The sequence below is a fragment of the Pseudomonas sp. GW822-FHT02E03 genome (assembly GCF_058802325.1).
This window is the reverse complement of record NZ_JBXAOA010000047.1, coordinates 1-41,237: the sequence shown is the minus strand read 5'-3', so window position 1 is coordinate 41,237 and position 41,237 is coordinate 1. Positions and strand designations below refer to the sequence as shown.

The window sequence follows — 41,237 nt, the reverse complement described above, 5'->3', positions numbered from 1 at the left end:
AAATTCCGAAACCCCTATCTGCGTATGCAGGTAGGGGTTTTGTTTTGTCCGCAGGAAAGTTCGTACAGCATTATCGGGCCGCTCCTGTCTGATTGCGATGCTGTCGTTAGTGTTTATCGATGTTGATTGTAAGGGGGGGCGGCGGCGAACAGGGCAGCGCTGTCGCGCTACCTCGATGACGGGGCTGTCACGATTGACAATAACTGGGCAGAGAACCAGATTCGGCCGTGGGCTCTTGGACGCAAGAACTGGCTCTTCGCAGGGTCGCTACGTCGCGGCAAACGGGGGGGCAGCGATCATGAGTTTGATCCAGTCTGCGCGCATAAACGGACACGATCCGTATGCCTATCTGAAAGATATGCTGAAGCGATTGTCGACACAGCGGGCCAGCGAAATCGGGCTACTGCTACCGCATCAGTGGGTACCGCGAGATGAGTCAGGCGTACACTGACCGCATACGGTCAGTCTCGACGATTAACTCTTTGAGAACACCCTATAGCCATGAAGACACAGCCTGGTATCCAAAAGCCAGGATTTCCGGTGCCTAAGCCTACTGCAAGTAGTGAGACGCCGACTGCGAGCATGATGCGTTCTCCATAACTGAAAGATCCATTAATAACTGAGCTGAATTTAGCATGGACCCATCGCAGTAGCGGCAAAGAAATCGTCATGCTTGCAGGAACCAAGGGATTCATCTGATCGGAATGATGAGTAAAAAATCGTACATATCTCCATGCAAGGTGGGATGCGGGACGGTTACTGTGGAACCACCAATTATGGTGAAGAGGTTTGCGTTGCACTTGGCCTGACATAAGCGGCGGGATGACGACCGGAAGGCCTCCATCCTCCGCATCACCATTCTGAAATCAAGGCAGCGACTGGCTGTCCGTTCTCATGATCTGTGCCTCACCATTGGCCACAAGCCAGCGAATCATTTCGGCAACCGACACGGTATGGCTACGTTCTATCCAGCGCACTAGTGCCGGCCCGTAGTGTTCGGTGTACCGGCTGAGCACCAGTTGGCGACAGTCCGCTGACAAACGCAGGGTAATTTCGCGACAGTGCAGATTGGCCGAGTCGTCCCGCGTCACCCGTTGCTGCAGAACCAGGCTATTGTTTTCAGAACCCATCAGCCGGTGCTCCTGTGCATTGAGAGGTGGTGTTCTCTGGCGAGCCTTGTTTGCCATCGGCCACGTAAGCGGCACGATGCTCGGCGACCACATTGCGCAATGCGCTGTAATAGTCCGGCAGTTTTTGCAGGCTGTCGGTCAGCGGTAAGGCTTCTGCCCGGCCATCGACGATGCCGCCGACAGTGCTGATAGTGGACAGCGTCTCCACGGTATCGCTATTGCTGCCGAACGGATCGACCACAAAACCAAGCACGCGGCCGGCGGCGTCGCGACTGTTGGAGGTCCCGAGCAACGGCAGCTCGATGATAGGACCATTGCCGATGCCCCACACGCCAAAGGTCTGGCCGAAGTCTGAGTCGTGGCGCGGGATACCGGCCATGCCGGAGACATCGATCAAGCCCACCACCCCTACCGTGGTGTTGAGCGCGAAACGTCCCAGGGTATTGACCGAGCGCATCGGGTTGCCTTGCAGCAGGTCATTGATAAAGACCTTCGGCTCGCCGAAGTTCGCCACAAAGTTATGCACACCGGTCTGGAAAAAATCCGGCGTGTAGCGGTAGCCGCGCGCGACCGGCGCCAGGGCGTAATCATCAACCACCCGGTTAAACGCGAAGACGCCACGATTGAACGGTTCCGCCGGGTCGTACACCGAATAGGTGATGTCAGCGCAGGCCACGTCGGTGGTGGTCGGCGACTGGCTGCTGCAACCCGTCAGCCCTGCGGCCAACACGGCAATTGAGGTGTTGCGGGTCAACCAGGGAGCACACTTGAAAGGCAACATGGACGCAATTCTCAGGAGAAATTCGCCGTGATGCTGAGCTCCAATCCTTGCGCCAAGATGTCTGGTTTATTGCGCTGTTGACGCTTTGTTGCAGAGTTGAAATATATGACGCGCGGCCATGAATGGTTTTAGATAGCGGTTCCATTCGCCCCTTAAGTGACCTTCGGTGAACAGCCTTTTAATTGTCGACGACGACCTTGAAGTCCTTGATCTACTGAAAAAATTCTTCATGCAGCACGGCTACAGCGTCGAGGTCGCCACAGACGGTGCGTCGCTGTGGGCGGCCATAGAGCGCCAGGCGCCGGACCTGATCATTCTGGACGTGATGTTGCCCGGAGACAGCGGGCTGATCCTGTGTCAGCAACTGCGGATTCGACACGCAATACCGGTGATCATGCTGACGGCCATGGGTGAACTCAGTGACCGGGTGGTCGGCCTGGAACTGGGTGCCGATGATTATCTGACCAAACCCTTCGACGCCCGTGAACTGCTGGCCCGAGTGCGTGCTGTGCTGCGTCGCGTGGACGAGCGTCGTCCGGTTCCGCAAGAGCGGCCACGGCCACTGATTGATTTTGCCGACTGGCATCTGGACGTCACCCGCCGTGAACTTCGCTCGCCGGACAACGTGATGATCCCGCTGTCGGCCGGTGAGTTTGACCTGCTGCTGGTCTTCGTCGAACACCCCCAGCGCATCCTCACCCGTGAGCAGTTGCTGGACCTGGCGCGCGGGCATTGCCATGAGGCGTTCGATCGCAGCATCGACGTTCAGGTCAGCCGCCTGCGGCGCAAACTCGAGTCCGACACCAAACGGCCGGCAATGATTCGCACCGTGCGCAATGGCGGTTACCTGTTTACTCCCAGCGTGACGCGGCGATGAACTGGCTCAAGCGGATTCGTGCGCGAGACTGGCCGCAAGATACGGTGGCGCGCTGGATTGCGTTGACGATCATCCTGGCCATGCTCATTTCCCTGGCGCTCAACGGGTTGTTTATCCAACTGGCCGGTGTATGGGCGCGCCCGCCCCTGACCGAGATCGGTTTGCTGGAAAAAGCCGCTGCCATCACCCGCGTCATCGAGGCCGCCCCGGCGCCATTGCGCAACCGATTGGCACAAGCCGCCAACGAGAACGGCTTCACTGTCACCTGGCACCCTGATCGGCACGATCTCAATCTGCCTGCAGTGGACGATCCGAAGTCTGACATTGGCTCGACCATCCTGCAGCCGATGCTCAGAGCCCCTGACCGGCGCATCGAAGCCTATGAACCGGCCGACTGGACGGAGCACACGGAGGACGCGCATTACGCGCTGTTGATCGAGCTATCGGATTCATCATGGCTGATGTTCTCCGCGCCCTCGCGCAGTTGGGGGCTCGACGAAGCGCCACGCTACCTGATCGTCATCCTGCTGGTGCTGATCTCCACCGCAGTGGTCGCGCTGATCGCTACCCGACGCCTCGCCACACCTTTGCAGCGTTTCGCCGAAGGCGCCCGCCGCTTCGGCGTGGACTTCCGCGCACCGCCGATTGAGCCGCTCGGTCCCCACGAAATCCGCCAGGCCATTCTCGCGTTCAATGCCATGCAGGCCCAGCTACAGCACTTCATCCGCGACCGTACGCAAATGCTCGCCGCCATCTCCCATGACCTGCGCGCGCCCCTGACGCGGATGCGCTTGCGAGGCGAATTCATCGAAGACAGCGAGCAACAGCAACGGCTGTTTCGTGACGTGGATGAAATGCAGGCAATGATCAACTCGGCGCTGGAGTTCTTTCGTGATGATGCGCGGCTTGAACCGGCGACCCAGTTTGATCTGGCGGAACTGCTGCAAACGTTGCTTGATGATTATCGGGATCAGGGAGTCGACATTACGTTCAGCGGGCCGCTGCGGTGGGTGTATTTCGGGCGGCCGTTGGGGCTTAAACGGGTGATTACCAACTTGCTCGACAACGCTATCAAGTACGGCAGTGAGCCGGGGATTGAGCTGAACCCGAGCGCTGGCCAGGTGCGGATCAAAGTACTGGATCGTGGGCCGGGCATACCAGATGCCTGCCTTGAACAAGTGTTTGTGCCGTTCTTCCGGATGGAAGGCTCGCGCAACAAAAGCACGGGGGGTGTTGGTTTGGGGTTGTCGGCGGCGCGGGCGATTGTGCTCGAGCACGGAGGCAACCTGACACTGCGTAATCGGTCGACGGGCGGATTGGAGGCGTTGGTGGTATTGCCGGTGCATTCAAGTTCAGAGCTGATCTCTCAGCATTTACTTTGAACTGAGCGAGCCAGTTACACACAACTCCTGTGGGAGCGGGCTTGCTCGCGAAAGCGGTGTGTCAGTCAACGATGGTGGTGACTGGTACATCGCATTCGCGAGCAAGCCCGCTCCCACAGGTTTTTCGGTCAGGCTTAAGATCGTGTGAACCTAAGCCTCCCAGCCCGCCCCACTGACCGCCGCCTGCGCCAGTGGGTGCAAGTCTGCCCCCTGATGCGCTGTCTGCCAGGCCAGCAGCTCCTTGCGCATGCCGGGCGTCCAGTACATCTGCAGGTGATTGCGTACGCCGAGCACCGCCTGTTGCTGGTCCGGTTCGGTGGCGAAGTACTGGGCAATCTGGTTGACCATTTTGATCAGGTTGTCGGTACTCATCGGCGTACCTCCGCTTTAGCGCCACGCGCCTGACGGCGTTCGTCGAGCAGACGTTGTTGTTCGTCGCTGAACTCCTGGTAGCGTTTTTGCCACTCGGAAGGGTGGTAGACGCGGCTGACTTCCACGGCCGTGACCTTGTACTCCGGACAGTTGGTGGCCCAGTCGGAGTTGTCGGTGGTGATGACGTTGGCCCCCGATTCAGGGAAGTGGAACGTGGTGTACACCACGCCCGGGGCGACCCGTTCGGTGATCCGCGCACGCAGTACGGTCTGCCCGGCGCGGCTGCCAATGCCGACCCAGTCACCTTCGTTGATGCCACGGCTCTCGGCGTCGGTCGGGTGGATTTCCAGGCGGTCTTCGTGGTGCCAGGCGACGTTGTCGGTACGCCGGGTCTGGGCGCCGACGTTGTACTGGCTGAGGATGCGCCCGGTGGTCAGCAGAAGCGGATAGCGACTGTTGACCTTTTCCTCGGTGGGCACGTAGCCGGTGAGCATGAAGCGCCCCTTGCCGCGCACGAATTCCTCGATGTGCATGGTCGGCGTGCCGTCCGGTGCCGCGGCGTTGCACGGCCATTGCAGGCTGCCGTGGCGATCCAGTTCGGTGTAGCTGACGTTGGTGAAGGTCGGCGTCAGGCTGGCGATTTCATCCATGATTTCTGATGGATGCTGGTAGTTCATCGGGTAGCCCAGCGCGTTGGCCAAGGCCACCGTGCCTTCCCAGTCGGCCTTGCCGCCTAGAGGCTCCATGACTTTGCGCACCCGGGAGATGCGCCGTTCGGCGTTAGTGAAGGTGCCGTCTTTTTCCAGGAACGAGCTGCCCGGCAGGAACACGTGGGCGAACTTGGCGGTTTCGTTGAGGAAAATGTCCTGCACCACCACGCATTCCATGGCCGACAGCGCCGCGGTAACGTGCTGGGTATTCGGATCGCTCTGGGCGATGTCTTCGCCCTGGCAATACAGGCCCTTAAAGCTGCCGCCCAAGGCTGCCTCGAACATGTTGGGAATGCGCAGGCCCGGGTCGGGTTGCAGAGTGACATTCCAGGCCTGTTCGAACTGCGCCCGAACCACTTCGTTGGAGATGTGGCGGTAGCCAGGCAACTCGTGGGGGAAGGAGCCCATGTCGCAGGAGCCCTGAACGTTGTTCTGCCCACGCAGCGGGTTCACGCCCACACCTTCGCGGCCGATATTGCCGGTGGCCATGGCCAGGTTGGCGATGCCCATGACGGCGGTGCTGCCCTGGCTGTGCTCGGTGACGCCCAGGCCGTAGTAGATCGCCGCGTTGCCGCCGGTGGCATACAGACGGGCGGCGGCGCGGATGTCGGCAGGGTCTACGCCGCAGATGGCGCCAAGGGTTTCCGGCGAGTTTTCCGGGCGGCTGACGAACTCGCTCCAGCGGGCGAAATCGCTGCCCTCGCAACGGGCGTCGATAAAGGTTTGGTTGAGCAGGCCTTCGGTGACGATGACGTGGGCCAGGGCATTGAGCATGGCGACGTTGGTGCCCGGGCGCAGGGCCAGGTGCAGTTCGGCGCGGGCATGCACCGAGTCCACCAGATCAATGCGTCGTGGGTCGATGACGATCAGTCGCGCGCCTTCACGCAGGCGGCGTTTGAGCTGGGAGGCGAACACCGGGTGGGCGTCGCTGGGGTTGGCGCCCATCACCAGAATCACGTCGGCCTGCATCACCGAGTCGAAACTCTGGGTGCCGGCGGACTCGCCCAGGGTTTGTTTCAGGCCATAGCCGGTCGGCGAGTGGCAGACCCGCGCACAGGTGTCGACGTTGTTGTTGCCGAAGGCGGCGCGTATCAGTTTTTGCACCAAGTAGGTTTCTTCATTGGTGCAGCGGCTGGAGGTGATGCCACCAATGGAGTCGCGGCCGTATTTTTGCTGAAGCCGACGGAATTCGCTGGCGGCGTAGGTCACCGCTTCATCCCAGCTGACTTCCTGCCAAGGGTCATTGATGTGCTTGCGGATCATCGGCTTGGTGATGCGATCCGGGTGCGTGGCGTAGCCCCACGCAAAGCGCCCTTTGACGCAGGAGTGCCCGTGGTTAGCCTGGCCATTCTTGTCTGGAACCATACGCACCAACTGGTCGCCTTTCATCTCGGCGCGGAAGGAGCATCCCACACCGCAATAGGCACAAGTGGTGATCACGCTGCGTTCGGGCTGACCCAGTTCGACCACGCTTTTTTCCATCAGCGTCGCGGTCGGGCAGGCTTGCACACAAGCACCGCAGGACACGCATTCCGACTCCAGGAAGTTCTCGCCCCCGGCGGCCGCGACCCGGGATTCGAAACCGCGCCCGGTAATGGTCAGGGCAAAGGTGCCCTGGGTTTCTTCGCAGGCGCGCACGCAACGGTTGCAGACGATGCACTTGCTCGGGTCGTAGTCGAAGTAGGGGTTGGAGGTGTCCTTCACATCCGCCAGATGGTTGTCGCCTTCATAGCCGTAACGCACTTCCCGCAGGCCGACCTGACCGGCGACGGTTTGCAGCTCGCAGTTACCGTTGGCCGAGCAGGTCAGGCAGTCCAGTGGGTGGTCGGAGATGTACAGCTCCATGACGTTGCGTCGCAGGGTGGCAAGCTTCGGTGTCTGGGTGTGCACGCTCATGCCTTCGCTGACCGGCGTGGTGCAGGACGCAGGATAACCGCGCATGCCGTCGATCTCCACCAGGCACATGCGGCAGGAGCCGAAGGCTTCCAGGCTGTCGGTGGCGCACAGTTTGGGAATGGTGGTGCCCAGCAGCGCGGCGGCGCGCATCACCGAGGTGCCTTCGGGCACGCTGATGCTGCGGCCATCGATGTTGAGGGTGACTTGCACCTGGCTGTCGCGGGCAGGGGTACCCAGGTCGATATCGGTTTTCGGGTCGAAGAGAGTGATCATTGGTCGGCCTCCGAGGACTGCAGACCGAAGTCGGCGGGGAAGTACTTGAGGGCGCTGGCCACCGGATAGGAGGTCATGCCGCCCAACGCGCACAGCGAACCGTATTGCAGGGTGTCGCACAGGTCCTTGAGGATGATCACCTGCTCATCACGACTGTTCTGATCGGGCGCGGCCAGCAGGCGGTCGATTACCTCCACGCCCCGGGTCGAGCCGATGCGGCAGGGGGTGCATTTGCCACAGGATTCCTCGGCGCAGAACTGCATGGCGAAGCGTGCCATGTGGGCCATGTCCAAGGTGTCGTCAGCCACCACCACACCGCCGTGTCCGAGCATGGCGCCGATGGCGGCGAAGGCTTCGTAATCCAGCGGAGTATCGAATTGCGCGGGCGGCACCCAGGCGCCGAGCGGGCCACCCACCTGGGCGGCTTTCAGCGGCCGGCCACTGGCGGTACCGCCGCCGTAGTCTTCCACCAGTTCCCGCAGGGTCAGGCCAAAGGCCCGTTCCACCAGGCCGCCGTGACGAATATTGCCCGCCAGCTGGAAGGGCATCGTGCCCAGAGAGCGGCCCATGCCGTAATCGCGATAGAACTGCGCGCCTTTGGCCAGAATCAGCGGCACCGAGGCCAGGGTCAGCACGTTGTGCACCAGGGTCGGCAGGCCGAACAGACCTTGCAAGGCGGGGATCGGTGGCTTGGCGCGAACAATCCCGCGCTTGCCTTCGAGAGAGTCCAGCAGTGCGGTTTCTTCACCGCAGATATAAGCGCCGGCACCGACGCGCACTTCCATATCGAAGGCCTGGCCGCTGCCGCCGACATTGGCGCCCAGGTAACCGGCAGATCGGGCGATGTTCAGCGCGGCACGCAATGTGGCCACGGCATCCGGATATTCCGAGCGCACGTAGATGTAGCCGTAAGTGGCGCCGACGGTGATGCCGGCAATGGCCATGCCTTCGATCAGCAGGAAAGGGTCGCCTTCCATCAACATGCGGTCGGCGAAGGTGCCGGAGTCGCCTTCGTCGGCGTTGCACACAATGTATTTCTGCGCAGCCTGGGTGCCGCGCACCGTGCGCCATTTGATCCCGGCCGGAAAGGCTGCGCCGCCACGGCCACGCAACCCCGAATCGAACACGGCGGTCGCGGTCTGCTCGCCGCCCAGGGCGATGGCCTGGGTCAAGCCCTCAAATCCGCCATGAGCCCGGTAATCCTCCAGCGACAGCGGCTGGGTAATGCCGGCGCGGGCAAACAGCAGGCGTTGTTGCGTCTTCAGATACGGCAACTCTTCCACCAGGCCCAATGCCAAGGGATGGGCGGACGGTTCGCCTTGCAGCGCATCGAGCACGGACGGCACATCGGCAGCCGTCAGCGGGCCGAAGCCGATACGGCCTTGCGGGCTGTCCACTTCCAGCAGCGGTTCCAGCCAGTACAGGCCGCGAGAACTGGTGCGTTGCAGGTCCAGCGGCAGATTGCGTTCCCGGGCCTGAGTGGCAAGGGCTACGGACACCTCATCGGCGCCCACGGCGCGGGCCAGGGAGTCACAGGGCAAATAGAGGCGCGGCATCATGCGTCCTCCCGGCAAGCATCGAGCAGCGCATCCAGACGCTCGGGGTTGAGCCGCGCATGCAGCTGACCATCCAGCTCCAGAGCTGGCGAGCAGGCGCAGGCGCCGAGGCAATACACCGGGCGCAGACTGATGTTGCCGTCGGCGCTGCTGCCGTGGTCGTCCAGTTGCAGACGTTCGCGCAACTGCGCCGCGAGCTGCTCGGCGCCGCGACTCTGGCAGGACTCGGCCCGGCACAGACGCAGAATATGCCGGGCCGGCGGCGCGGTGCGGAAGTCATGGTAGAAGCTGATCACCCCGCGAACCTCGGCCTGACTCAGGTTGAGGGCGTGGGCAATCTCGGGGATGGCGGCATCGGGGATGTAACCGATGCCCTCCTGAATCTCATGAAGGATGGGCAACAGTGCGCCGGGGGAGCGTTTGTGGCGCTCCAGCAGGCTGTTGACCATAGGCAGGTGCAACATCTCATCAGGCATACAGCATTCCTCACGATCACGGACAAACCAGGCGGTTGTCAGTTGTCCGAAAGTGTCGGCTGCGGCAGTCACACCACGTCACGGTATCGTGGCATTTTCAGGCCGTTGGCCAGGCACCCTGAGCGGGCATCTTGTTGGGCCCGGTGCGGTCTTTGCCGCACCTCTTCAGGGCATAACAGGCAGCTTGCCATGCTGCCTTTGATTCATCTGCACCAAAGCGACGTGTTCGATTCTGTCTACGACTCCCTGTTAAGTCTAGAAGAACGCAGCCCGAGGCGTTCACTCACTGAATATCTTTCGGATAAACCTTGAGTGATGAGCGAGGCATCGTGCCCGCTTGTGCCAAGCTGAAAGGGTATTGAAACGCTGTGCATTCAATTGCCGGTCAGGCTAGTCCCAAGAGGTCCATGACATGAACACCACTCATGCATCGCACGTCCGTCGCGAGTTCTACAAAGCAGTCAGGTTCTACTTTCACGTTGTCTGGCCAATTTTTTCCATCCTGCTGTTTTTGATTGTGTTGTTCGGCCTGATCATCAGCTTTCTGGAAGGATGGGATCCATTTGACGGTATCTACTTCGCGTTCGTGACCGGCCTGACCATCGGTTATGGAGAACTCGTCCCCAAACTGGCCGTCTCGCGGATATTGGCGATTTTGCTGGGATTCAACGGGGTGCTGATGACGGCAATATTTGCGGCGATCAGTGTTCGGGCGATTGAGATTGCGGTGCGGACGACAGGTCCGGCGAAGTAGGAGCAGCAGCGGTGTAGGGGGAAATGCGGTATGAAGTCGCGCTCATGATGTTCATTTGAAAAACAGGGAAAGATAGAAGATTGATTTCAACAAGACGTGGCTCCTCGCGTGGGAGCTCCTATCGGGCGTCCCCATTTTAGGCAGGCCTCTTTATTCATTGAATGTCTTTCAAGTAGTCCATAAGAGCGATGAGCGGGACATCCAGCTGTGGGATCGTCTGGGCAGCGCTGAAATCTGCCGCCAATCGATGCAGCTCGCGACCGAGAACTGTATTAACTCCGCCTATGGCCTCCAGCGCCAAATCCACACAATGCGCCACTCTAAACTGGATACCCTCGACATCACCCCGACGCACCAACAACCCAAACACCTCCCGCTCGTAATCGCTCATGATCGGATCATCCCGCAAAATCGGACTTTCACCTTCCGTCTCATAAGCCAGCTTGAAGGCGAAAAGGGCAACGGTTTCCAGTGGCAATTCCATTGTGTGAATCCTTGATTCGTTAGCCGAGCGGTTTCGGGTTGTGGCGTTGAAAAGCAAGATCAAAAGATCGCAGCCTTCGGCAGCTCCTACGGGGCGGCGGGGCGAGGTCACTTTCCTACAGGCGAAAAAAAAGGCCTTGCAAAGCAAGACCTTTCTTAATTTTGGTGCCCGAGGGAGACTGGAGTGTTCCATATGGGCTGCGGTCTGCAGAGACATTTTAAACGAAGGGATACAGATAGGGATACATGGTTTTGTGGGCTGATACGTTCCTAACCACCTGACGACGTTCGAACAAGAGATGTTTAGTGGCAGCTGAATGTAGATTCGCCACTGAATGTGTAGATAGCAAGAGCCCTCTGTCAGATACACTTAATGCTTTTCAGGCCAGCTAGGATGCTCAGTTAACATGTCTTTCACTCTGTCAATTCCAACGACTAACGGTCCTGTTTCTCTTACGCTCGAGAATGGGACATCTGCAATCTTGGTGGGAGCCAATGGTGGCGGCAAGAGTAGGCTCGCCGTTTACCTTGAGAACGCCGGTGGTGAAGAGATACACAGGATTTCAGCGCATCGGGCGCTGGAGCTGAAACCTGACGTAGCGAAGATAAAAGAAAGCAAGGCGTTAAAAGGCCTGCGATTCGGTCATGCCGATGATGCGGTTGGTCTCCACCACCGAGTAGGGCACCGCTGGGGCGCGAAGGGGGCCAGCATGCTATTGAACGATTTTGACTTCCTCCTCCAGGTATTATTTGCCGAGCAGTCGCGCACAGCCCTCGCGACCCATCAGCGTTCACGTGCGGGAAGCAGTGAAGAGGCTACAGCTACAAAGTTCGAACAGCTGAAAATAATCTGGGAGCATTTGTTACCACATCGTGAACTTGTATTCAGCGGAGACGATATTCAGGTTCGCGTCCCAGGCAATGAGGTTCTATATAGCGCAGCGGATATGAGTGATGGTGAGCGAGCAATTTTTTACCTGATTGGGCAAATTTTGGTAGCGACTGAGAACTCTGTACTGGTAATCGACGAGCCTGAGCTACACATTCATCGATCAATTATGAGCAAGTTGTGGGATCAGCTAGAAAACGTCCGACCGGATTGCGCATTGTTATTTATTACGCACGATCTAGAGTTCGCAGCTTCGAGGGTGGGCCAAAAATTTGTAATTCGCGATTATCAAGCAGCAGGCCCTACGTGGATCGTCGATGCTGTGCCCGCAGACACGGGTTTTTCGGAAGAAGTGACAACGCTACTGCTTGGCAGCCGCCGGCCAATACTTTTCGTTGAAGGCGATACCAATAGTCTCGATAAAGCGGTTTACCGATGCGCCTATCCACAATGGACCGTGATGCCTCGAGGCTCCTGCCAAGATGTCATCCATGCAGTAGCGACGTTGAGATCCAACACCGCCTTTACGCGAATTCACTGTGCAGGGGTAGTCGATGCCGATGGGTATGAGGCTACGGAAATTGCCCATCTTGGTCGTATGGGGGTAGTGGTATTGCCGGTCTCAGAGATCGAAAACCTATTCTTACTTCCTGATATCAGCCGGGAGATAGCTGTTTCGGAACATTTGCCAAGTGAAGAAATTGAAGAGCGGCTTTCGTTGCTGCAAAACGATCTCCTATCCTTGGCAGGCCAGCCTGCCGCGATCGAGCAAGTCATACGGATGTACTGCTTACGACGTATTGACCGCTCGCTCAAGAGGACTGATCTGAGTCAGGAGACGACCGTCGAAGCCATCAGCGTGGCTTATCAACAACAGACACAAAGTCTCGACATTCAAGCCATCGCTCAAGAACGTCGAGACAACGTTACTGCGGCAATCGCAGATCGCGACCTATCTAAACTCCTGTCATTGGTGGACAACAAGGGGATGCTGGCTAAAGCAGCAAGCCGATTAAAGAATACTAGCCGTGGCCCATTTGAAGCATGGCTTACTCGGATGCTTCTCAACGATAGGGCTCCTGGACTTGTTAGTGCTCTGCGTCGGGTGTTGCCAGAGATCCCGCAAACTCATTAATTCACGTGCCCATGCAATCAAGGTTCTGCTGTTCTGTTCGTCGGATTGAGTGGGCCACAATCTCGTTCTAGATATCTGAAGACTGCCGGGGGCCCTGAGGAATCCCTTCCGGCACGGGGTCGGAAACCCGCGACATCGTGGTAGCGACAGATTCCCCAGCTTACTGAAATTTCAACGTTGAAATTGAAAGGATCTTGAAGAAAAAGGGGCATTGTTACCGTGTTGGTAAAGATGCCCCTTTGTGTTGCTGATAACGCACGCATGACGTTCCTCAACCGAGTCAACTCCGTCAACCTGTCAACCAACTTCAAAAATCCAGCCGCTAACACGAACGCGCGGGTTCTTTGCCCCGTGTCTATCCGAAATGCCCAGGGTCCCCGGCGACATCCCAAGCCATAGTGCAAATGCACTGGTGAACAGCAGTTCACCCGGTTCACCTGTTCACTAAGCTGGGCATTTTTCCGCTAACACGATCACGCGGGTTTCCGACCCCGTATTCACCGAATATCCCCAGGGGCCCAGGCCATATCTGTGCCCCGGTCCCCTGTTCGTTGTCGGCAGACGGCACCTCCCCAACGCCCTGTATTCAGCGACCCAGCGTTCGAATTCTGCATAAGTCGATACCAAGCCAGTATTGCTTTCGCTGGCGGCGTTATCACTGATGGGGTATGGGGGTTCGAAAAGACGTGTTACAGGTGTTGCAGGTGTTGCTGGCTATGATAACTAACTGAATTTATTGGATATTATTGATGTTACACACCGTTCGTCTTTAACGTGCGTTGGGTGTTACAAGCCAAATAGGTGTTACACCAGCGTTTGCAAATGTGGGTAAACCGTAGGCCGCAATCGGGCCAATAGAGATCATTCGACGTGTCGAGGTAATTCATGGTGAACACGCCGAGTCACTCGTATCGAAATGCCAGCACAGTGGCGTAATATACGGGCTCGCCGGCTGAAAATGTCTACTGAAACGACAAGATCGCCTCATTACGCACAAATTAACATTGAGCATTCAAATAGTTATGTCGCTGACTCTAAAGCCTCAGTCCGGCCTAGCCGACGTTCTAATTCTCTGCGCCCTGCAAGATGAGTACCGTGCCCTTCTATCTGTTAATACGGGACTGATGGGTCAAGGTTGGCAGGAGCGAAAAACCAGTAGTGGTTGGCAAATTGCGGAAGCACAGTTTCTTTCCGATAGCGGGTCTCCTGTGCACGTAATAGCATCATTTTGCGCATTTATGGGGAAGGAGCAGGCATCTGCGACGTTGGCCCACCTCTGGCGCGAAGTCCCGGCACGCTGCATTGCAATGTCGGGTATATGTGCCGGACGTCGTGGAAAAGTTGCTCTCGGGGACGTGCTCATCGCCGATCGCCTCTATTCTTACGATGCCGGTAAACTAACCGTTGTCGATGGTGTATCAAGCTTTCAGGGTGATCCAATTCAGGTGGGGCCAGGTCCTCATTGGGTCCAACGTATGCAGATTGTCGCGAGTGTTGCCCCTGGAAGTTGGATTAACGACCGCCCGAAGATGACTCTCGATACTCAAGAAGATTGGGTTCTGCTCTGTGGACTAAAAGGTATGCTTCCGCAAGCCCATCCAGATTTTTGGCACGCTTGTCCCGATTGGACGTTGGTTTTAGAGCGACTCCAAAAGCGAGGGCTCATTGATGACAAGGGCTTAATCACGCCAGCTGGCAGTGATCGTGCAGGAGAATTGCACCTAAAATTCAATGGTCGGCCGCGCCTGACCCCTCCTTTTCAAGTGCACGTGGCTCCTATTGCAACGGGCTCAGCCGTGATCGAGGATGACGAGGTTTTCACGAACTTGGGACAGTCAATGCGCAAAGTACTGGGACTCGACATGGAGGCGAGTGCACTGGGTGTTGCTGGAGAGTTTATCCGCGTTCCGGTTATTGTTGCGAAGGGTGTATCCGATTTTGGCGACCTGGACAAAGACGATCGTTATCGTATTTTTGCCGCTCGAGCGTCAGCGGAGTATCTCGTGTTACTCATGCGGAATTCGATTGACTTGCTGCATGACATTTCCCACGAGTCAATACATGCCTCCTCCGAGACTCAGGCTCAATCAACCTCGCCTTCTGCTTCTAACGGGTTTCCCCGTGATTTGATTGATTTTTTGTCTGAATCTTACCCGAGCCAAGATGATGCCCGAGCTGTCTGGGTGCGAGCTGGTGGTAAAGCTGGTCAAGTCCCGGGTATGAGTCGTCCGTTCGACACTTGGCAGCGCATGTGGATTCTCGCTCAACAAGGCGCCTCGGTAAGTCCAGTAAGCTTGCTGTCTGAAGTCAAAAACGACTTCCCTCACAACAAGATCCTCAGCCAATACCTCTCGCAATTCGATTGTTAACGATGGCTAACAGCTAAAAATCAACAGCTAAGGAGAGCCCCATGGCGAATGTGCTTCAAGAACTTTTGGCGGCAGGATTGATTGACAAGCTCGAAGGCAGTGACGAGCGATTTAAAAAAATGACTCAAGCTGCTGACGGATTAGCCAAGGAGTTTAGGAGCAGTCCAGCGTTACTCATTCCCGCCATACTGACGGCCTTGGGTGGGGATATTGCAACAGACGATCCACTTATTGAAATGGCTGAAACGGCGTTGCTGGCCGAATGGGAAACGCTGCAGTCAGTGCATACCGATAAACCGATCCAGATCTATCGTGCCTTGCTACTCACAGCATGTGCCGCAGTGGCTCAAGAGCGCAATGCTGCAATTCTTTGGCTCACTGCTACCGACATGCTGCAATTCTCACAACTTGGACGCGAAAAGTCGGCGGTTTTTAAGCTCATTTCTTTGTTTGGGGATGCTACCGAGCAGCAGGATATTTCGCTTTTTGCACCATCGACCAAGACTGCTCGGAAGTCTACGGATTTACCTAAGCTGGATTTCAAAGAGGTCACCTTCGCCGAAGTCGATCGGAACGCGCTTTTCGGCGAAATTGGTACGGCAACTGGTCCGACTAATCTCCAGAATGTCCAATACATTCCCGGGAAGACGCATAACCGTTATTGGGCAAATCAGAACCCACAACACTGGGGGGAAGATTTTGCCAACGTTATGAAAGATGTGCTGGGTGACCGGTTTGATGGGCTCGGGGAAGCATGCGCAGATGAACTCAACGGGATTTGCGAGGCACTAGTAACGGCATTCAAAGCACAATCACAAGGTCTTCAATCATCCATTTCGTTGGCTCAGTCAGTTTCCACGCGAGAGCAGGTACGACTGGATGCGCTGTGGTGGTATGAGTCGATGTACTCTGCTTCCGCCAAAATGAGTTACCGCGAAATGGATCCTTTGGCTGCCGCCATCTTGATGCCGCTAGATCTAATTTCGATCATGCCTTCTGTGACCCCATCAAGTGTGGCTTATCTGCTTTCGGAAGCTGTTGCTCGACTGCCAAATGCAGGATTTGAAAACGTTCTGACTTTGAAAGACGTGCTTGCGCGGGTAGCTTCGCTACGCCAAGTAATTCCGGACAGTAGGATGGAGGGCTTTAATCCACCGACGAGGGCGGGGCGTTTGTCGTTGAGAGACATCGTGCGGCTAGCGTTGGAGGATCCTTCTGCTTCCGCCAGTGACTTACTGCATCGCGCTCGTGTGCCAGAGGACGCGACCATCAGTTTGCCACTTCTTGCACGGGCACTGCTGCGCCAAGAGCAAGCTATCCGCTTGGCGGAGGTGACCAAGTGACCACGCAACGCTGCGCCAATCCCAATTGCAATGTGCATGACGGCGAGACGTGCGTTCTTGGTGAACTCATTCCTGAGTCATGTAATGAGTGGAGATCGACGCCTATAGAGTCGAACTCCACTTCTGATAGCACTTCACCCCCTTTAGAAGCTCGTGTCCCATGGTCAGGAAGTGCTCTTGGCCTGTCTGATTTGATACTGCTTTTGCCACGGAGTAAGCACATTCTGGTAGGTGTTCTAGGTGCGCATAACGGTGGAAAGACCACCTTGCTCGCGGCAAATTATCTTCTGATGCTGCAGGGGCGCGCGATGGCCGATGCGATGTTTTCCGGTTCTCGTACATTACACGCGTGGGAGTCGCTTGCATCTTGGATGCGATTCGATGATTCGGCCAGACCACCGACCTTTCCGCCACACACACCTCGTGCAAGCAATCGGGTTCCGGGGTTGCTGCACATTGCGTTACGGCGGGAGGGGGGCGATTTTCGGGATGTATTGCTTGCTGATGCTCCCGGCGAATGGTTTTCAAGTTGGGCAGTGAATGAAAGCGCACCACAGGCGGAAGGTGCTCGCTGGCTTTCAACACACTCGAACGCATTTGTCGTTGTGGCAGACTGCCAGAGGTTGAGCGGTCAAGAGCGCGGTCTTGCTAGGAAGGAACTGCTGCAGCTTCTTGACCGATTGGCAAATCATGTCGAGGATCGCCCCGTCTCTCTTCTCTGGACCAAAAGCGAGCACGATGTTCCCCCCGGTATTAAAAATTCAATACGTGAGGCACTGGCGAGCAGCTTTCCGGGCGCAACTGAGCACGAAGTATCAATAAAAACGCCAGAGAGCTTTGCGAAGGCAATTGACGTAGTAGTGAGCGCGGCTTGGCGTTCGGCTCCGGCCAGTGAAATTGAGCTCAAGATTCAGGCGCAGGATCCTTTTCTTTCATTTAGGGGGCATCATGCATACGCCTGAAATTGTCTTGCTAGGGCTATCGAGCAGCGGTAAGACGCATTTTGCTGGCCAGTTGTATGGACGTCTTCGGCGAACTAAAGGGAACCTTCTGTTGCGCCAGGATGGGGGTACCCCACCGGACCTAACGCCTCTCGACAACGTGTTAAACAGTCTCGCATCGGGGCACGCCGCCGAGCATACCCAAGTGCAAACATGGGCTGAAATCGCACTACCCATCGTAGACGAAGATGGAAACGCCTTCGATCTTCTATGGCCTGATTACGGTGGAGAGCAACTGGCCATTGCTTTTCAGCAACGCGCGATCTCTGAATTGTGGCGCGACCGTTTACGTCGCGCGGGGGGCTGGATTGTGTTAATCCGACTCAAAACAGAGACGACCTATCCGGATGTTCTTACTCGATTGCGAGAAGGCCCCCCCGAGGATTCTGCAAACACTGCGCGTGTGTCGCAATGGGACGCCAATGCTCGTTGGGTCGAAATGCTTCAGATATTTTTGCACGTCGCAGGGCATGGAGTCGTTGATCGACTCAAGGTGCCAAAGCTCGCAGTGATGTTGTCGTGTTATGACGAGCTAGAGGTCACCAATAAGTCTCCAGCTGAAGTTCTTGCTGAGCGACTCCCCCTCGTTTCCTCATTTATAAAAAGCAACTGGAACTCAGATAAAGCGAGCGTATGGGGACTTTCAGCATTAGGAAGAGAGCTGGATAAAGATAGCCGTGACGAGCATTTCATTGATGAAGGCCCTGAAACATTGGGGTGGGTTGTTGATCCTGCCGGAAATCGAAGTAGCGATCTCACCCTTCCACTGGCTTGGGCTTTGAAAGAAATGGACTGCTAATGCCTACTATTGAAACCAGCTATCCTATTCGGGCAACCTATGGAGAGAAGAACCAGACGCATGGAATATTGGTGTGCAGTGCCGATATGAGCTTGCTGCCGCCGATATTGCTGGACTTGACCGACAAACCACCGGGCTATACATCCTCAGGAGAGGGATGGGGACCGTCTGTTGGTTGCGGACCAATAGGCCAATGGTGGGCACTGTGGTGGACTGAACCAGACCCATTGGCTTCTCGTGCTGGAATGGTCTTGAGCCAAGTAGCGATGTGGCCGTTAGACACAATTGGTGAAGTGCATGAACTATGCATAGAAATGGAAATGCTCAACGGTGGCAAACCCATCACTTTACCGTCACCTTTCGTTGTTGCTCTTGTAGCCGAAGCACTCCTTGCAGACGCCTCTGTTCCCGTATTTGGTAATTTGCAGCTCTGGCCTGGGTTGCTGGTGATGCTTTGGGAGCGATTGTGGCCGGAGGCACGTCAGGCATTCTCTGCTCGAGTTGCGATAAGCCCTTCACAAGGAGGAGAGTCAGTTGCTCCACCTTGGTTATTCGGCGTCGATTCAGGCCGCTTGCTTGAGTGGGCTAACAGTCAAGTCATCATTCCGTCGGGTCCCGAGACGGGTGTTGCCTCGCGGGCAGCGCGCTGGCTGATGGGCCAACCGGATCCCGTTCTGAAGGAACTGCTAAATTCTGGTATGAGCCTTGGTTCTACGCTTGGCACCTTGCGACGAATTGCACGCGTAGCCGACCATTTGGAAGCATTGCGAATGGTGCCGGACGCCATTACCGCGATATATCTTCTAAGGGCTCTTCTGAACGTGAGTTCTGATCGTGAAGAGCTAAAAGCTTTTAAGCAGGAGGCTATTTCAGTACTAGCTGCTACTGCTCCTCTTGCATTACCAAACGTCATTGTATCTTTGGCGAATATCTCGCGCGATCAACTGCTGGATGGAGCCAGGCTAGATGAAATAGTAGCTTCATGGGTCGCGAGTGTTCTGCCAAATACCTCACTCACCGATGCGGATACATTTTTAATGCGCCTTGATGCAGGAGCAGCTCAAGGATGGTGGCTTTCTGCTGCGAGTTCCGCCATTGCCGAGGGGCTGCGTTCCAGCAGTAAAAGGTGGAATACATTTCTGCTCGGATGGCTATCCGAAAAGCTGCATGCACGTTTTATTGCAACGCTAGGCTGTATCACGGAGGCGACCGAACAGCATTTAATTAGCATCATGCCTACCGCCACATTGTCCGCCACTCAATTTTTGAATCTGCGACAAAACGCAAGTACATTGGGGTGGTCTGGTCTGCATGCGATTGCAGCACTACAGGGGGCCACTCTAGTCGAAGCCCTGCAGGCTCAATTGGCATTTCGACCAGATCCTTCACTCGGATTATCGATTATGGTCGATCGGGTTAGAGGTAATGATTTGATCGATGCAACCGTTTGGATTGCTAGCCCAACACTTTCCTCGTTAGTGGCAACTCGAACGGCAAAGGATCCCTGTTTATTGGAGACCATGGATCTCGGAATATCAGCTTGGCGCGCATTATGGGAGCTCCATGTTGACTTTGGTGGAGCTCCTTGGCCTGTCGGAGTGGATCGATACTTACAGGGCCAAAGTTATCTTGCTGTGGTTAGAGCCGGGAATTACCGTTCGGGGCTTATCTCGCGATTGGCAGAGGATTTTGCGCTGGCTGCAATTGACCTTGAGGATCGAGCGAACCTTTGGGGGCGTCTAGATCCTGCTGATTCTCGTGCATTGGCCGGTGCCGTGGCGCGACAATTACTGCAGCGCTCCCACGTTGTAGAAGGCTTGGCGATTCCAGAGCCTTTTCTGCTTGAACAGGTAATTTTGCAGGTACCGCATTGTCACCTCACTGCAACTCAGGTTGCTTGCCTCTTGATTTGGGATAGTTCCATAACGGAGGCCCGGGCGATAAATTTGGTTCGCGATACTCGGGACTGGTCAGGTGGGGCACAGTCGCTGGGAAACATTGTGGCGGAGAGGCATTGGCGTAGTGTTGCCAAGGAAATCGCTTCCTTGTACCGACACCACAAAAGGGAAGTATTGCCTGCACTTCATGTTTGTTATGACCTTTTAAGTTTTTTCGATCGTTTTTTAATCCCAAGACCTTATGGCGCTGCTTCATTACGGATCGACAGTAACGAGCTGGTTCTTGGCGTCGCGGAGGTCGGAAGCGAAATTGCCCATGACCGACTGGAAGACTTATGGATCCGCGCAGGAGGGCGAGCGGCATCTCTACACATATCGGTGACTTCGGCAGATCGCTGGCTTCGCGCGTCAAACCAAGCAGCCTCCGGCAGCTTGCCAGGAGGACTTCAGGCGCTGGTCCGCGTTCTTCTTGATGATTTTCCGAACAATGAAAAGCTGAAACTGTTAGATCAAGTGCTGCAAAGGAATGATTAAGAATACTGCACTCCGTATTCTGTCTGGCTCACAGTATGACTCCAGTAGCTGCTAATGGCCGTTAACTGAAGACCCTGAACTTCTGCTTTTGGCCGGAAACTGCCTTCCGAATATGAATTCAACGGAAGCTTTCGCGAGCTTCCGCTTTTCCTGATCACTGCTTTTTCAGCTTATGATCAATTAGCCCCATTTCTGCCTTGATCGCAGTGATGGTGAGCTTCTGCATCGCTGTGCTTTTACCGACTTTGCTATCCACGATCTTGAGCAGGGCGGTCAGGTGAGCTTTTCTCGCTCTAAGCGTTTCGGATATGGATGAGCTGTTTTGTGTCGCTGCTTTCATGGCTTCGATCCTTGGAGTGATTCAAACAGCCCGCGAAAGCGGGCTGTTTCAGGTGCGTCAGGAGTTACATCGAGAGCAGGTCTCGCGTGCGATGCTGGATGCTACGGTCTGCCAGATCGCCCCACCTCCAACTGCCAAAGTTTTCACCCTGCTCGGGGATGTCGAGCTTCATTAAGGACACCGGGTCGCGGCCTATCAGCCGGGCGGCGGCGTAAAGCTTACCTCCCACATCTAGCAACGCTTGTGCTGCTTCATTCCACGCTTCCTCCAGGGCGTTGTGGGCCAGCCACAAGGCTGTGTCCTTAATTTTTTGGTGTTCTACCTGAGCCTCGCTGATGTGTCGGTCTACAATGGCCAGCTCTTGCTCCAAGGCGGTGATGATAAGGAGCTGGCGGCGATGTTGTTCGGTGGCGGTAGTGAGGTTTTTCGCGGCTTTCTGAGCATCGGTGCTAGCTGCTTTTTCGCCCTCGACGTCGCCCCACGCCACGGCCTGTGCGTAAGCGGTAGCCGCCTGAGTCTCAGCCTGCCGTGCGCTGGTAATATCTTCCTGTGCTTGCTGACGAATTTCCTCCAGGCGAGTGCTCAGGCTTTGCCGTTTATCGTTAAGCTCCAGCTCATCCGCCATCCAGTTCGCCATGTCGGTAATGTAGCCTTCCATCAAGCTTTCTCGGTTGGCCAGCTTCTCCAGGCGGTCCAACTTCTGATCCAGCCGGAAAATCTGATGATCGAGCGAATCGATCTTTAATTTTCGACTGCTGATCTCATGCCTGACGTCGCTCTCACGGCCGTGGTTAATGACTTCTTCGCTTTCAAGCGCAGCCTCAAGAGGTGGCAGTTCCTTTTTGATGGCTTCCATTTCAATGGCCAATTTGGCGCGTGTGTCTTTCAGTTGTTCAATTCGGTTCATGAGTTTTGTCCTGATGATTTAATTGGGGTTCGGGGGGGCTGGCGAGGCCCGCTTGAGCCGGCTCTACCTCAGTCTGTAGGCCCGCCGTCAGGCGGCCTGAGCCTCGCTCTCATCCGTTCCCGGCACGGTCTTCACCACATAGCAACGCTGAGTGCCCAGTCCGGGTAAACGGACGGCGCAGGAGGCTTTGCCGTCTGGACCGGGCTCAAGGACGCCGCGGCGTATCAGCTCCTTGTTAACCGCGTTGATGTTCATGCCCTTGAATACCTCGGAGCGCCAAGCTTCGGGCAGTACGTAGTAAGTAGTCGTCGTATGCAGCGTGTCGCCCATTCCGTGTTCCAGCGACTTGCGAAAACCCAGTCGGTCAATGGTGCGCGGACCGTGCTCGTCGATCTTCGCGGCGGCTGACTCCCAACGGGTAAAACGACTTTCACCGAAGCGCTCGATCATCTGGCGCAACCGCGCCAAAATTGCGTCCCCTTCGAAGTTACCGGCGCCGCCGCGCTCATTCATCCAGGCACTGAGGCACACCCGGGCTGCGGTGGTGGCCGTGCCATCAGGCCAGCCGGTAATCCCCATCGCGGTGGCCAGCTCGCCGGCTGCGGCAGCCAACCCAAAGCGGGCAGCCGCTCGATGCGCCTGACCGCTGGCCGATGCTGGGAGTGCTTTAGCGATAAAGCCCTCCAGGGTGTGGCGCAGGATCGCCGCCCAGCCATGCTGCTTGCCGGGCTCACAGAGGGCCGACAGGAAGGCGGACAATGGTGTGCCGTAGTACTTGGCCACCCGTGCCTTGAGCGCATCTGACAGGGCGGCCGCGTCATCAAAACCGTTCAGCACATCGAACATGCCCAGGCCTTTGCTGGCATCCGCTGGCACGGCGAGCATCCGCACTTCCATGCCGGCTTTCAGCTCCTTGTTGGCTTCGGCCATGTGCTGCGCCAACGTCTTCTCGCCGGTCGAGAGAAATAGCAAGCGCCACTCCTGCACCTGTCGGCCTGCTTGTCCTCGATCATTGGCGCGAGCCTTCCCGGTGCCGTTGCCAAGCATGTACACCGTTTCACCAATGATGCGCGGGTCGCACATGCCGATTTCATCCAGCACCAGGAGCCCGTCCGAATGCGCGGCGGCGATGGATTCTAGGGCGTTATCCGTCGAGCGCCAGGAACGCACCAGACGCGGCCCGCCGTAGATTGAGGCGGCCACTTGCAGGTGGGTGGTCTTGCCGCCGGAGCTGTCGCCGTAGAGGTGAAAGCCGCCCGACTCATGGCCAAGCATGTGCAGCAGCGGACCGGCAAACGCGACGCTGGCCACAAACGCCAAGCGGTGATTACCAATGCACAAGGCGCCAATTTGCTCTTGCCACTGCTCCAGTGTGCCGGCTTCGCTGATTGGTGGAAGCTGCGCGCCGGCCTCATAGAAGTGAAGGTGTTCGGCGTGCGAGCCGACCTGTTGTTCGGGCAACAGAAAGGCGCTGTCGTGCCAACCCAAACGGGTGACCAATCGAGCGCGTTGCGCGCTGTCGAAGCCGCCGAGATAACTCTGTAGATCGTTGCGGGCATTGCGACCGGAGCGACTGCCGGCCAGGCGCAGGCCCATGTCCACCAGCGGGCCGAGCACGTCCTTGCCGAAATCGCCGGTCATGGTCCGCGCCGGAATGTTCCAGCGCTTTTTCGCACCGTCGGGATCATCGAACTCGACCAGCAAACCCCAGTTATGTCCTTGCGCATCACGAGTGCGCGCCAGGATCTCCAGAGGCGAGCACACCGGGCGTGCCTCGCCATCGTCACCGGAATAAAACACGCCTTCTGGTGTGAGGCGGAAGCCGCCGGGCAGCAGATCGTTTTTGGGTTTCGCGGCACGCTTGGTCGTTGGCTTGGGTTTGACTTCAGGTGGTTCGGCCGGAGCTTTCTCCGGCTCAACATCGAACAATTCACTGCTGCGTTCCAGCTCGGCGAAGTGCGCCGCCGTCCAGCCTTTGGCCTGAGCATCGGCCGCGTCGTCACCGTCATCCCATTGACCACCCTCGGCGAAGGTCGGTTGATCATTCTTGAGCGTGGGCTTGCGTTTGAAGACGTCCAGAGCGATCACGCGCACCGACGCGGTGCCGATCTGGTACAGGTGTTCGGCGACGGTATCCATGCAGCTTTTGCCACTGGCGTCGTTGTCTGGCCACAGCACTACGCTCCGACCTTTGAGCGACGTGAGGTCGGCCTTGTGCCACGAGTTCGAACCGTTCGGCCAGCATGTGGCCACGTAGTTGGGTAGCAGCTCAGCCGCGGCGTCGGCGGCCTTTTCGCCTTCGCACAGAATGACCGGAGCCTCTGCTCGTTGCGCCAGTTCATCCAGGCGCAACAGAGGACGCGGCTCAGCCAGCCCTTGCCAACGCCATTGCTGCGTTTGACCGTCGGCTCGCTGGCACCAGGTCAACGGTGCAAAGACCTTGCGCGGTTTACCGTCTTCAACCGGCCTCAAATCGAAGCGGTAGAGCGCCATGACTGGCTGGCCTTGAGCGTCACGATAAATCCAGACTTTGGAAGGTGTGCCGTGTTGCCGGTGTTTTGCCGGACATTTGTTCATGGCTTCGGCCGGGATCGGCTGTATGGCGAGCCATTCCGGTGTTTTGCTTTTGCTGGGGCTCGGCTTCGATTGAACCGTCTCTGCGGTAACGTGCAGCAGATTCGCCAGCTTGTTGCAGGCTTCGACGTCGGTGCCGCCCTCCAGATAGCGCACCAGATCGATCAGGTCGCCGCCTTTGTCGCCGGTGGCAAAATCCGCCCAGGTGCCTTTGCTTAAGTTGATCTTGAGGGAGCCAGCGCGCTTGTCGGCGCGGGTTGGATTGGCGGCGGTGTATTCCTTGCCGCCATCGACCCGTTTGCCCTTGGGTAGCCAGTGGGAAAGCACCCGGTTGATCTCTTTCAGAGAGGCCGCTTTCACGTCGGCGAAGCTGGGGCGTTTCGCCTTATTGGTCATGGCCAGCCTCCACTCGCAGGAGGGCTGTGGTCACATCATCAATCACCGCCTTGCCCATTTCACTGAGGTAGTGAGCGGCCATCGCGCAGTCTTCTGCACCGTCGCCGTGGGTGGCCAAGAGCGACATGCGAGTCGCGTAGCTCAGCAGGTTTGAGGCGTGTTCAAGTGCGTCGGTCAGGGGCACATTGGCACTGAGACGGAACAGCATTTGACTAGGGTGGCCGCATTGAGCGAAAGCAGTATTGCCGAGGGTGGTCGTGTTCGATTGCAGATTCATTGCGCACCCCCGGTTTGAACCAGAGGAGCGGAAGAGGCATCACCGTGCATGGCCAAGGTTTTGATTAGGCCCAGAGTGCCGCGTACATCCCAAATCACCGAGGAAATGATGTGGTCAGCAAGGCGCGGTTTGTCGCTGTCAAAATGGTCTTCGAGAAGGGTTAACACGGAGTCAGCGCGGTCAATCGCACAAGTGATAGCGTCGATCGGTACGCCGGCCTCGGCATCTTTGCTAACGCACAGTAGATCTTCGGGAAGGGTGAAGCCGTGTGAGCAGTTCATTGGGCACCGCCTTCGCCTTCGAGCGCGCGTGCCTTGGCCATATGAGCGTTGTAACGAGCGAGACGGGTTGCGAGACTGGAGTTGGCGTGCAAAGCGGCGAGAGCCATTGCGCGATGGGCAGCGGCGCGATTTTTGGACGGATTAAGGGTGTGCATAGGTAGAGCTCCAAGTTTGATCTGGAGCTGCCACTGATCGTCGCCAAACGATTTAGGGTGGCAGCTGTGCGCAGGTTGGCGAACCGGGAACTTGGAACCCGGCATACCCGAAGGTATCCCACGCACAGCTGCCATAACACGAAACGGCGAGCACAAAAAAAGCGCCTGCTGTCGGTCGGGGCGCCTGTGCGCCAAGTAACTCGGGTCGCCAAACCCGGTCGCTGAATTTGCAGCGACGGCCAAAGAGTAGCGTCCGGATTTCAAAAGTGCAACCGTGTGGAGATCTTGCGCATTTTTTCGATGGAGCATAAATTGTGCGGGCATATAGATTTACCTCAACGCCTCCGGATCGCTCCCGGGGGCGTTTTCATTTCAAGCATGGCGCTCGTGGCGCAAGGTGAGTACGGGGGAATAGCCATCGCGAATCATCTGGCGAGCATCGTGATAAGCATCTGCTGCCTGGGCTTCACCCAAGACAACAACACCCAACTGATCTGCATGCATGATCAACAGGCACCAAACTCCATCCGGCCAGCTCAATACGCCTAGAGTCCGTCCATGCTGCTCGTGTTTTCTACGCAATCGCTCGAAACGTTGGATGCGTGTTTTGGAAAATCCAACTTCGTGCAATGCCTGAAATGACCTGAGTTTTGAGAGCGAAGGAGGTGGTCTTCTCATGCTGCCACCTTGTTTCTTGCCGAAATGCGAGCCCGCACCCAACTTTGGACTTCATCAAGAACCCATGCGACAGGCGCTCCGCGAGCTTTACTACCGCTTAGTTTTACTGGAAGTGGGAAGTCGCTATCCGCTTGCTGCATCAGTTTGTAAATCGTTGGGCGTGCTAGTCCAACGATGGCCATTACTTCCGGCATACGAATCAGAATTGCTGAAGGGTCAGCGGCTGGGTGACTGGCTCGCCTAGCGTTTATGTCGGTCGCTTCGGGCGAGTGGATTTCGAAAGAATTTGCTGATTTGAAGGTCTGGTGTGTCATAGAAAACCCCTGGGTATGGATACAGGGGTATCTATCTATACATTTATCTAGACGAAGAAAACTACTTTGTCTCTAGGTCGGTGAATGTGTAGTCAATACAGGTGCAATACAGGGTGAACGCGGCAGTACAGTAATTGCTTCTGTGCAATTTCTCACTGTGATCGAGATGGTTGTCAGGGTGATGGATTATTCATCCGGAGGGACACTCACTCACCCGCGATCCCACGCCCTAGTTTTTAGTGTTCAACCAGCGACTTATGTCAGTTAATGGCCCGCAGGCGTGAGGGCACTCATCGAGCAAGGCGGCTGCGAGGGTGAGGTGCCTACGGCTGTTACACGTCATAGCCGAGTTACACTTCGTGTACGTTGAATCATGATCAAGTGTTGCAGTTAAAAAATTAAATAATATCAATTAGTTAAATTGCATCGTTACACCTGTAACACGCGTTACACCGTTTTTCAGGGGGGCGATCATGGCTGTCAGACTGCCTTTCCAAACTGTCTTTGCACCACATTTCCTGCAGCTAGCGCATCCAGGTGATCTGCATACCATTGCATCATCTTTACGCGTTGCTCAAGGTACTGAGCTTTGTTGTATACCCCCGAAATACCTTCCTCTTTGTGAGCAAGCTGCGCTTCAACATGTTCTTTCGGCCAACCATGTTCTCGAAGCAGCGTACTCGCGGTGTGCCGAGTACCGTGTCCAACTAAGCGGCCTTTATAGCCAATGGTGGCGAAGACCTTATTGATCGTGTTTTCGCTGATGGTTGGATTTTTGGCTCCGACTCCGGGGCAGAGCCAGCGACTCCGCCCGGTTAAGCAATGCAGCTCTTTCAGCGCTGCAACTGCTTGGTGGGGAAGGGGGCAGACAAAATCTCGACGCATCTTCATCTTGGCGGCAGGCGTGGTCCAAATGGCTTTCTCAAGGTCAAACTCCTTCCATTCAGCCAAACGGACCATGCCAGGTCGCGATGCCGTCCATACACAAAGCCAAGCAGCAGTGCGAGCAGTCAGTCTTGCCGGTGTGTTTTTGAGTGCCTGGAGAAATTCACCCAGTTCAGGCTCCAGCAAATGTGGATGCTGCTGAGTCTTAGGGGCTTGGGCCGCAATATCGCGAAGGCGGCTGCCCGGATCGTTTTCAGTTAGGCCTAAGCCGATGGCTCGCCCGAAGATCTGATTTATCCAGGTGCGACATTTTTCAGCCACGTTGTGTGCGTCCCGGGCTTCGATGGACGCCTGAAGCACTGCGCAATCGGTGCGTGTGATTTCGTCTAGAGGCTTGTCTCCCAGTGCCGGGAGTATGTCCTTGTCGAGGTAGGTACGGATTTTGTTGAGGGTGGAGGATGCGAGACCCTTTTCCTCTTTCGCCTTGAGCCAGGCATCAGCAGCAGCTCGAAAAGTTCGGGTTTTGGCCGCATCGATAGCAGCTTTCGCTGATCGCTTTTGCTCAAGGGGGTCGGCGCCGCTGCTCACTACTTTGCGTAGATCGGCAGCTTTGTCCCGAGCCAACGCACCACTTACTTCCGGGTAACCCCCGAGCCCCATCCAAGCCCAATTGCCCGCCGGACGCTTGTAGCGGAGCTGCCAGGATTTACCACCATCAGGTTTGACCCTGAAGTAGAGGCCGTTTCCGTCCAGCTCCCGGTATTCCTTTGATTCCGGCTCCAACCCCGCAAGTGTCGTGTCTGCGAGAGGGCGGCGCTTGATGTCTGCGCGCTTCATCCTTGTATCCCAAAGTTCGGTATTTTTCTCAGGATACAAGCAGGGATACAGGGATACAACGGATAAGGGGATACAGAGGTAGATAGCCAGACACAAAAAAACCGGCTCAAGTGGCCGGTTTCTCTGGGTCTGAGAGTCTGGTAGAGACTTTCAGATACTGCTATATGGTGCCCCGAGGGAGACTCGAACTCCCACTCCTTTCGAAAACGGATTTTGAATCCGCCGCGTCTACCAATTCCGCCATCAGGGCTCAATGGCGGCGAAGTATAGAGATGAGATAACCGTTGGTCAATCAGGTACATGGAGAATTTTTGATATTTCCGCTAGACTTCCCGGCCCTGCTAGACGAACCCCATCATGCGCGTTGCTGACTTTACCTTTGAGCTTCCTGATTCGCTGATTGCTCGCCATCCTTTGGCTGAGCGTCGCGGTAGTCGCCTGTTGACCCTGGACGGGGTCAGTGGCGCCCTGGCACACCGTCAATTCACTGATTTGCTCGAGCATTTGCGCCCGGGCGATTTGATGGTGTTCAACAATACCCGGGTGATTCCGGCGCGCCTGTTTGGCCAGAAGGCTTCCGGCGGCAAGCTGGAAATCCTGGTGGAGCGGGTGCTCGACAGTCATCGCGTGCTGGCACATGTGCGTTCCAGCAAGTCGCCGAAACCGGGTTCGAAGATCCTGATCGACGGCGGTGGCGAGGCCGAGATGCTGGCGCGTCACGATGCGTTGTTCGAGCTGGGGTTTGCCGAAGAGGTGTTGCCGCTGCTCGACCGTGTCGGGCACATGCCGTTGCCTCCTTATATAGACCGCCCGGATGAAGGCTCGGACCGCGAGCGTTATCAGACGGTGTACGCCGAGCGCCTGGGCGCGGTGGCAGCGCCGACGGCGGGGCTGCATTTCGACCAGCCGCTGATGGAGGCGATTGCCGCCAAGGGTATCGAGACTGCGTTCGTGACCTTGCATGTCGGCGCCGGCACCTTTCAGCCGGTGCGCGTGGAGAAGATCGAAGATCACCACATGCACAGCGAGTGGCTGGAAGTCGGCCAGGACGTGGTCGATGCCGTTGCGGCCTGCCGCGCTCGCGGTGGTCGCGTGGTGGCTGTGGGGACCACTAGCGTGCGTTCTCTGGAAAGCGCCGCGCGCGATGGCGTGCTCAAGCCGTTCAGTGGCGATACCGATATCTTTATCTACCCGGGCCGGCCGTTTCATGTGGTCGATGCCCTGGTTACCAACTTCCATCTGCCCGAGTCCACGCTGTTGATGCTGGTTTCGGCGTTCGCCGGTTATCCCGAGACCATGGCCGCCTATAAAGCCGCCGTCGACAACGAATACCGCTTTTTCAGCTACGGTGATGCGATGTTTATCACCCGTAATCCCGCACCTACTGCCCCTAAACAAACAGGCCCAGAGGAAACAGAATGAGTCGCACCAGTCGCATGACCTTTGAGCTCCTTGCCACCGACGGCAAGGCTCGTCGCGGTCGTTTGACCTTCCCGCGCGGTACCGTCGAGACCCCGGCCTTCATGCCGGTGGGCACGTACGGCACGGTCAAGGGCATGTTGCCGCGGGATATCACCGCCACTGGCGCGGAAATCATTCTGGGTAACACCTTCCACTTGTGGCTGCGTCCTGGCACCGAAGTGATCAAGAAGCACGGCGACCTGCACGATTTCATGCAGTGGAAAGGCCCGATTCTGACCGACTCCGGCGGTTTTCAGGTGTTCAGCCTGGGCGCGATGCGCAAGATCAAGGAGGAGGGCGTGACCTTCGCTTCTCCGGTCGACGGCGCCAAAGTGTTCATGGGCCCGGAAGAGTCGATGCAGGTCCAGCGCGACCTGGGCTCGGACATCGTGATGATTTTCGACGAATGCACCCCGTACCCGGCCGATGAAGACGTCGCTCGCGTATCGATGGAACTGTCGTTGCGCTGGGCCCAGCGTTCGAAAAACGCCCATGGCGACAACACGGCGGCGTTGTTCGGCATCGTTCAGGGCGGTATGCACCAGGATTTGCGTATGCGCTCCCTGGAAGGCCTCGACAAGATCGGCTTCGACGGCCTGGCCATTGGCGGTCTGTCGGTGGGCGAGCCCAAGCACGAGATGATCAAGGTGCTGGATTACCTGCCGGGCCAGATGCCGGCTGACAAACCTCGTTACCTTATGGGCGTTGGCAAACCGGAAGATCTGGTTGAGGGTGTGCGCCGCGGTGTGGACATGTTCGATTGCGTGATGCCAACCCGTAATGCCCGCAATGGGCATCTGTTCATTGATACAGGCGTGCTGAAGATCCGTAACGCGTTCCATCGCCATGATGATTCGCCGCTGGATCCGACCTGCGATTGCTATACCTGCCAGAACTTCTCCCGTGCTTATCTGCACCATCTGGACAAGTGCGGCGAAATGCTGGGTAGCATGTTGAATACCATCCACAATTTGCGCCATTACCAGGTGCTTATGGCTGGTTTGCGCGAGGCTATTCAACAGGGTACATTGGCCGCCTTTGTCGATGCCTTCTACGCCAAACGCGGGTTACCTGTTCCGCCTTTGGACTGAGTTTTCTGACCCCAAGATTCAACATTTGCAACTGGAGTGCTAAATGAGCTTTTTTATCTCTAATGCCATGGCTGACGCTGCTGCACCTGCGGCAGGCCCAATGGGCGGCGGCTTTGAGTGGATTTTCCTGGTCGGTTTCCTGGTCATCTTCTACCTGATGATCTGGCGTCCACAGGCCAAACGCGCCAAAGAGCAGAAAAACCTGCTGGGCAGCCTGCAAAAAGGTGACGAAGTTGTGACCACCGGTGGTATCGCCGGCAAGATCACCAAAGTGTCCGACGACTTCGTTGTCCTGGAAGTCTCCGACACCGTCGAAATGAAATTCCAGAAAGGCGCCATCGCCGCCACGCTGCCAAAAGGCACGCTCAAAGCGATCTAAGTTTCAACTTCTACTCAATCGACGGGGCGCGCAAGGCGCCCCGCGTCATAAGCGGGCGGCGTGATGCTGAACAAATACCCTCTGTGGAAATACATTCTGATCCTGGCGGTGCTGGCGATCGGTCTGATTTATTCCGCTCCCAATCTATACCCTGATGACCCGGCCATTCAGGTCAGCGGTGCAAGCACTGCATTGCAGGTTACTCAGGCTGATCTGGATCGTGTGAGCACCGCGCTCAAGGACTCCGGGATCAACGTCAAGGCGGCCACCCTGGCTGCGGGCGGCAAGGGCGGTCTGATCCGTCTGACCAAGGCTGAAGATCAGCTGCCAGCCAAAGACGTCGTACGCAAGGCATTGGGTGATGACTACGTCGTTGCACTGAACCTGGCACAAACCACCCCGCAATGGCTGCGCAGCCTTGGCGCGCACCCGATGAAGCTGGGTCTGGACTTGTCCGGTGGTGTGCACTTCCTGCTGGAAGTGGACATGGACAAAGCCCTCGATGCACGCCTGAAAGTCTACGAAGGCGACGTCAAGAGCCTGTTGCGTAAAGAGCGTCTGCGCTATCGCAGCCTGCCGCAACTGGGCGGTGCCATTCAGCTGGGCTTCACTGATGAAGCAGCCCGTGAAGAGGCGCGTGCGCTGATTCGCAAGAACTTCAACGATTTCGATATTGTTCCGGCCGACCTCAATGGCCAACCGGTACTGCGTCTGGCGATGACCCCGGCCAAGCTGGCGGAAATCCGCGAATACTCCATCAAGCAGAACTTGACCACGGTACGTAACCGCGTCAACGAGCTGGGTGTTGCCGAACCTATCGTTCAGCGCCAAGGCGCCAACCGCATCGTGGTTGAGCTGCCGGGCGTGCAAGACACTGCAGAAGCCAAGCGTATCCTCGGCAAGACGGCCAACCTTGAGTTCCGTCTGGCGGCTGAGCCAGGCGCTTCGAAAGCTACTTCCGAGTCGTTCGAGTTCCGGGAAGGCAATCGTCCTGCGGCGCTGATCGAGCGTGGCTTGATCATCACCGGTGACCAGGTGACTGACGCCAAGGCTGGCTTCGGCGAGCAAGGCACGCCAGAAGTGAACATCCGTCTGGATGGCCATGGTGGCGAGCTGATGAGTCGTGCGACGCGTAACAACGTCGGTCGCAGCATGGCGGTGATCTTCATCGAGCAACGTCCTGTCACTACTTACGTCAAGCAAGTGGTCAACGGCGTCGAGAAAGACGTACCGGTTCAGACGTTTAAAGAAGAGAAGAAGATCATCAGCCTGGCGACCATCCAGTCGCCGCTGGGTGCCCAGTTCCGCATCACTGGCCTGAACGGCCAGGGCGAATCGTCCGAGCTGGCGCTGCTGCTGCGTGCCGGTGGTCTGGCGGCACCGATGTACTTCGCTGAAGAACGTACCATCGGCCCAAGCCTGGGTGCTGACAACATCACCAAAGGTATCGATGCCTCGCTGTGGGGCATGCTGTTTGTCTCGCTGTTCATCATGGCCATCTACCGCTTCTTCGGCCTCATCGCCACCGTCGCGCTGACGGTGAACATGGTGATGCTGCTGGCCTTGATGTCGCTGCTGGGGGCAACGCTGACCCTGCCAGGTATCGCCGGTATCGTGTTGACCATGGGTATGGCGGTCGACGCCAACGTACTGATCTTCTCGCGGATACGTGAAGAGATCGCGGCCGGCATGACCGTGCAGCGGGCAATCAACGAAGGCTTCGGCCGGGCATTTACCGCGATTCTCGACGCCAACCTGACAACCTTGTTGGTCGGCGGGATTCTCTTTGCCATGGGCACCGGCCCGGTCAAGGGTTTCGCAGTGACCATGTCCCTCGGGATCTTTACCTCGATGTTCACGGCCATCATGGTGACCCGCGCGATGGTCAACCTGATCTTCGGCGGTCGTGACTTCAAGAAGTTGTGGATTTAAGGGGCTGCCATGTTACGTACAATCAACTTCATGGGCGTTCGCAACGTTGCGTTCGGCGTCACATTGTTCCTTACGGTCCTGGCTCTGTTCAGCGTCGCCACCAAGGGCATGAACTGGGGGCTGGACTTCACCGGCGGTACGCTCATCGAGCTGACCTACGAGCGTCCGGCTGACGTCACCAAGGTGCGTGAGCAGCTGGTGACATCGGGTTATCACGAGGCGATCGTACAGAGCTTCGGTGCGACTACCGATTTGCTGGTGCGTATGCCAGGTGAAGACCCGCAGCTGGGTCACCAGGTGGCCGAGGCCTTGCAGAAGCTCGGTGGCGACAACCCTGCGGTGGTCAAGCGCGTCGAATTCGTCGGCCCTCAGGTCGGTGAAGAACTGCGTGACCAGGGCGGCCTCGGCATGCTGATGGCGCTGGGCGGCATTTTGATCTACCTGGCTTTCCGCTTTCAGTGGAAGTTTGCAGTCGGTGCAATCGTTTCGCTGATCCACGACGTGATCGTGACCATCGGTATCCTGTCGTTCTTCCAGATCACCTTCGACCTGACGGTACTGGCGGCGGTGCTGGCGATCATCGGCTACTCGCTCAACGACACCATCGTGGTATTTGACCGGGTTCGTGAGAACTTCCGGGTACTGCGCAAGGCCAGCCTGATCGAGAACATCAACATCTCGACCACGCAAACCCTGCTGCGGACCATGGCGACGTCGATCTCCACGTTGCTGGCGATCGCGGCCTTGTTGTTCTTCGGTGGCGACAACCTGTTCGGCTTCTCCATCGCCCTGTTCATCGGTGTTCTGGCGGGTACTTACTCGTCGATCTACATCGCGAACGTGGTGCTGATCTGGCTGAACCTGAGCAGCGAGGACCTGATTCCTGCTGCGGTGGCTGAGACCGAAGTCGACGACCGCCCATAACGGTTATCGCTTTTACAGCTGTAGCCCGAGAAGGCGCGAGTGTTGAACTCGCGCCTTTTTTTATGCTCCAAGGCTGGGAGAAGCGGGTTTTCCCGTCTGTGATGGTCAGGAGGTTCATGTGAACAAGTCGTTGCTGGTTGGTGCGGTATTGGGTGCTGTCGGTGTCACTGCCGGGGGTGCTGTTGCCACCTACAAGCTGGTTAAAAGCGGCCCTGAGTATGCGCAAGTGCTGGCCGTTGAACCGGTCAAGACACAAATCAAGACTCCACGTGAAGTGTGCAAGGACGTTACGGTTACCCGGCAAGCGCCGGTAAAAGATCAACACCAGATCGCCGGTACGGTGGTCGGCGCGCTGGCCGGTGGCCTGTTGGGCAACCAGATCGGCGGCGGTACAGGCAAGAAAATCGCCACAGTGGCCGGTGCGGTCGGCGGTGGTTATGCGGGCAACAAGGTGCAGGAAGGCATGCAGGAGCGTGATACCTACACCACCACTCAAACCCGCTGTAACACCGTGAATGACATCAGCGACAAGGTTGTAGGCTACGACGTTCGTTATTCGCTGGATGGCAAGGAAGGCAAAGTGCGGATGGATCGCGATCCGGGCAACCAGATTCCGGTCGACAAGGAAGGCAAGTTGATCCTGGGGCAGAACGAACCGGCTCAACAATAAGCTGAGCGCCTCAAGCAAAAAGAAGCATCTCGAGAGGGATGCTTTTTTTGTGCCTGAATTATATGTTCGCCGCCAACGTGCTATGAAAGACTCCTCATTTTTCGCGGCCTTGCGCCTGCCTGTCCGAGACCCCATGCCTGCCATTGATCATCCCCTGATAGACCAGTTCCTTGACGCCCTGTGGCTGGAAAAAGGCCTTTCCGATAACACCCGCGATGCCTATCGCAGCGACCTGGCCTTGTTCAACGGTTGGCTGCAGGAGAAGGGCTTGGAGCTGATCAATGCCGGCCGCGAATTGATCCTCGATCACTTGGCCTGGCGTCTGGAGCAAAACTACAAACCCCGCTCGACAGCGCGATTTCTCTCCGGCGTGCGTGGCTTCTATCGCTATTTGCTGCGGGAAAAGCTGATTGCAGTCGATCCGACCTTGCGCGTCGATATGCCGCAACTGGGGCGACCATTGCCTAAGTCCTTGTCGGAAGCGGATGTGGAGGCCTTGTTAAAAGCACCTGACCTGAGCGAAGCCATCGGTCAGCGAGACCGCGCCATGCTGGAAGTGCTTTACGCCTGTGGCTTGCGGGTCACGGAGCTGATCAGCCTGACGCTGGAACAGGTCAACCTGCGCCAAGGCGTGCTGCGGGTGATGGGCAAGGGCAGCAAGGAACGACTGGTGCCGATGGGCGAGGAGGCGATTGTCTGGGTCGAGCGCTACATGCGCGATGCCCGTGGCGAGTTGCTGGGTGGGCGTCCCAGCGATGTGCTGTTCCCCAGCCTGCGCGGCGAGCAGATGACCCGCCAGACCTTCTGGCACCGCATCAAACACCAGGCCAAGGTTGCCGGGATCGGCAAATCGTTGTCTCCACATACCCTGCGCCATGCCTTCGCCACGCACTTGCTCAACCACGGTGCCGACCTGCGCGTGGTGCAAATGCTGCTCGGCCACAGCGATCTCTCGACCACCCAGATCTATACTCACGTCGCCCGCGCACGCTTGCAGGACCTGCATGCCAAACATCACCCACGCGGCTAACGCAGCTCCTGGCATGGGAATGCTGGCCTGTAGTGAGTGGGCTTGCCCCATCGCCACGGGGGCCTTATGTGGTAGGCTTTGCCGGTTTGCACGATGGGCGGTTATGACCCGGTGTTTCGGCACGGGTGTTCTGATCGTCCCATTTGTCCGCCTTCAGGAGTTCTCATGCGTCTGACCCAGATTTTCGCCGCCGCAGCCATTGCGTTGGTCAGCACCTTTGCCGTCGCCGATGACACGGCCGACAAAGCCATTCGTAAAAGCCTGCAAACCCTCGAGCTCGACGTGCCGGTCGAAAGCATCACCGCCAGCCCGCTGCCAGGTCTGTACGAAGTCAAACTCAAGGGCAGCCGTGTGCTTTACGCCAGCGCCGATGGCCAATACGTCGTTCAGGGTTACCTGTTCCAGCTCAAGGACGGCAAACCGGTCAACCTGACCGAGAAGACCGAGCGCCTGGGCATTTCCAAACTGATCAATAACATTCCAGTGGCTGAAACCGTGGTTTACCCGGCAATCGGCGAAACCAAATCACACATCACCGTGTTCACCGACACCACATGCCCGTATTGTCACAAGCTGCACGCCGAAGTGCCGGCGCTGAACAAGCTGGGTATCGAAGTGCGTTATGTTGCGTTCCCGCGCCAGGGCCTGGGCTCGGCGGGTGACGAGCAACTGCAAGCCGTGTGGTGCTCCAAGGACAAGAAAGCGGCCATGGACAAAATGGTCGATGGCAAGGAAATCAAGGCCGCCAAGTGCGAGAACCCGGTAGCCAAACAGTTCGCCCTCGGTCAGTCGATCGGCGTGAACGGTACACCGGCCATCGTTTTGGCCGACGGACAGGTCATTCCGGGCTACCAGCCTGCGCCACAAGTCGCCAAACTGGCATTGGGCGCGAAATAATTTCGCATCGTCATGGTCAGCCTTTGACGATCATGGTTCGGCGGCAATATTGTCGGGCCATTAATAGAGAGCCGCGAGTATGCGGTTGTTTTCACGGCCGGCCTTGAGTCGGCCGTTTTATGGGGAGTTCACAGTGAAACCGGTCAAAGTAGGCATCTGTGGGTTAGGGACCGTCGGTGGCGGTACCTTCAACGTACTTCAGCGCAACGCCGAGGAAATTGCTCGTCGTGCCGGGCGTGGAATCGAAGTGGCACAAATTGCCATGCGCACGCCAAAGCCTCAGTTCCAGACGACCGGTATTGCGATTACCAACGATGTGTTCGAAGTGGCCACGAACCCTGAGATCGACATCGTTATAGAGCTGATGGGCGGCTACACCGTTGCCCGCGAGCTGGTACTCAAGGCCATCGAGAATGGCAAGCATGTGGTCACCGCGAACAAGGCACTGATCGCCGTTCACGGTAATGAAATTTTCGCCAAGGCTCGCGAGAAGGGCGTCATCGTGGCGTTCGAAGCGGCCGTGGCCGGCGGCATCCCGGTGATCAAAGCGATCCGTGAAGGTTTGTCCGCCAATCGCATCAACTGGGTGGCCGGGATCATCAACGGCACCGGCAACTTCATCCTCACCGAAATGCGTGAGAAGGGCCGGACCTTCGAAGACGTCCTCGCCGAGGCCCAAGCCCTGGGTTACGCCGAAGCCGACCCGACCTTCGACGTCGAAGGCATCGATGCAGCCCACAAGCTGACGATCCTGGCGTCCATTGCATTCGGTATCCCGCTGCAATTCGACAAGGCTTACACCGAAGGCATCACCAAGCTGACCACCGCTGACGTGAACTACGCCGAAGCGCTGGGCTATCGCATCAAGCACCTGGGCGTGGCGCGCAGCACCGCGGCCGGTATCGAGTTGCGTGTGCACCCGACGCTGATCCCGGCCGATCGTTTGCTCGCCAACGTCAACGGCGTGATGAACGCGGTGATGGTCAACGGCGATGCTGCCGGTTCGACCTTGTTCTACGGCGCCGGCGCCGGCATGGAGCCGACCGCTTCGTCGGTGATCGCTGACCTGGTGGATGTGGTTCGCGCCATGACCTCCGATCCGGAAAACCGCGTGCCGCACCTGGCTTTCCAGCCTGATTCGCTGTCGGCCCATCCGATCCTGCCGATCGAATCCTGTGAAAGCGCCTACTACCTGCGCATTCAGGCCAAGGACCATCCGGGCGTGTTGGCTCAGGTGGCGAGCATCCTGTCGGAGCGCGGCATCAACATCGAATCGATCATGCAGAAAGAAGTCGAAGAGCATGACGGTCTGGTGCCAATGATCCTGCTGACGCACCGTGTGCTGGAGCAGCACATGAACGACGCGATCACCGCCCTGGAGGCCTTGGAAGGCGTGGTCGGCCCGGTCGTACGAATCCGCGTCGAGCACCTGAACTAAATTAAAGCAGCGGCAAGCTGCAAGCTTCAAGCGACAAGTTAAGGCCGTCTGGCGTTAGCTTGTAGCTTGTAGCTTGAGGCTTGAAGCCCAAACCGAAGGTTTGCCCCTATGCGTTATATCAGTACCCGCGGCCAGGCACCGGCCCTGAACTTCGAAGATGTCCTGCTGGCCGGTCTCGCCACCGACGGCGGTCTGTACGTGCCGGAAAACCTGCCACGTTTCACTCAGGAAGAGATCGCTTCCTGGGCCGGCCTGCCGTATCACGAGCTGGCCTTCCGGGTAATGCGCCCGTTCGTGACCGGCAGCATTCCCGATGCCGATTTCAAAAAGATTCTTGAAGAAACGTACGGCGTGTTTTCCCACAACGCCGTGGCCCCGTTGCGTCAGCTCAATGGCAACGAATGGGTGCTGGAGCTGTTCCACGGCCCGACCCTGGCGTTCAAGGACTTTGCCCTGCAACTGCTCGGTCGCTTGCTCGACTACGTGCTGGAAAAACGCGGTGAGCGCGTGGTGATTGTTGGCGCTACCTCCGGCGACACCGGTTCGGCCGCCATCGAAGGCTGCAAGCACTGCGAAAACGTCGACATCTTCATCCTGCACCCGCACAACCGTGTGTCCGAAGTGCAGCGTCGCCAAATGACCACCATCTTCGGCGAAAACATCCATAACATTGCCATCGAAGGCAACTTCGATGACTGCCAGGAAATGGTCAAGGCCAGCTTCGCCGACCAGAGCTTCCTCAAGGGTACGCGCCTGGTGGCGGTGAACTCGATCAACTGGGCGCGGATCATGGCCCAGATCGTTTACTACTTCCACGCAGCCCTGCAGCTGGGTGGCCCGGCGCGTTCGGTGTCGTTCTCGGTGCCGACCGGCAACTTCGGCGATATCTTCGCCGGGTACCTGGCGCGCAACATGGGCCTGCCGATCAACCAGTTGATCGTCGCCACCAACCGCAACGACATCCTGCACCGCTTCATGAGCGGCAATCAGTACGTCAAGGAAACCCTGCACGCCACACTGTCGCCCTCCATGGACATCATGGTGTCGTCGAACTTCGAACGCCTGCTGTTCGACCTGCACGGTCGTAACGGCGCGGCAATAGCCGGCTTGATGGACACCTTCAAGCAGGGCGGCGGTTTCAGCGTCGAAGAGGAGCGCTGGACCGAGGCACGCAAACTGTTCGATTCGCTGGCCGTGGACGACGCCCAAACGTGCGAAACCATTGCCGAAGTCTTTGAGCAAACCGGCGAGCTGCTGGACCCGCACACTGCCATCGGCGTGAAGGCCGCGCGCGAATGCCGTCGTAGCCTGGATATCCCGATGGTGATCCTCGGCACGGCCCATCCAGTCAAATTCCCGGACGCTGTGGAAAAAGCCGGTGTAGGAAAAGCGCTCGAACTACCTGCACATCTTTCTGATTTGTTTGAGCGAGATGAGCGTTGCACCGTATTGCCGAACGACCTGAAAGCCGTGCAGGCCTTTGTCAGTCAGCATGGCAACCGCGGCAAGCCGCTGTAACCGGTAAAAACTGTCACATTTTGAAGCCCGTCTCCTGACGGGCTTTCTCATTTCTGCATGCCACACTTGTCGGGTTTCGTAAAAGAAGAGCCGCCCATGAAGGACGGGCGAGACGATCACCAAGGAAGTGGCAATGCTGTTTTTCAGAGGGTTTAAACCAGCCGTGTGCTGGATGTTTTTATTGGGCGCCCTGGGCTTTGGGCAATGGGTAAAGGCCGCACAATTGGCGATACATGAACCCCGGGAGTCAGCCACCGTCGCACGCATTGAGCTGAATGCTCAGGAGCGGCAGTGGATTGCTGAACACCCGATGGTTATCGTCGCGTCGGCGCAGTACCCGCTGTACCTGTTCAAGGATGAGCACGGTCATTGGAGCGGGTTGAACAACGATGTGCTCAACCGCATCAGCGCCATGACAGGGTTGCGGTTCGTCCATGAAGAGTCTTTTTCCACCGACCAACTGCTGGAGCGGCTGGAAAGCGGCGCGGCGGACATGAGCACGACACTGGCAATGAATGACGAGCGCAAGGTGTTTCTGGATTTCAGCCATGCGTTCGGCGGGGCGGGCTGGGTACTCGTGGGGCTGGCCGGCACGCCTGCGTTACAGTCCCTGGAACAGCTTTCGAAAAGAGTTCTGGTACTGCCGGCCCGGCACGCTCTGGAGGGGACGATTCGTCGTGACTACCCGGCGATCGAGCTGCGCTCGGTCAAAACCTACGCTGAAGCCCGGGCACTGGTGGAAAGTGGCGAGGCCTACGCCACCATTGAAAACGAAATCGGAGCGCAGCTCTACCCTTCGGGCCGGCTCAAGGTAGGGCATGCAGTGGAAGGCAAATGGGAGGCTGATCATTTGGCAGTCCGCAAAGGACAGCCGCAGTTATTGAGCATCCTCAACAAGGCGCTGGAAGCATTTCCACCCGCCGAGTTACTCGCCATACGGCTGCAATGGCTGAACGGAATTGCTCCGGTACACGCGCCCTCGACCTGGCAGCGGATAACCCAGTGGGGTTGCTGGAGCCTGTTCATCGTCAGCCTGTTTGGCTTGCTCTCATTGCTTTGGAACCGCCGGCTCGCTGCACTGATCAAGCAACGTCGGGACGCCGAGAAAGACCTCAATGACCAGCTCGCATTCCAGCACGCATTGATAGACGCCATGCCCGATCCGATGTTCGTGCGTGATCTGGAAGGGCGTTTGATCATGTGCAACAAAAGCTATGAGGAGCGCTTGTCGACCCGTTTCGACCAGGTTCAGGGGCGACAACTGATCGAACTTGATGTCTTGCCCAAAGAGACTGCCGAGCAGCTTCACGCTGAGTTTATGGCCCAGCTCGGTACTCGCAAGACTCGCTTCAGCGAACGTCAGTTGATGTTCAAGGACGGAGTCAGGGATATCTACCAGTGGACGGTGCCGTTCTACAGTGCGGACGGTCAATTGCGAGGACTGCTGGGCGGATGGAGCGATATCGGCAAGCGTACAAGGCAGGTGTGAAGCGTTAAGTTAAGAAATTTGAGCGCCGAAAACTCTGTGGGAGCGGGGGGGGGGGGGGGGGGGGGGGGGGGGGGGGGGGGGGGGGGGGGGGGGGGGGGGGGGGGGG

Annotated in this window: 36 protein-coding genes, 1 tRNA gene and 1 pseudogene; 21 read left to right on the top strand and 17 right to left on the bottom strand. The window is 57.4% G+C overall.

Translation table 11 applies throughout. From position 1 onward, the window contains the following. Positions 1 to 156 precede the first annotated feature (156 nt). Positions 157 to 451 (top strand): annotated as a pseudogene (locus tag AC1RQB_RS24380) (transposase domain-containing protein); the annotation flags it as partial. Positions 452 to 866: 415 nt separating this feature from the next. Here AC1RQB_RS24380 and AC1RQB_RS24375 read toward each other — a convergent pair. Then, complete coding sequence (locus tag AC1RQB_RS24375; protein WP_008072820.1) at positions 867 to 1,130, bottom strand: hypothetical protein; 264 nt, start codon at positions 1,128 to 1,130, stop codon at positions 867 to 869. Next, a complete protein-coding gene (locus AC1RQB_RS24370) occupies positions 1,120 to 1,911 on the bottom strand; it encodes an MlaA family lipoprotein (protein ID WP_063342577.1) in 792 nt (263 codons plus the stop codon). Before AC1RQB_RS24370 ends, AC1RQB_RS24375 begins: the two co-directional genes overlap by 11 nt. Before the next feature lie 166 nt (positions 1,912 to 2,077). Here AC1RQB_RS24370 and AC1RQB_RS24365 point away from each other — a divergent pair, with 166 nt between their 5' ends. Together AC1RQB_RS24365 and AC1RQB_RS24360 are read left to right on the top strand one after the other, a co-directional pair. Then, complete coding sequence (locus AC1RQB_RS24365) at positions 2,078 to 2,788, top strand: response regulator (RefSeq protein ID WP_063342578.1); 711 nt, start codon at positions 2,078 to 2,080, stop codon at positions 2,786 to 2,788. Further along, entirely contained in the window at positions 2,785 to 4,170 is a 1,386-nt protein-coding gene (locus AC1RQB_RS24360) for a sensor histidine kinase (protein WP_063342579.1), read from the top strand. Before AC1RQB_RS24365 ends, AC1RQB_RS24360 begins: the two co-directional genes overlap by 4 nt. Before the next feature lie 150 nt (positions 4,171 to 4,320). Here the strand turns inward: AC1RQB_RS24360 and AC1RQB_RS24355 are convergent, their stop codons facing one another. Genes AC1RQB_RS24355 through AC1RQB_RS24340 form a run of 4 tightly spaced genes read right to left on the bottom strand, consistent with a single transcriptional unit; the run spans position 4,321 to position 9,453 of the window. Next, positions 4,321 to 4,542, bottom strand: coding sequence for a formate dehydrogenase subunit delta (locus tag AC1RQB_RS24355; RefSeq protein WP_063342580.1), 222 nt, complete (start codon positions 4,540 to 4,542; stop codon positions 4,321 to 4,323). Further along, positions 4,539 to 7,421 carry a formate dehydrogenase subunit alpha gene (fdhF, locus tag AC1RQB_RS24350; RefSeq protein ID WP_063342581.1) on the bottom strand — a complete coding sequence of 961 codons (2,883 nt, stop codon included), beginning with the start codon at positions 7,419 to 7,421 and terminating at the stop codon, positions 4,539 to 4,541. Before fdhF ends, AC1RQB_RS24355 begins: the two co-directional genes overlap by 4 nt. Beyond that, a complete protein-coding gene (locus tag AC1RQB_RS24345) occupies positions 7,418 to 8,980 on the bottom strand; it encodes a formate dehydrogenase beta subunit (protein ID WP_198537207.1) in 1,563 nt (520 codons plus the stop codon). The genes fdhF and AC1RQB_RS24345 overlap by 4 nt, the downstream gene beginning before the upstream one ends. Continuing rightward, positions 8,977 to 9,453 carry a formate dehydrogenase subunit gamma gene (locus AC1RQB_RS24340; RefSeq protein ID WP_063342583.1) on the bottom strand — a complete coding sequence of 159 codons (477 nt, stop codon included), beginning with the start codon at positions 9,451 to 9,453 and terminating at the stop codon, positions 8,977 to 8,979. The genes AC1RQB_RS24345 and AC1RQB_RS24340 overlap by 4 nt, the downstream gene beginning before the upstream one ends. 412 nt (positions 9,454 to 9,865) lie before the next feature. On the opposite strand from AC1RQB_RS24340, the gene AC1RQB_RS24335 reads away from it, so the two are divergent. Further along, positions 9,866 to 10,207, top strand: coding sequence for a potassium channel family protein (locus AC1RQB_RS24335; protein WP_063342584.1), 342 nt, complete (start codon positions 9,866 to 9,868; stop codon positions 10,205 to 10,207). A gap of 154 nt (positions 10,208 to 10,361) precedes the next feature. Here the strand turns inward: AC1RQB_RS24335 and AC1RQB_RS24330 are convergent, their stop codons facing one another. Then, on the bottom strand, positions 10,362 to 10,691 hold the full coding sequence (locus AC1RQB_RS24330; protein ID WP_063342585.1) for a hypothetical protein: 330 nt from the start codon (positions 10,689 to 10,691) through the stop codon (positions 10,362 to 10,364). Positions 10,692 to 11,097: 406 nt separating this feature from the next. On the opposite strand from AC1RQB_RS24330, the gene AC1RQB_RS24325 reads away from it, so the two are divergent. From AC1RQB_RS24325 to AC1RQB_RS24300, 6 genes are all read left to right on the top strand, one after another. After that, positions 11,098 to 12,714 (top strand): AAA family ATPase, encoded by a 1,617-nt coding sequence (locus tag AC1RQB_RS24325; RefSeq protein WP_063342586.1) that lies wholly within the window; start codon positions 11,098 to 11,100, stop codon positions 12,712 to 12,714. A gap of 1,022 nt (positions 12,715 to 13,736) precedes the next feature. Continuing rightward, complete coding sequence (locus tag AC1RQB_RS24320) at positions 13,737 to 15,083, top strand: 5'-methylthioadenosine/S-adenosylhomocysteine nucleosidase family protein (RefSeq protein WP_063342587.1); 1,347 nt, start codon at positions 13,737 to 13,739, stop codon at positions 15,081 to 15,083. A gap of 41 nt (positions 15,084 to 15,124) precedes the next feature. Beyond that, positions 15,125 to 16,426: a GTPase-associated system all-helical protein GASH gene (locus AC1RQB_RS24315; protein ID WP_063342588.1), complete on the top strand. Its 1,302-nt coding sequence runs from the start codon at positions 15,125 to 15,127 to the stop codon at positions 16,424 to 16,426. After that, positions 16,423 to 17,388 carry a TRAFAC clade GTPase domain-containing protein gene (locus AC1RQB_RS24310; protein ID WP_063342589.1) on the top strand — a complete coding sequence of 322 codons (966 nt, stop codon included), beginning with the start codon at positions 16,423 to 16,425 and terminating at the stop codon, positions 17,386 to 17,388. Before AC1RQB_RS24315 ends, AC1RQB_RS24310 begins: the two co-directional genes overlap by 4 nt. Then, complete coding sequence (locus tag AC1RQB_RS24305; protein ID WP_207267399.1) at positions 17,375 to 18,226, top strand: TRAFAC clade GTPase domain-containing protein; 852 nt, start codon at positions 17,375 to 17,377, stop codon at positions 18,224 to 18,226. The genes AC1RQB_RS24310 and AC1RQB_RS24305 overlap by 14 nt, the downstream gene beginning before the upstream one ends. Then, positions 18,226 to 20,658: a GAP1-N1 domain-containing protein gene (locus AC1RQB_RS24300; protein ID WP_131816017.1), complete on the top strand. Its 2,433-nt coding sequence runs from the start codon at positions 18,226 to 18,228 to the stop codon at positions 20,656 to 20,658. The genes AC1RQB_RS24305 and AC1RQB_RS24300 overlap by 1 nt, the downstream gene beginning before the upstream one ends. Positions 20,659 to 20,812: 154 nt before the next feature. On the opposite strand, the gene AC1RQB_RS24295 is transcribed toward AC1RQB_RS24300, so the two are convergent. The 10 genes from AC1RQB_RS24295 to AC1RQB_RS24250 form a co-directional block, all read right to left on the bottom strand. Next, entirely contained in the window at positions 20,813 to 20,998 is a 186-nt protein-coding gene (locus AC1RQB_RS24295) for a hypothetical protein (RefSeq protein WP_063342591.1), read from the bottom strand. Positions 20,999 to 21,062: 64 nt separating this feature from the next. Continuing rightward, complete coding sequence (locus AC1RQB_RS24290; protein WP_063342592.1) at positions 21,063 to 21,905, bottom strand: coiled-coil domain-containing protein; 843 nt, start codon at positions 21,903 to 21,905, stop codon at positions 21,063 to 21,065. An 87-nt stretch (positions 21,906 to 21,992) separates the two neighbouring features. Continuing rightward, on the bottom strand, positions 21,993 to 24,875 hold the full coding sequence (locus AC1RQB_RS24285) for a DUF927 domain-containing protein (RefSeq protein WP_063342593.1): 2,883 nt from the start codon (positions 24,873 to 24,875) through the stop codon (positions 21,993 to 21,995). Continuing rightward, complete coding sequence (locus tag AC1RQB_RS24280) at positions 24,865 to 25,152, bottom strand: DUF3077 domain-containing protein (protein ID WP_063342594.1); 288 nt, start codon at positions 25,150 to 25,152, stop codon at positions 24,865 to 24,867. The genes AC1RQB_RS24285 and AC1RQB_RS24280 overlap by 11 nt, the downstream gene beginning before the upstream one ends. Next, a complete protein-coding gene (locus AC1RQB_RS24275) occupies positions 25,149 to 25,433 on the bottom strand; it encodes a hypothetical protein (protein ID WP_063342595.1) in 285 nt (94 codons plus the stop codon). Before AC1RQB_RS24275 ends, AC1RQB_RS24280 begins: the two co-directional genes overlap by 4 nt. Beyond that, positions 25,430 to 25,588 (bottom strand): hypothetical protein, encoded by a 159-nt coding sequence (locus tag AC1RQB_RS24270; RefSeq protein ID WP_198537209.1) that lies wholly within the window; start codon positions 25,586 to 25,588, stop codon positions 25,430 to 25,432. The genes AC1RQB_RS24275 and AC1RQB_RS24270 overlap by 4 nt, the downstream gene beginning before the upstream one ends. Before the next feature lie 372 nt (positions 25,589 to 25,960). Next, positions 25,961 to 26,266, bottom strand: coding sequence for a hypothetical protein (locus tag AC1RQB_RS24265; RefSeq protein ID WP_131816019.1), 306 nt, complete (start codon positions 26,264 to 26,266; stop codon positions 25,961 to 25,963). Next, positions 26,263 to 26,460: a helix-turn-helix transcriptional regulator gene (locus AC1RQB_RS24260; RefSeq protein ID WP_241824504.1), complete on the bottom strand. Its 198-nt coding sequence runs from the start codon at positions 26,458 to 26,460 to the stop codon at positions 26,263 to 26,265. Before AC1RQB_RS24260 ends, AC1RQB_RS24265 begins: the two co-directional genes overlap by 4 nt. Positions 26,461 to 27,060: 600 nt before the next feature. Further along, positions 27,061 to 28,302, bottom strand: coding sequence for a tyrosine-type recombinase/integrase (locus tag AC1RQB_RS24255; RefSeq protein ID WP_207267397.1), 1,242 nt, complete (start codon positions 28,300 to 28,302; stop codon positions 27,061 to 27,063). A 165-nt stretch (positions 28,303 to 28,467) separates the two neighbouring features. Next, positions 28,468 to 28,552, bottom strand: a tRNA-Leu gene (locus AC1RQB_RS24250). A 107-nt stretch (positions 28,553 to 28,659) separates the two neighbouring features. On the opposite strand from AC1RQB_RS24250, the gene queA reads away from it, so the two are divergent. From queA to AC1RQB_RS24195, 11 genes are all read left to right on the top strand, one after another. Then, the gene (gene queA / locus AC1RQB_RS24245) at positions 28,660 to 29,724 is read left to right on the top strand and encodes a tRNA preQ1(34) S-adenosylmethionine ribosyltransferase-isomerase QueA (RefSeq protein ID WP_063342597.1); all 1,065 of its coding nucleotides are present in this window, start codon (positions 28,660 to 28,662) and stop codon (positions 29,722 to 29,724) included. 14 nt (positions 29,725 to 29,738) lie between these two features. Further along, positions 29,739 to 30,854, top strand: a complete 1,116-nt coding sequence (gene tgt / locus AC1RQB_RS24240; RefSeq protein WP_198537237.1) for a tRNA guanosine(34) transglycosylase Tgt — start codon at positions 29,739 to 29,741, stop codon at positions 30,852 to 30,854. Positions 30,855 to 30,897: 43 nt separating this feature from the next. Then, positions 30,898 to 31,233 (top strand): preprotein translocase subunit YajC, encoded by a 336-nt coding sequence (gene yajC, locus AC1RQB_RS24235; protein WP_008014002.1) that lies wholly within the window; start codon positions 30,898 to 30,900, stop codon positions 31,231 to 31,233. Between the two features lie 63 nt (positions 31,234 to 31,296). Continuing rightward, positions 31,297 to 33,165: a protein translocase subunit SecD gene (gene secD / locus AC1RQB_RS24230; RefSeq protein ID WP_008072856.1), complete on the top strand. Its 1,869-nt coding sequence runs from the start codon at positions 31,297 to 31,299 to the stop codon at positions 33,163 to 33,165. A gap of 9 nt (positions 33,166 to 33,174) precedes the next feature. Beyond that, positions 33,175 to 34,089 carry a protein translocase subunit SecF gene (gene secF / locus AC1RQB_RS24225; protein WP_007903566.1) on the top strand — a complete coding sequence of 305 codons (915 nt, stop codon included), beginning with the start codon at positions 33,175 to 33,177 and terminating at the stop codon, positions 34,087 to 34,089. A gap of 118 nt (positions 34,090 to 34,207) precedes the next feature. Then, a complete protein-coding gene (locus AC1RQB_RS24220; RefSeq protein ID WP_008072859.1) occupies positions 34,208 to 34,759 on the top strand; it encodes a glycine zipper 2TM domain-containing protein in 552 nt (183 codons plus the stop codon). 133 nt (positions 34,760 to 34,892) lie between these two features. Continuing rightward, positions 34,893 to 35,789, top strand: coding sequence for a site-specific tyrosine recombinase XerD (gene xerD / locus AC1RQB_RS24215; protein WP_063342599.1), 897 nt, complete (start codon positions 34,893 to 34,895; stop codon positions 35,787 to 35,789). A gap of 165 nt (positions 35,790 to 35,954) precedes the next feature. Continuing rightward, positions 35,955 to 36,686 carry a bifunctional protein-disulfide isomerase/oxidoreductase DsbC gene (dsbC, locus tag AC1RQB_RS24210; RefSeq protein ID WP_008072863.1) on the top strand — a complete coding sequence of 244 codons (732 nt, stop codon included), beginning with the start codon at positions 35,955 to 35,957 and terminating at the stop codon, positions 36,684 to 36,686. 133 nt (positions 36,687 to 36,819) lie between these two features. Continuing rightward, a complete protein-coding gene (locus AC1RQB_RS24205; RefSeq protein WP_032830508.1) occupies positions 36,820 to 38,124 on the top strand; it encodes a homoserine dehydrogenase in 1,305 nt (434 codons plus the stop codon). Positions 38,125 to 38,232: 108 nt separating this feature from the next. Beyond that, positions 38,233 to 39,642 carry a threonine synthase gene (gene thrC, locus AC1RQB_RS24200; RefSeq protein WP_038979090.1) on the top strand — a complete coding sequence of 470 codons (1,410 nt, stop codon included), beginning with the start codon at positions 38,233 to 38,235 and terminating at the stop codon, positions 39,640 to 39,642. Between the two features lie 133 nt (positions 39,643 to 39,775). After that, positions 39,776 to 41,131 (top strand): transporter substrate-binding domain-containing protein, encoded by a 1,356-nt coding sequence (locus tag AC1RQB_RS24195; RefSeq protein ID WP_063342600.1) that lies wholly within the window; start codon positions 39,776 to 39,778, stop codon positions 41,129 to 41,131. The last annotated feature ends 106 nt before the right edge of the window (positions 41,132 to 41,237 follow it).

Bases quoted from the DNA above. Each gene is read 5' to 3' on its own strand.
- AC1RQB_RS24375 (WP_008072820.1), bottom strand. From the start codon at position 1,130: ATGGGTTCTGAAAACAATAGCCTGGTTCTGCAGCAACGGGTGACGCGG.
- AC1RQB_RS24370 (WP_063342577.1), bottom strand. From the start codon at position 1,911: ATGTTGCCTTTCAAGTGTGCTCCCTGGTTGACCCGCAACACCTCAATT.
- AC1RQB_RS24360 (WP_063342579.1), top strand. From the start codon at position 2,785: ATGAACTGGCTCAAGCGGATTCGTGCGCGAGACTGGCCGCAAGATACG.
- AC1RQB_RS24355 (WP_063342580.1), bottom strand. From the start codon at position 4,542: ATGAGTACCGACAACCTGATCAAAATGGTCAACCAGATTGCCCAGTAC.
- fdhF (WP_063342581.1), bottom strand. From the start codon at position 7,421: ATGATCACTCTCTTCGACCCGAAAACCGATATCGACCTGGGTACCCCT.
- AC1RQB_RS24345 (WP_198537207.1), bottom strand. From the start codon at position 8,980: ATGATGCCGCGCCTCTATTTGCCCTGTGACTCCCTGGCCCGCGCCGTG.
- AC1RQB_RS24340 (WP_063342583.1), bottom strand. From the start codon at position 9,453: ATGCCTGATGAGATGTTGCACCTGCCTATGGTCAACAGCCTGCTGGAG.
- AC1RQB_RS24335 (WP_063342584.1), top strand. From the start codon at position 9,866: ATGAACACCACTCATGCATCGCACGTCCGTCGCGAGTTCTACAAAGCA.
- AC1RQB_RS24330 (WP_063342585.1), bottom strand. From the start codon at position 10,691: ATGGAATTGCCACTGGAAACCGTTGCCCTTTTCGCCTTCAAGCTGGCT.
- AC1RQB_RS24325 (WP_063342586.1), top strand. From the start codon at position 11,098: ATGTCTTTCACTCTGTCAATTCCAACGACTAACGGTCCTGTTTCTCTT.
- AC1RQB_RS24320 (WP_063342587.1), top strand. From the start codon at position 13,737: ATGTCGCTGACTCTAAAGCCTCAGTCCGGCCTAGCCGACGTTCTAATT.
- AC1RQB_RS24315 (WP_063342588.1), top strand. From the start codon at position 15,125: ATGGCGAATGTGCTTCAAGAACTTTTGGCGGCAGGATTGATTGACAAG.
- AC1RQB_RS24305 (WP_207267399.1), top strand. From the start codon at position 17,375: ATGCATACGCCTGAAATTGTCTTGCTAGGGCTATCGAGCAGCGGTAAG.
- AC1RQB_RS24300 (WP_131816017.1), top strand. From the start codon at position 18,226: ATGCCTACTATTGAAACCAGCTATCCTATTCGGGCAACCTATGGAGAG.
- AC1RQB_RS24295 (WP_063342591.1), bottom strand. From the start codon at position 20,998: ATGAAAGCAGCGACACAAAACAGCTCATCCATATCCGAAACGCTTAGA.
- AC1RQB_RS24290 (WP_063342592.1), bottom strand. From the start codon at position 21,905: ATGAACCGAATTGAACAACTGAAAGACACACGCGCCAAATTGGCCATT.
- AC1RQB_RS24285 (WP_063342593.1), bottom strand. From the start codon at position 24,875: ATGACCAATAAGGCGAAACGCCCCAGCTTCGCCGACGTGAAAGCGGCC.
- AC1RQB_RS24280 (WP_063342594.1), bottom strand. From the start codon at position 25,152: ATGAATCTGCAATCGAACACGACCACCCTCGGCAATACTGCTTTCGCT.
- AC1RQB_RS24275 (WP_063342595.1), bottom strand. From the start codon at position 25,433: ATGAACTGCTCACACGGCTTCACCCTTCCCGAAGATCTACTGTGCGTT.
- AC1RQB_RS24270 (WP_198537209.1), bottom strand. From the start codon at position 25,588: ATGCACACCCTTAATCCGTCCAAAAATCGCGCCGCTGCCCATCGCGCA.
- AC1RQB_RS24265 (WP_131816019.1), bottom strand. From the start codon at position 26,266: ATGAGAAGACCACCTCCTTCGCTCTCAAAACTCAGGTCATTTCAGGCA.
- AC1RQB_RS24260 (WP_241824504.1), bottom strand. From the start codon at position 26,460: ATGCCGGAAGTAATGGCCATCGTTGGACTAGCACGCCCAACGATTTAC.
- AC1RQB_RS24255 (WP_207267397.1), bottom strand. From the start codon at position 28,302: ATGAAGCGCGCAGACATCAAGCGCCGCCCTCTCGCAGACACGACACTT.
- queA (WP_063342597.1), top strand. From the start codon at position 28,660: ATGCGCGTTGCTGACTTTACCTTTGAGCTTCCTGATTCGCTGATTGCT.
- tgt (WP_198537237.1), top strand. From the start codon at position 29,739: ATGACCTTTGAGCTCCTTGCCACCGACGGCAAGGCTCGTCGCGGTCGT.
- yajC (WP_008014002.1), top strand. From the start codon at position 30,898: ATGAGCTTTTTTATCTCTAATGCCATGGCTGACGCTGCTGCACCTGCG.
- secD (WP_008072856.1), top strand. From the start codon at position 31,297: ATGCTGAACAAATACCCTCTGTGGAAATACATTCTGATCCTGGCGGTG.
- secF (WP_007903566.1), top strand. From the start codon at position 33,175: ATGTTACGTACAATCAACTTCATGGGCGTTCGCAACGTTGCGTTCGGC.
- xerD (WP_063342599.1), top strand. From the start codon at position 34,893: ATGCCTGCCATTGATCATCCCCTGATAGACCAGTTCCTTGACGCCCTG.
- dsbC (WP_008072863.1), top strand. From the start codon at position 35,955: ATGCGTCTGACCCAGATTTTCGCCGCCGCAGCCATTGCGTTGGTCAGC.
- thrC (WP_038979090.1), top strand. From the start codon at position 38,233: ATGCGTTATATCAGTACCCGCGGCCAGGCACCGGCCCTGAACTTCGAA.
- AC1RQB_RS24195 (WP_063342600.1), top strand. From the start codon at position 39,776: ATGCTGTTTTTCAGAGGGTTTAAACCAGCCGTGTGCTGGATGTTTTTA.